The 56,953-nt window shown below is 62.7% G+C and carries 47 protein-coding genes, 4 tRNA genes and 1 pseudogene (1 of these 52 cut by a window edge); 32 read left to right on the top strand and 20 right to left on the bottom strand.

The features are described 5' to 3' along the window. Positions 1 to 126: 126 nt before the first annotated feature. From ACLCGK_RS25005 to ACLCGK_RS25025, 5 genes are all read left to right on the top strand, one after another. Positions 127 to 202 (top strand) — tRNA-Val (locus ACLCGK_RS25005). A gap of 66 nt (positions 203 to 268) precedes the next feature. Next, a tRNA-Asp gene (locus ACLCGK_RS25010) sits at positions 269 to 345 on the top strand. Positions 346 to 444: 99 nt separating this feature from the next. Continuing rightward, positions 445 to 521: transfer RNA gene (locus ACLCGK_RS25015), tRNA-Asp, on the top strand. 141 nt (positions 522 to 662) lie between these two features. Beyond that, positions 663 to 739: transfer RNA gene (locus ACLCGK_RS25020), tRNA-Asp, on the top strand. Between the two features lie 200 nt (positions 740 to 939). Continuing rightward, positions 940 to 1,779 (top strand): DUF2242 domain-containing protein, encoded by an 840-nt coding sequence (locus ACLCGK_RS25025; protein ID WP_410953180.1) that lies wholly within the window; start codon positions 940 to 942, stop codon positions 1,777 to 1,779. A gap of 207 nt (positions 1,780 to 1,986) precedes the next feature. Here the strand turns inward: ACLCGK_RS25025 and ACLCGK_RS25030 are convergent, their stop codons facing one another. Beyond that, a complete protein-coding gene (locus ACLCGK_RS25030) occupies positions 1,987 to 2,856 on the bottom strand; it encodes a DMT family transporter (RefSeq protein WP_410953181.1) in 870 nt (289 codons plus the stop codon). Between the two features lie 121 nt (positions 2,857 to 2,977). On the opposite strand from ACLCGK_RS25030, the gene ACLCGK_RS25035 reads away from it, so the two are divergent. Further along, entirely contained in the window at positions 2,978 to 4,387 is a 1,410-nt protein-coding gene (locus ACLCGK_RS25035) for a PLP-dependent aminotransferase family protein (RefSeq protein ID WP_410953182.1), read from the top strand. 347 nt (positions 4,388 to 4,734) lie between these two features. On the opposite strand, the gene ACLCGK_RS25040 is transcribed toward ACLCGK_RS25035, so the two are convergent. The 3 genes from ACLCGK_RS25040 to ACLCGK_RS25050 all read right to left on the bottom strand — a co-directional run bounded on the left by ACLCGK_RS25040 (position 4,735) and on the right by ACLCGK_RS25050 (position 8,032). After that, the gene (locus ACLCGK_RS25040) at positions 4,735 to 5,775 is read right to left on the bottom strand and encodes an AraC family transcriptional regulator (protein WP_410953183.1); all 1,041 of its coding nucleotides are present in this window, start codon (positions 5,773 to 5,775) and stop codon (positions 4,735 to 4,737) included. 4 nt (positions 5,776 to 5,779) lie between these two features. Further along, positions 5,780 to 6,898, bottom strand: coding sequence for a nitrilase-related carbon-nitrogen hydrolase (locus ACLCGK_RS25045; RefSeq protein WP_410953184.1), 1,119 nt, complete (start codon positions 6,896 to 6,898; stop codon positions 5,780 to 5,782). A gap of 168 nt (positions 6,899 to 7,066) precedes the next feature. Beyond that, a complete protein-coding gene (locus ACLCGK_RS25050) occupies positions 7,067 to 8,032 on the bottom strand; it encodes a GlxA family transcriptional regulator (RefSeq protein WP_410953185.1) in 966 nt (321 codons plus the stop codon). Between the two features lie 96 nt (positions 8,033 to 8,128). On the opposite strand from ACLCGK_RS25050, the gene ACLCGK_RS25055 reads away from it, so the two are divergent. The 3 genes from ACLCGK_RS25055 to ACLCGK_RS25065 all read left to right on the top strand — a co-directional run bounded on the left by ACLCGK_RS25055 (position 8,129) and on the right by ACLCGK_RS25065 (position 11,845). Next, positions 8,129 to 8,578: a tautomerase family protein gene (locus tag ACLCGK_RS25055; RefSeq protein ID WP_410953186.1), complete on the top strand. Its 450-nt coding sequence runs from the start codon at positions 8,129 to 8,131 to the stop codon at positions 8,576 to 8,578. A gap of 204 nt (positions 8,579 to 8,782) precedes the next feature. Then, positions 8,783 to 10,819, top strand: a complete 2,037-nt coding sequence (locus tag ACLCGK_RS25060; RefSeq protein ID WP_410953187.1) for an FAD-dependent oxidoreductase — start codon at positions 8,783 to 8,785, stop codon at positions 10,817 to 10,819. A 135-nt stretch (positions 10,820 to 10,954) separates the two neighbouring features. Then, entirely contained in the window at positions 10,955 to 11,845 is an 891-nt protein-coding gene (locus ACLCGK_RS25065) for a 1-aminocyclopropane-1-carboxylate deaminase/D-cysteine desulfhydrase (RefSeq protein ID WP_410953188.1), read from the top strand. Here the strand turns inward: ACLCGK_RS25065 and ACLCGK_RS25070 are convergent. After that, the gene (locus ACLCGK_RS25070) at positions 11,836 to 12,381 is read right to left on the bottom strand and encodes a cytochrome b (RefSeq protein ID WP_003260150.1); all 546 of its coding nucleotides are present in this window, start codon (positions 12,379 to 12,381) and stop codon (positions 11,836 to 11,838) included. The genes ACLCGK_RS25065 and ACLCGK_RS25070 overlap by 10 nt on opposite strands. 224 nt (positions 12,382 to 12,605) lie before the next feature. Then, positions 12,606 to 13,538 (bottom strand): DUF1853 family protein, encoded by a 933-nt coding sequence (locus ACLCGK_RS25075; RefSeq protein WP_410953189.1) that lies wholly within the window; start codon positions 13,536 to 13,538, stop codon positions 12,606 to 12,608. A gap of 88 nt (positions 13,539 to 13,626) precedes the next feature. Here ACLCGK_RS25075 and ACLCGK_RS25080 point away from each other — a divergent pair, with 88 nt between their 5' ends. The 11 genes from ACLCGK_RS25080 to ACLCGK_RS25130 all read left to right on the top strand — a co-directional run bounded on the left by ACLCGK_RS25080 (position 13,627) and on the right by ACLCGK_RS25130 (position 25,697). After that, complete coding sequence (locus ACLCGK_RS25080) at positions 13,627 to 14,517, top strand: NAD(+) kinase (protein WP_013971624.1); 891 nt, start codon at positions 13,627 to 13,629, stop codon at positions 14,515 to 14,517. Beyond that, entirely contained in the window at positions 14,517 to 15,488 is a 972-nt protein-coding gene (locus ACLCGK_RS25085) for a metallophosphoesterase (RefSeq protein WP_013971625.1), read from the top strand. Before ACLCGK_RS25080 ends, ACLCGK_RS25085 begins: the two co-directional genes overlap by 1 nt. Next, positions 15,485 to 16,363: a rhomboid family intramembrane serine protease gene (locus ACLCGK_RS25090; protein WP_410953190.1), complete on the top strand. Its 879-nt coding sequence runs from the start codon at positions 15,485 to 15,487 to the stop codon at positions 16,361 to 16,363. Before ACLCGK_RS25085 ends, ACLCGK_RS25090 begins: the two co-directional genes overlap by 4 nt. Positions 16,364 to 16,376: 13 nt before the next feature. Then, on the top strand, positions 16,377 to 16,637 hold the full coding sequence (locus tag ACLCGK_RS25095) for a YeaC family protein (RefSeq protein ID WP_003260154.1): 261 nt from the start codon (positions 16,377 to 16,379) through the stop codon (positions 16,635 to 16,637). Further along, positions 16,634 to 17,464, top strand: coding sequence for a DUF2797 domain-containing protein (locus ACLCGK_RS25100; RefSeq protein WP_075044170.1), 831 nt, complete (start codon positions 16,634 to 16,636; stop codon positions 17,462 to 17,464). The genes ACLCGK_RS25095 and ACLCGK_RS25100 overlap by 4 nt, the downstream gene beginning before the upstream one ends. 13 nt (positions 17,465 to 17,477) lie before the next feature. Beyond that, the gene (gene pepN, locus ACLCGK_RS25105) at positions 17,478 to 20,135 is read left to right on the top strand and encodes an aminopeptidase N (RefSeq protein ID WP_410953191.1); all 2,658 of its coding nucleotides are present in this window, start codon (positions 17,478 to 17,480) and stop codon (positions 20,133 to 20,135) included. A gap of 294 nt (positions 20,136 to 20,429) precedes the next feature. Continuing rightward, entirely contained in the window at positions 20,430 to 21,449 is a 1,020-nt protein-coding gene (locus ACLCGK_RS25110) for a WD40/YVTN/BNR-like repeat-containing protein (RefSeq protein WP_410953192.1), read from the top strand. Between the two features lie 20 nt (positions 21,450 to 21,469). Next, positions 21,470 to 23,845: an efflux RND transporter permease subunit gene (locus tag ACLCGK_RS25115; RefSeq protein ID WP_024086538.1), complete on the top strand. Its 2,376-nt coding sequence runs from the start codon at positions 21,470 to 21,472 to the stop codon at positions 23,843 to 23,845. Positions 23,846 to 24,008: 163 nt separating this feature from the next. After that, positions 24,009 to 24,299, top strand: coding sequence for a DUF5629 family protein (locus ACLCGK_RS25120; protein ID WP_013971631.1), 291 nt, complete (start codon positions 24,009 to 24,011; stop codon positions 24,297 to 24,299). Then, positions 24,265 to 25,395 carry a lactonase family protein gene (locus ACLCGK_RS25125; RefSeq protein ID WP_410953193.1) on the top strand — a complete coding sequence of 377 codons (1,131 nt, stop codon included), beginning with the start codon at positions 24,265 to 24,267 and terminating at the stop codon, positions 25,393 to 25,395. Before ACLCGK_RS25120 ends, ACLCGK_RS25125 begins: the two co-directional genes overlap by 35 nt. Positions 25,396 to 25,517: 122 nt before the next feature. Beyond that, the gene (locus ACLCGK_RS25130) at positions 25,518 to 25,697 is read left to right on the top strand and encodes a hypothetical protein (RefSeq protein ID WP_012271225.1); all 180 of its coding nucleotides are present in this window, start codon (positions 25,518 to 25,520) and stop codon (positions 25,695 to 25,697) included. Positions 25,698 to 25,802: 105 nt separating this feature from the next. Here ACLCGK_RS25130 and ACLCGK_RS25135 read toward each other — a convergent pair whose 3' ends face one another. From ACLCGK_RS25135 to ACLCGK_RS25145, 3 genes are read right to left on the bottom strand one after another with little or no spacing between them, the layout of a single operon-like run. Next, a complete protein-coding gene (locus ACLCGK_RS25135; protein ID WP_047595235.1) occupies positions 25,803 to 26,396 on the bottom strand; it encodes a glutathione S-transferase in 594 nt (197 codons plus the stop codon). Then, on the bottom strand, positions 26,393 to 30,037 hold the full coding sequence (locus ACLCGK_RS25140) for an AAA family ATPase (RefSeq protein WP_410953194.1): 3,645 nt from the start codon (positions 30,035 to 30,037) through the stop codon (positions 26,393 to 26,395). Before ACLCGK_RS25140 ends, ACLCGK_RS25135 begins: the two co-directional genes overlap by 4 nt. Beyond that, the gene (locus ACLCGK_RS25145) at positions 30,034 to 31,272 is read right to left on the bottom strand and encodes an exonuclease SbcCD subunit D C-terminal domain-containing protein (protein ID WP_013971635.1); all 1,239 of its coding nucleotides are present in this window, start codon (positions 31,270 to 31,272) and stop codon (positions 30,034 to 30,036) included. Before ACLCGK_RS25145 ends, ACLCGK_RS25140 begins: the two co-directional genes overlap by 4 nt. Positions 31,273 to 31,579: 307 nt before the next feature. On the opposite strand from ACLCGK_RS25145, the gene ACLCGK_RS25150 reads away from it, so the two are divergent. The 9 genes and pseudogenes from ACLCGK_RS25150 (at position 31,580) to ACLCGK_RS25190 (ending at position 41,410) form a co-directional block, all read left to right on the top strand. Next, positions 31,580 to 35,836 carry an RHS repeat-associated core domain-containing protein gene (locus ACLCGK_RS25150; protein WP_410953195.1) on the top strand — a complete coding sequence of 1,419 codons (4,257 nt, stop codon included), beginning with the start codon at positions 31,580 to 31,582 and terminating at the stop codon, positions 35,834 to 35,836. Between the two features lie 8 nt (positions 35,837 to 35,844). Beyond that, complete coding sequence (locus ACLCGK_RS25155) at positions 35,845 to 36,429, top strand: imm11 family protein (protein ID WP_410953196.1); 585 nt, start codon at positions 35,845 to 35,847, stop codon at positions 36,427 to 36,429. A 68-nt stretch (positions 36,430 to 36,497) separates the two neighbouring features. Further along, a pseudogene (locus ACLCGK_RS25160) lies at positions 36,498 to 37,778 on the top strand (RHS repeat-associated core domain-containing protein); the annotation flags it as partial. Between the two features lie 90 nt (positions 37,779 to 37,868). Further along, positions 37,869 to 38,186, top strand: coding sequence for an HNH endonuclease (locus ACLCGK_RS25165; RefSeq protein ID WP_410953197.1), 318 nt, complete (start codon positions 37,869 to 37,871; stop codon positions 38,184 to 38,186). A gap of 10 nt (positions 38,187 to 38,196) precedes the next feature. Continuing rightward, the gene (locus ACLCGK_RS25170; protein ID WP_410953198.1) at positions 38,197 to 38,688 is read left to right on the top strand and encodes an SMI1/KNR4 family protein; all 492 of its coding nucleotides are present in this window, start codon (positions 38,197 to 38,199) and stop codon (positions 38,686 to 38,688) included. Between the two features lie 42 nt (positions 38,689 to 38,730). Then, the gene (locus ACLCGK_RS25175; RefSeq protein ID WP_410953199.1) at positions 38,731 to 39,168 is read left to right on the top strand and encodes a YrhA family protein; all 438 of its coding nucleotides are present in this window, start codon (positions 38,731 to 38,733) and stop codon (positions 39,166 to 39,168) included. 433 nt (positions 39,169 to 39,601) lie between these two features. Continuing rightward, positions 39,602 to 40,276: an SMI1/KNR4 family protein gene (locus ACLCGK_RS25180; protein ID WP_410953200.1), complete on the top strand. Its 675-nt coding sequence runs from the start codon at positions 39,602 to 39,604 to the stop codon at positions 40,274 to 40,276. A gap of 82 nt (positions 40,277 to 40,358) precedes the next feature. Beyond that, positions 40,359 to 40,712 carry a hypothetical protein gene (locus tag ACLCGK_RS25185; protein WP_023662512.1) on the top strand — a complete coding sequence of 118 codons (354 nt, stop codon included), beginning with the start codon at positions 40,359 to 40,361 and terminating at the stop codon, positions 40,710 to 40,712. Positions 40,713 to 40,978: 266 nt separating this feature from the next. Beyond that, complete coding sequence (locus ACLCGK_RS25190; RefSeq protein ID WP_015269456.1) at positions 40,979 to 41,410, top strand: DUF2628 domain-containing protein; 432 nt, start codon at positions 40,979 to 40,981, stop codon at positions 41,408 to 41,410. 201 nt (positions 41,411 to 41,611) lie between these two features. On the opposite strand, the gene ACLCGK_RS25195 is transcribed toward ACLCGK_RS25190, so the two are convergent. The 7 genes from ACLCGK_RS25195 to ACLCGK_RS25225 all read right to left on the bottom strand — a co-directional run bounded on the left by ACLCGK_RS25195 (position 41,612) and on the right by ACLCGK_RS25225 (position 49,158). Beyond that, positions 41,612 to 41,878 (bottom strand): hypothetical protein, encoded by a 267-nt coding sequence (locus ACLCGK_RS25195; protein WP_253152652.1) that lies wholly within the window; start codon positions 41,876 to 41,878, stop codon positions 41,612 to 41,614. 442 nt (positions 41,879 to 42,320) lie between these two features. Then, complete coding sequence (locus ACLCGK_RS25200) at positions 42,321 to 43,955, bottom strand: BatD family protein (RefSeq protein WP_054573349.1); 1,635 nt, start codon at positions 43,953 to 43,955, stop codon at positions 42,321 to 42,323. Further along, positions 43,952 to 45,676, bottom strand: a complete 1,725-nt coding sequence (locus tag ACLCGK_RS25205; protein WP_410953201.1) for a tetratricopeptide repeat protein — start codon at positions 45,674 to 45,676, stop codon at positions 43,952 to 43,954. Before ACLCGK_RS25205 ends, ACLCGK_RS25200 begins: the two co-directional genes overlap by 4 nt. Continuing rightward, positions 45,673 to 46,749, bottom strand: a complete 1,077-nt coding sequence (locus ACLCGK_RS25210; RefSeq protein WP_015269460.1) for a vWA domain-containing protein — start codon at positions 46,747 to 46,749, stop codon at positions 45,673 to 45,675. Before ACLCGK_RS25210 ends, ACLCGK_RS25205 begins: the two co-directional genes overlap by 4 nt. Beyond that, the gene (locus ACLCGK_RS25215; RefSeq protein ID WP_015269461.1) at positions 46,742 to 47,236 is read right to left on the bottom strand and encodes a DUF4381 domain-containing protein; all 495 of its coding nucleotides are present in this window, start codon (positions 47,234 to 47,236) and stop codon (positions 46,742 to 46,744) included. The genes ACLCGK_RS25210 and ACLCGK_RS25215 overlap by 8 nt, the downstream gene beginning before the upstream one ends. A gap of 13 nt (positions 47,237 to 47,249) precedes the next feature. Then, entirely contained in the window at positions 47,250 to 48,194 is a 945-nt protein-coding gene (locus ACLCGK_RS25220) for a DUF58 domain-containing protein (protein WP_013971643.1), read from the bottom strand. A 4-nt stretch (positions 48,195 to 48,198) separates the two neighbouring features. Then, on the bottom strand, positions 48,199 to 49,158 hold the full coding sequence (locus ACLCGK_RS25225; protein ID WP_013971644.1) for an AAA family ATPase: 960 nt from the start codon (positions 49,156 to 49,158) through the stop codon (positions 48,199 to 48,201). A 231-nt stretch (positions 49,159 to 49,389) separates the two neighbouring features. Here ACLCGK_RS25225 and ACLCGK_RS25230 point away from each other — a divergent pair, with 231 nt between their 5' ends. Continuing rightward, entirely contained in the window at positions 49,390 to 50,697 is a 1,308-nt protein-coding gene (locus ACLCGK_RS25230; RefSeq protein ID WP_023663272.1) for a T6SS phospholipase effector Tle1-like catalytic domain-containing protein, read from the top strand. 88 nt (positions 50,698 to 50,785) lie between these two features. Here the strand turns inward: ACLCGK_RS25230 and ACLCGK_RS25235 are convergent, their stop codons facing one another. Together ACLCGK_RS25235 and ACLCGK_RS25240 are read right to left on the bottom strand one after the other, a co-directional pair. Continuing rightward, positions 50,786 to 51,982, bottom strand: coding sequence for an MFS transporter (locus tag ACLCGK_RS25235; protein ID WP_023663271.1), 1,197 nt, complete (start codon positions 51,980 to 51,982; stop codon positions 50,786 to 50,788). A 59-nt stretch (positions 51,983 to 52,041) separates the two neighbouring features. After that, entirely contained in the window at positions 52,042 to 53,256 is a 1,215-nt protein-coding gene (locus ACLCGK_RS25240; RefSeq protein ID WP_410953202.1) for a benzoate/H(+) symporter BenE family transporter, read from the bottom strand. A gap of 102 nt (positions 53,257 to 53,358) precedes the next feature. Here ACLCGK_RS25240 and ACLCGK_RS25245 point away from each other — a divergent pair, with 102 nt between their 5' ends. After that, entirely contained in the window at positions 53,359 to 54,870 is a 1,512-nt protein-coding gene (locus tag ACLCGK_RS25245; protein ID WP_410953203.1) for a PLP-dependent aminotransferase family protein, read from the top strand. Positions 54,871 to 54,907: 37 nt separating this feature from the next. Here ACLCGK_RS25245 and ACLCGK_RS25250 read toward each other — a convergent pair whose 3' ends face one another. Then, complete coding sequence (locus ACLCGK_RS25250) at positions 54,908 to 55,795, bottom strand: dihydrodipicolinate synthase family protein (protein ID WP_047932983.1); 888 nt, start codon at positions 55,793 to 55,795, stop codon at positions 54,908 to 54,910. Between the two features lie 44 nt (positions 55,796 to 55,839). After that, positions 55,840 to 56,622 (bottom strand): aldolase, encoded by a 783-nt coding sequence (locus ACLCGK_RS25255; protein ID WP_085721096.1) that lies wholly within the window; start codon positions 56,620 to 56,622, stop codon positions 55,840 to 55,842. 236 nt (positions 56,623 to 56,858) lie between these two features. Here ACLCGK_RS25255 and ACLCGK_RS25260 point away from each other — a divergent pair, with 236 nt between their 5' ends. Continuing rightward, positions 56,859 to 56,953: the beginning of an AMP-binding protein gene (locus ACLCGK_RS25260; protein WP_031325722.1), read on the top strand. Its footprint extends 1,453 nt past the window's final position; the window shows 95 of its 1,548 coding nt (coding positions 1–95); the start codon lies at positions 56,859 to 56,861; its stop codon lies beyond the right edge, outside the window.

Consider the following 56,953-nt stretch of genomic DNA (forward strand, 5'->3'; position numbering starts at 1 on the left):
GCCGCAGACAGGTAAACCGCTTTTTGCTCCTTTCTGAAAAAAATTCAATGGGGCTATTGACTTAGCTTCGCCACCTGCGTAAATTTCGCGGCCTCAGCGAAGCAAACGCAACAAGCAACATCGCGAGGGTGATTAGCTCAGCCGGGAGAGCATCTGCCTTACAAGCAGAGGGTCGGCGGTTCGATCCCGTCATCACCCACCACTTCCTGAGATGTTCCTGGTGCTTCAGGTTTCGCAAGAAACCGATAGCCAGAGAGGAACGCACTGCGCAGCGGTAGTTCAGTCGGTTAGAATACCGGCCTGTCACGCCGGGGGTCGCGGGTTCGAGTCCCGTCCGCTGCGCCATTTTTCAGTATCAGATGGGTGCCTGGCACCGGTCTGAAGCCACAAGGTAAACGCCTTGGGCTGATCCCAGTTTCAATCGGGCGAAAGCCTGAACGATACGCAGCGGTAGTTCAGTCGGTTAGAATACCGGCCTGTCACGCCGGGGGTCGCGGGTTCGAGTCCCGTCCGCTGCGCCATCTTCGTTTCAAGGTCCCTTGAACACCTTGAAGAAAACACAAAAGAAGCGATCACGTTATCGCTTTTTTTGTGCCTGTCCTGAGGCCATCGCGCCGGAAGGGTAGACCCAGGTTTCAATCGGGCGCAAGCCTGAATGATACGCAGCGGTAGTTCAGTCGGTTAGAATACCGGCCTGTCACGCCGGGGGTCGCGGGTTCGAGTCCCGTCCGCTGCGCCATCTTCGCTTCGAGGCCCCTTGAACGTCTCGAAGCAACGAGAAAGCGACCTTAGGGTCGCTTTTTTCGTTTCTGCGTCTGGCAATTGCCGGCCTTGACCCAGATTTACACGAACCTGACAGACTCTTCACCGATCAGCGGTTCCTGTGCCTGCCTGCTGTGTTGCACAATAGGCACCTTCTTGACTTACCCGGAATTCGCAATGACCAGATCTTCCGTCTTTGGTGCGCTCGGGCTGGCCCTGGTGCTGGCGGGCGTGACCGGTTGTTCCTCGAAAAAAGCCGCCGTCTACGAGCACGAGAACTTCGATGACTCGGGCACCTTCTCGCGCAGCTTCCCGGTGAGCGATGCCGGCTCCTGCGAGGCCGCCCGACGCGCCTTGCTCAGCCAGGGTTACATCATCACCAGCAGCGGCGCCAACCAGGTGGTGGGCAACAAGAGCTTCCAGCAGAACAGCGAGAACCACCTGCAGATCAGTTTCAACGTCACCTGTGCGCCGGATGTGAGCGACGAGCAGCGTTCGACCATGTTCGCCAACGCCCTGCAGGACCGCTACGCCCTGAAAAAGTCCAACACCTCCGCCAGCCTGGGGGTTGGTGTACTGGGGTCGGTATCGATGCCGATCGGCTCCAGCGACGACTCGATGGTCAAGGTGGCCAGCGAGACTGTGACAGCGGCTCAGTTCTATGACCGCTATTTCGCCTTGGTTGAGAGCTACTTGCCAAAGCCCAAGGCTAGGCAGGAGAGCAAGGCCAAGGTCGAGGAGCCCGCACCGAAGGTCGACGCGCCAGCGGCTGCCTTGGGGTTGCCGGAGCCGGCCGCCGCAGCGCCGGTGGCACCGGCCCCGGTTGCTGAGCCTTTGGTTGATGCGGCGCCAGCCCCGGCCCCTGTAGCCCCGGCCAGCGAGGCGGTAGCAGCGCCGGTGCTGGATGACAGCCAGGGCTCGCAGCCAGTGGCACCGCCGGCTGAGGCTGCGCCTATTGAAGTACAACAGCAAGCACAGCCTGCCGAGGCCGCTGAGCCCGCGTCCCCCGCCCTCTGATGGCTTGCCTGTAGGGGTAAACCCGCTCCCACAGGTACTGCGCAGTTCTCAACATCTGCGCGGTACCGCCATGGGGCAAAATCCTCCGTGCCCATGAACTTGGCCCTGTGCTGTGCAACTGCCCCGGTCCGAACAGCTTACGGAGGTCCCCAAGGCGCGCTGCGGCTTGGCGAAGCCTTCCCAATTCGCTTTTTTCTGGATCGACATCTACAAGGCGTACTTCTTGGCCCCGGCAACACAGATGACAGCCCCCAGCGTCACCACAAGCATCATCCAGCTGACCTGTTCGTGCAGCAGCAACGCTGCCAGCCCAAGCCCCATGAACGGCTGAAAGAGTTGCAACTGGCCCACTGCTGCAATGCCACCCTGGACCAGCCCTCGGTACCAGAACACAAAACCGATCAGCATGCTGAACAGTGAAACGTAGCCGAGGCTGAACCACGCAGGGGCGCTTACTTTGGCGAAGGCATCTGGTGTCGGAAGATTAGTGATTGTCAGTAGTAGCATCAGCGGCAACGCCACCAGCAACGCCCAACTGATCACCTGCCAACCCCCCAACGTCCGCGACAGCCGCGCCCCTTCGGCATAACCCAACCCACAGACGATGACCGCCCCCATCATCAGCAAATCGCCCAGCGCCGATGCCTCCCCACCATTCATAAGCGCATAACCAACGACGATTCCGGCACCCGTCAACGAGAACAACCAGAACAGTGGCCGAGGTCGCTCACCGCCCCGCAGCACGGCAAACCCTGCGGTACACAGCGGCAGCAGCCCGACAAAGACAATGGAATGCGCAGAGGTTACATGCTGCAGGGCCAGTGCCGTCAGCAGCGGGAAACCGATTACCACGCCCAACGCTGTTACCGCCAATGACCACAGGTCACCGCGTTCAGGGCGAGGCTGGCGCAGCACAAGCAAGAAAAGCGCCCCCAACAGAGCGGCAATCGTTGCCCTGGCACAGGTCAGGAACGTCGGTTCGAAGGCCGTCACTGCCACACGGGTGGCCGGCAGCGAGCCGGCGAAGATGGCGACGCCTATGAAGCCGTTGATCCATCCGCTTGTTGATTTTTCCATCGCCCAGTCCTCGATAAGTCTGGGTTCAGTACATCACTGACGCGTTCACCAAGGCCATGTACAATCCAATACAGTTTGACCGAACTGTTATGCACATTAATCCAGCACAGTTGAGGGTGCGATGAAACGCAGTGGAACGCTGATTCGGACCGTCATGGGTGAGGTGCAGGCGAGGATAGCCTCCCGGACCTACACACCCGGTACGCGGATCCCTTCGGTCCGGGCAATGGCGCAGGCCATGCAGGTATCGGTTTCTACCGTACTTGAGGCCTATGAACGGTTGATGGCAGAGGGGGTGCTCAGCGCCCGCCCTGGCTCTGGCTACTACGTGGCAGGGCCCGTGGCGCCCTTGGCACTGACCGAACTCGGCCCCAGGCTCGATCGTGAGGTCGACCCGCTGTGGATCTCGCGCCAGTCTCTTGAAACCTCCAGCGATGCGCTGAAACCAGGGTGCGGGTGGCTGCCTGCCTCCTGGATGTACGAAGCCGGCATGCGTAAAGCGCTGCGAGTCGCTGCCCGTTCCGACACGGTAAAACTGGCCGAGTACGCGTCGCCGCTCGGGCATCCGCCGCTCAGGCAGTTCCTGTCGCGACGGCTGGCTGGCATCGGCATCGAAGCCCCGCTGGAACAGATCATGCTCACCGAATCGGGCACCCACGCCATCGACCTGATTTGCCGTTTTCTGCTGGAACCGGGGGACACGGTCCTGGTCGACGACCCCTGCTATTTCAATTTTCACGCACTGCTCAAAGCCCACAGGGTGAACATTGTCGGGGTACCCTACACGCAGACAGGCCCGGACATCGAGGCGTTCGGCGCAGCCCTGCTCAGGCACGCACCCAGGTTGTACATCACCAATTCCGGCATCCACAACCCAACCGGGGCCAGCCTGTCCCCGGTCACCGCGCACAGGCTGCTGAAGCTGGCCGACACCTCTAGCCTGGTGATCGTGGAGGACGACATCTTCGCTGATTTCGAGAATACGCCCGCGCCACGGCTGTCTGCCTTCGACGGCCTCTCGCGTGTGATTCAGATAGGCAGCTTTTCCAAGACCATCTCTGCTTCAATCCGATGCGGCTACATCGCCGCCCGTGGTGAATGGATCGAGAGCCTGGTCGACCTGAAGATCGCGACCACCTTCGGCGGCGGACGCTTGGCCGCGGACATCATCTATCAAGCGATTACGGATAGCGGGTACCGAAAACACATGGAAGGTGTCCGCCACCGGTTAGGCGAGGCAATGGACAGAACGGTGCCGAGGCTTCAGGCCATTGGTATCAAGCCGTGGATAATTCCCCAGGCAGGCATGTACCTCTGGTGCCAGCTCCCTCAAGGCAAGGATGCAGCAACGCTGGCCAGGACCTGCCTGAATGAAGGTGTAGTGTTGGCGCCCGGTAATGCGTTCAGCCAATCCATGACGGCGGGGGATTTCCTGCGCTTCAACGTTGCTCAATCGGGTGACGGCAAACTCTACGAAGTGTTGAAAAGGGCGCTGAGTGCGCAGTCGCCAGAGCACTTAGTGCCAAGCTGAGCTTGTCATGGGGCACACCTGCGACAGAAATGGCTACGGCATGCTCGCGCACCGCACGGGGGAGCGCAGCCAGCACTGTGCACGCGTAGTTCGGCTTGGGCCTGCCGTCTAAAGCCTGCATGACCTACAAACGGCTAATATCAAGTAGCACGGGGCTAACGATTGCTGGGCACCGGATCATAAGCTTGTCATCAATCCTTCATCCTTCCTGCCTAGGGTGAGGCGACAGTTACCAGGAAAAATGAGTGAAGAGGGCTTAGGGCTATGGACGAATACCAAGAAGAACTTCTCGAATTCCAGGCTTATGAACTGGACACCCCGGAACCGGCTGACGACGCCACCGAGCTCTAGCCCACCCGCCGCTGGCTGCGGCGAAACTCCCCCGGCGTAAGGCCCGTCCAGCGCTTGAAAGCGCGCTGGAAGGCCTCGGCCGATGCAAACCCCAACAGATAGGCGATCTCGCCAAAGGCCAACTCCGTATCGCGGATATAGGTCTCGGCCAGGTCGCGCCGTGTTTCACTGAGCAGGTCGCGAAAGCGCGTGCCTTCCTCGGCCAGTTTGCGGCGCAAGGTCCAGGTCGGCAGTTGCAGGTGCAGCGCCACTTCTTCCAGGTCCGGTTCACGGCCACCATTTAGCAACGGGCCCAGCAGGTGGGTAATGCGCTCACCCAGGCTGCGCACCCGCGTACGCTGCAGCATTTCCGCCTCGCACAGCTGCAGCAGGTGCTGCCAGGTGCTCGGGCAATGCCTGGGGTTGACCAGCTGCAGCGTGGCCCGGCTCAGGCGCAGCTGGTTACCAGCGGCCGCGAACTGCACGGGTGTGCTGCACAGCGGCTGGTAGCGCGCGGCATAAGCGGGTGCGGCGAACTCGATGTCCATATGTTCGGCCTGCACCGCCGTACCGGCCAGGTCGGCAAGCTGGGCGAGCCAGCCGGCAAGTAGCGAATCGACCACGAAACGGTTGTAGGCGTTGTAGGGGCTGATGGAGTAGAAGCGCAGCCAGGCGCCCTCGGCATCTTCCTGAAAACTGGAGTGGCCGCGGTAGTTGGCGGCGTACAGCGGCTCGAAGCGCAACAGGGTACGTGCCGCCTCGCCCAGGTTCGGTGCCTGGGCAGCGGTGACCCCGGCCAGGCCGGCATGCGCCAGGCGGCTCAGGCGCCCCATGTGCAGGCCCAGTGCGGCCTCGCCGCACAGCTCGATGGCAGCGTGCCCAAGGTGCATGTAGCGCGGGATCGACAAGCGCGCGCCGGCTTCGCCCAGGCGCGCCGCATCCAGGCCATAGCGGCGCAGCAGCGGCTCGGGGTCATGGCCCAGTTCGCGCAGGGCCTCGGTCAGCGGCTGGACAAAACCAACCGACAGGTCACCCAGGCGCACGCGGGGGCGGGCCATGGGCTTACAACCACAGGTTCAACAGGCGGGCTCCAGGGCTGGGGGTGCCTGCCAGCAATTCACCCGCCTGGCGGGCAAAGCCCTGGCCGTCGCTGCCCTGTTCCCAGAACTGCCCACGCATGAACACGCTCATGCTGCTGACGCTGGTTCCGGCCGATTGGGTCAGTCGCTGCCATGCAGCCTGTTCGCTGACTTCGCCGCGCCGCAAGGGCAGCCCGGCGCTGGCATCCTGATGGCGATTGCCGCGCCAGGGCGCTTGCCAGCTGCCCTTGCCGCTGAGGAACACCGGGTTGGCGATCAGTTGTACTGCCTGTTGGGCCAGTTGTTGGTGGTTTTCCGGGTACCAGCTGTCGCTGCCCACCAGCACGCCCAGGCGCCCGGCAGGGGTTTGCAATACCTGCAGCGGGTGCTGGCGGCCATCATGTACATAGCGGCGCATTTCGCTGTCGGGGAACTGCTGGCGTTGCGGTTGGCCCAGCAGCGAGCCGTCGCCGGCGAACACCACGCTGCTGTTGAACAGCGGGCCGCTGCCGGCATGCAGCACGCCCTGTTTCACGTAGGGGGCGGGCAGTACGATAGAGCCGGCCACCAGGGTGACATTGAATTCCTTGGCCAGGCCACCGAACAGTTGCTGGTAGTCCGCAGCCATCTGCTCGGCTTTCATGCGCAGGTGCGCGTCGGCGCGCCAGTCGTCCCCGTCGGCACGGAGCATGGCCAGGCCATAGCGCAGCGGGTTGCTCAGTTCCAGCCATTGCAGGGCTTCGCGGCTTTGCGTGACTTGATAAAGCTCGTTCTTTTCGCCGCGCGCCCACAGCCAGGTACCAATGTGCTCGGGCAGCACCACCACCGTGCGCGGGCCCACCAGACCCTGGGTACGGGCCTGTTCCAGGTAGGCTGCGAGCTTGCGGTGCAGGCGTTGAAGGTTCTGGTAATCGCCTGGGTAGAGCAGCGGTTCGACGCCGAGCAGGTTGCCGTGCTCGCCCGGCACGCCATGGTTCAGCGCCAGTTCGATGCGCAGGTCGGACAGGTAGTGGCCTTCCGGGCGCTGCTGGGTCCAGAAACCGTAGCCGCAGAGGGCGGCGATCATCACCAGCGCCAGGGCGCTTGCCAGGATTTTTCGCATGAAGCCTTCAGCTTTCGAAGAAAAATGAAGTTGCCATGAAGACAATCAGGGGCATAGTGCGGCCGTATTCATCAGCTTGGGAATCCTTGTTGCACTGTTTTTGCAAAATCGCGTTTTGGATCATACCAAAGCACTATCCGGGTCTGCAGCGTCCGCTGCGGTTCCCGGTCAGCTCTGGCGCAACTGTCGCGGGGTTGCGTTCAGCAGGCGGCGCATCAAGCGCCGGAGAGCCGTCGGGTCCTGGTAGCCGACCCGCGCCGAGACCGCTTCGACCGAATATTCGCCAGACTCGAGCAGCGCCCTGGCCTTGTGCAACTGCACCCGCTGAATGAGTTGACGGGTCGAGTGCCCCGTTGCCTTGTGAACATGACGCGACAGGGTCCGCTCAGACATGCCGATGCTTGCGGCCAGTGTCTTGACGCTCGTAAGTTCAGGCAGCGACTTCTCGATATCTGCGATCAGGCGAGAGATCAGTGCATTGCCTTGCACCAGTACGGCAGGGATGACGAAAGGCGACTGCAGTTGCCTGCGGTCGAGCAGCAGTGCCTTGCCCACCGCGTCGGCGATTGCAGGTGACAGGCGCCGACGAAGCAGGTGCAGCATGAGGTCGGTTTGAGCGAAGGCAGCTCCTGCCGTGGTCAGTGGATGATCGGCCAGCACCATGAAGTCAGGGTCGACACGGCAGCCTGGTGCGAGCTTCTGCAGGTGCGGTGCCAGCCACCAGGAGGTTGTCACCTTCCTGCCGTCCAGCAGCCCGGCTGCATGCAGCAGAAAGACGGCCGAGCATGACGCGGCAATTTCCTTGCCGTTGGCGATGTGATCGCTCAGTGCACAGAGAAAGGGAGCTGTCCATGGTTCCGCGAGGCGGCTCTCGAGCAGGTCGATGTCACTGACGCCGATTCCCGGTATGACCCAGCAAGACTGGTCATCGGTGCTTTGCTCGATCGGTTGCACATGCAGCTGCAGGCCATGGCCCAGCGCTACCGGTCCCGGCTGGGGGCCGCAAACCCGCCAGCGTGGTGCGGCCAGGCCGAGTCGCTCGCTAACGGTTGTTGCGGTGGCGAGGATGTCCAGGGTGGAGGCTACGCTTGCGGCGAATGCCCCAGGTACGACCAGGATGGTGAAATCGTGCATTGTCGGATTATGCTCGAAAGAGGACGGATCCGACACTTTTGCATGAGAGGAGCGCCAGGCCTAATGGCGCTTCAACTCATCACAAAGGTATCAGCAATGCCCAATATCCTGATCAAGGTACCGACCGGGGCTTTCAACGAGCCGCAACGCGAGCATCTGTTGAAGCGCGTCAGCGAGGCCGCAATCGCGCATGAGCACATAGGTGACGCTCTGCCGCAGCGCAGCCTGTGCTGGGTGCTCATCGAGGAGGTGCGGGGCAGTGATTGGCTATGTGGCGGGGTGAACATGCACGCCCACGCCATCCCCTGCATCGTCATGGTAAAGGTGCCTGCCGGCGTCCTCGATGAACAGATGCGCAAGGACTACGTACTGGGCCTGCACCAGGCCATCGAACAATGCGTCGGGAAGGATGACGGGAGGATGCTGATGACTTCGATACAGCTGGTCGACATCGCCGATGGCACTTGGGGTGCGAACGGGAGTCTCTGGCATCTTGCCGATTTCACTGGTGCTGCCGGTTACCGGCATCTTCTCGCTCGCACTTAGGCGAACATGCCCAGCTGGAACCTGCGGGGCCAAGGATTCGTGAGTCCTCGGGTGGTGTCGCTGTACGCCAGGATCAATAACTTGTCAGTTTCGATCATTGAGCCCGTTCAAACGTCTGTTTAATGTCGCAGGCAGACAAACGACGGGGTCCGCCAGCCGGTGAGGCACCCGCATTCCGTGAATACGCCACCTGGGGACCTTTCCATGGCCGCCGACCGCTACCCGCACCTGCTCGCACCGCTGGACCTGGGCTTCACCACCTTGCGCAACCGCACCCTGATGGGCTCGATGCACACCGGCCTCGAAGAGCGCCCGGGCGGCTTCGAGCGCATGGCGGTGTACTTTGCCGAGCGCGCCCGCGGTGGCGTCGGCCTGATGGTCACCGGCGGCATCGCGCCCAACGATGAGGGTGGGGTGTATTCCGGGGCGGCCAAGCTCAGCACCGAGGAAGAAGCCGACAAGCACCGCATCGTCACCGAGGCGGTACACGCTGCCGGCGGCAAGATTTGCCTGCAGATCCTGCATGCCGGGCGCTACGCCTACAGCCCGCGCCAGGTGGCGCCCAGCGCGATCCAGGCGCCAATCAACCCGTTCAAGCCCAAGGAACTGGACGAGGCGGGTATCGAGAAGCAGATCGCCGACTTCGTCAATTGCGCGGTGCTGGCCCAGCGCGCCGGTTACGACGGCGTCGAGATCATGGGTTCGGAAGGCTACTTCATCAACCAGTTCCTCGCCGCCCACACCAACCACCGCACCGACCGCTGGGGTGGCAGTTATGAAAACCGCATGCGCCTGGCGGTGGAGATCGTCAGCCGGGTGCGCGGCGCGGTCGGGCCGAACTTCATCATCATCTTCCGCCTGTCGATGCTCGATCTCATCGAGGGCGGCAGCACCTGGGATGAAATCGAGCTGCTGGCCAAGGCCATCGAGAAGGCCGGCGCGACCTTGATCAATACCGGCATCGGCTGGCACGAAGCGCGTGTACCGACCATTGCCACCAAGGTGCCGCGCGCGGCGTTCAGCAAGGTCACCGCCAAGTTGCGCGGCGTGGTGAACATTCCGCTGATCACCACCAACCGCATCAATACTCCGGAGGTGGCCGAGGCGGTGCTGGCCGAAGGCGATGCCGACATGGTCTCGATGGCACGTCCGTTCCTGGCCGACCCGGACTTCGTCAACAAGGCCGCTGCTGGTCGCGGCGACGAGATCAACACCTGCATCGGCTGCAACCAGGCCTGCCTGGACCATACTTTCGGCGGCAAGCTGACCAGTTGCCTGGTCAACCCGCGTGCCTGCCACGAGACCGAGCTCAACTACCTGCCCGTGCGCACCGTGAAGCGCATTGCCGTGGTCGGCGCAGGCCCGGCCGGCCTGGCGGCAGCCACGGTGGCGGCCGAGCGCGGCCACGCGGTGACCCTGTTCGATGCCGCCAGCGAGATCGGCGGGCAGTTCAATGTGGCCAAGCGGGTACCGGGAAAGGAAGAGTTCCATGAAACCCTGCGTTACTTCCGCAACAAGGTCAAAAGCACGGGCGTGGACTTGCGCCTGAACACCCGGGTCAATGTGCAGGCCCTGGTGGACGGTGGCTACGACGAGATCATCCTGGCCACCGGCATCGCCCCGCGCACACCGGCCATCCCCGGTGTCGAGCATGCCAAGGTGCTCAGCTACCTCGACGTGCTGCTCGAGCGCAAGCCGGTGGGCAAGGCTGTCGCGGTGATTGGCGCGGGTGGCATCGGTTTCGACGTTTCCGAGTACCTGGTGCATCAGGGCGTTGCCACCAGCCAGGACCGAGAGGCGTTCTGGAAGGAGTGGGGTATCGACACCCATCTGCAGGCGCGTGGTGGCGTGGCCGGGATCAAGGCCGAGCCGCATGCCCCGGCGCGGCAGGTGTACCTGTTGCAGCGCAAGAAATCCAAGGTGGGTGACGGCCTGGGCAAGACCACTGGCTGGATTCACCGCACCGGGTTGAAGAACAAGCGGGTGCAGATGCTCAACAGCGTCGAGTACCTGGGCATCGACGATGCCGGCCTGCACATTCGCGTGGCCGATGGCGAGCCGCAGGTGCTGGCGGTGGACAACGTGGTGATCTGTGCAGGGCAGGAGCCGTTGCGCGAGCTGCAGGACGGGCTGGTGGCAGCGGGGCAGTCGGTGCACCTGATTGGTGGGGCCGATGTGGCGGCCGAACTGGATGCCAAGCGGGCGATCAACCAAGGTTCGAGATTGGCGGCTGAGCTCTGAGATCGCCGGGGCCGCTTTGCGGCCCTTCGCGGGCTTGCCCGCTCCCACAGGGATAGCGCACTCCTGACTGTGGGAGCGGGCAAGCCCGCGAAGGGCTGCAAGGCAGCCCCGGGATATCACTGGTAAACTCGCACGATGCACTTTGACCTGCCCCAAGCCCCCCTGCAGCCCCTGATCCTGCCCTGGCTCCAACAAGCCCAGGTAGAAGCCGCCATCCTGCGCCTGGACCTGATCGATCCGCTGATCAGCGGCAACAAATGGTTCAAGCTACGCCATCACCTGCAACAGGCCAGCGCCAGCAACGCCCCGGGCCTGATCAGCCTCGGCGGCAACCATTCCAACCACCTGCACGCCCTGGCCGCTGCTGGCAAGCGCTTCGGCTTCGCCACCGCCGGCCTGCTGCGTGGTCACGCCCAGGACACGCCAACCGTGCGTGACCTGCAGACGCTGGGCATGGAACTGCACTGGCTGGGTTATGGCGGCTACCGCGCACGAAACCAAGCGGGTTTCTGGGACCCTTGGCAGGCACGCTACCCGGGTTGGCACTGCATCCCCGAAGGGGGAGGCGGGCTTGCCGGTGCACAGGGCTGCGCGCTGATCATGCAGCAGGCACGGGCGCAGATCGCGGCACTGGGCTGGTCGGGCTACGACGCCTGGTGGCTGGCTGCTGGAACGGGGACTACCCTGGCCGGTCTGGTAATGGCCGAGGCGGGCGCACATGTGGTGCATGGTGCATTGGCGGTACCCAGGGACCATGGTGTGCCGGAGGCGGTAGCGACACTGGCCGGCGCGCATGGCTACCAACTGCACGACGCCTGCCGTGGCGGTTTCGGCAAATTCGACGCTGATCTGTTGGCGTTCATCGCTGATTGCGAGCGGCACACAGGCGTGCCGCTCGAAGCCCTCTACACTGGCAAGGCCCTGCTAGCCCTGCGTGAGCAGGTCGAGGCCGGGCTGTTCGCGCCCGGCACCCGCCTGATCGTGGTGCACACCGGCGGCCTGCAGGGCCGGCGCGGTTACTTGTAGGGCAGCATGCGCAGCAGCGTGTTGTCGCGCTGCACATAGTGGTGATACAGCCCGGCCAGAGCGTGCAGGCCGATCAGCCAGTAGCCCCAGCTGCCGATGCGTTCATGCCAGCCTTTGATGAACTTGGCCTGATCCGGGTTCGGGCCGATCAGGTGCGGCAGCTCCAGGCCGAAGAACGGCACTGGTTTGTCGGCGGCGCTGAGGATCAGCCAGCCGGCCAGCGGCAGGATGATCATCAGCAGGTACAACGCCAGGTGCATCAGGTGCGCTAGGCCGGTCTGCCAGGCCGCAGGCTTGGGCACGATGGGTGGAGTCGGGCGGCTCAGGCGGATGGCCAGGCGCAACCAGACCAGCACGAACACGCTGAGCCCGAGCATGAAGTGCAGGTCCTTCATCAGGTTGCGTTCGACGCTGTCCTTGGGGAACAGGCCACGCAGTTCGATTAGGGCGTAGACAGCGGCCAGCAGCACCAGCATCAGCCAGTGCAGGGCGATGGACAGGCGCGCGTAATGGGTCGCGGGGGTGGATGAAACCATGATCGGTCCTCGTCATCAGGTCGGGATAGCGCTCTTGCCGGCGCTCAGGAAGTACTGTAGTGGCTACGGGGTAACAAATCTTTGCGCCAGGTCTGTGAAAATTGTGTTGTCTGCACCGGCCCTTTCGCGGGTGAGCCCGCTCCCACAGGCACAGCGCTGAGCCAGAGACCTGTGCAGTACCTGTGGGAGCGGGCAAGCCCGCGAAGAGGCCGGAACAGCCTGCATCATGCCTTGGATGTAAATGGCCAACTGTCAGCCACCAGAAACACCCGCTCGGCCTCCTGCCACGCCCCGTCAGCCTCTTGCTCCAACCTCACCAGCAACTGCGCCGGAGCCTGCCGCTCCAGCACATGCAGCCACGCCGCAAACTGCTCCACCGCCCAGCACTCATGCGCCTCGACCCGCGCCGGCGCCAGCCAGGCATGCCGTTGCAGCGGCTGCCATTGCTCACCTTCGCCCATGACCCAGTCCCGCCGCCGCAGCCAGCGCCCGCGCAAGTGCTGCGGGTTGGCGCCCTGTGGTGGCTGCGCATACCCAGGCCGCGGGTAGAACAGGTAGCCACCCAGCCACACATGCGCCTGCACCTGCTCCACCCCCAGCCGGGCCAGCACCTCGCGGCTGTGCGCCCCCGCCGACATGGGCAACTGGTGCCGTGCCAGGTGCGCCAGTTTGCTTCCCAGTCGGTCATGGCAGCCCGGCCCCAGCCAGGCGTCGGGGTCGTGCCCGGAATGCTCCGGGCCCAGGTACAGCTTGATGGCCAGTTCCAGGTGGTGCACACCGTCGCGGTCGCGCAGCACCACATCCAGCTCGCCCAGGGTGCGCCCGCCGTCGCGAATCGCCAGGTTGGCCGCCAGCAGTTCGATGCCCGGGGCCTGGCCCAGGGCGAATTGCCACAGCCGTTCGTAGTAGTGCCCCAGGCGCCGGCTACCCAGCTGCGCCAGCCAGTCGCGCAATGGGCGGTCATCGTCATCCAGCGCCCGCAGCCAGTCTGCCAGGCGCTGTGGCTGGTCCGCCCACAGGCTGCCCGCCAGCGGGTGGCGCTGGGGGCAGGGCGGGGCGCTGAGCAACGGAGGCGACAGCAGGGCCCAGGCCAGGTCGCGCACGTTGGGGCGGCGTAGCTGCCGGGGCAGGTCGTGGAGCAGGGCGAATGGCATCATCCTGCGAGCATAGCCGGTTTGCCGCTACCCGGTGGTTTCGCCCATAATCGCGGCATAGTCACCCGCCGCAGAGCCTCGCAGGAGCCCCATGGAGCAATTTCGCAATATCGGTATCATTGGCCGCCTTGGCAGCTCCCAGGTGCTCGACACCATTCGCCGACTGAAAAAATTTCTTATCGAGCGCCACCTGCACGTGATCCTCGAGGACACCATCGCCGAAGTGTTGCCTGGCCATGGCCTGCAAACCTCCACCCGCAAGCTGCTGGGCGAGGTCTGTGACCTGGTCATCGTGGTCGGCGGCGACGGCAGCCTGCTGGGCGCCGCCCGCGCCCTGGCCCGGCACAACATTCCGGTGCTGGGCATCAACCGTGGCAACCTGGGCTTCCTCACCGACATCCGCCCCGACGAGCTGGAAGAGAAGGTCGCCGAAGTGCTCGACGGCCACTACCTGGTGGAAAACCGCTTCCTGCTGCAGGCCGAGGTACGCCGCCACAACGAAGCCATCGGCCAGGGTGATGCGCTGAACGATGTGGTGCTGCACCCGGGCAAGTCCACGCGCATGATCGAGTTCGAGATCTACATCGATGGCCAGTTCGTCTGCAGTCAGAAGGCCGACGGCCTGATCGTCGCCACCCCCACCGGCTCCACCGCCTACGCGCTGTCGGCCGGCGGCCCGATCATGCACCCCAAGCTCGACGCCATCGTCATCGTGCCGATGTACCCGCACACCCTGTCGGGCCGGCCGATCGTGGTCGACGGCAACAGCGAGCTGAAGATCGTGGTGTCCAAGGACCTGCAGATCTACCCGCAGGTATCCTGTGACGGCCAGAACCACTTCACCTGCGCCCCCGGCGACACCATCACGGTGAGCAAGAAACCGCAGAAGCTGCGCCTGATCCACCCGCTGGATCACAATTACTACGAGGTCTGCCGCACCAAGCTCGGCTGGGGCAGCCGCCTGGGAAGCAGGGACGACTGATGCTCGATCCGGCGCGAAGTTTCGACATCATCGGTGACGTGCACGGTTGTGCGCTGACCCTTGAACGCCTGCTCGACGCCCTCGGTTACAAGCGTGTGGCCGGCGTGTGGCGCCACCCGCGGCGCCAGGCGCTGTTCCTTGGCGACATCGTCGACCGCGGGCCACGCATCCGCGAGGCGTTGCACATCGTCCACGACATGGTCGAGGCCGGCCAGGCGTTCTGCATCATGGGCAACCATGAGTACAACGCCCTGGGCTGGGTCACCCCGGCACTGCCTGGCAGCGGCAAGGCCTTCGTGCGCGAGCATACGCCGCGCCACGCCCGGTTGATCGACGAAACCCTGACTCAGTTTGCCCACCACCCCGCTGACTGGCACGACTTCGTCAACTGGTTCTACGAATTGCCGCTGTTCGTCGACGCCGGGCGCTTCCGCCTGGTGCATGCCTGCTGGGACCCGCGGCTGATCGAGCCGCTGCGCCAGCAGTACCCCGACGGGCGCATCGACGAACACTTCATCCAGGCCTCGGCGGTGAACGGCAGCTTTGCCGCCACCGTGTGCAACCGCCTGCTGCGCGGTACCGACATGCGCCTGCCGGACGGCCTGACCCTCACCGGTGGCGACGGCCTGACCCGTGCCTTCTTCCGTACCAAGTTCTGGGAAGAAGACCCGCAAACCTACGGCGACATCGTGTTCCAGCCAGACGCCCTGCCCGCGGAAGTGGCCAGCACCCCGCTCAGTCACAGCCAGAAGAACGCCTTGCTGCGCTATGCCGAAGACGAGCCCATGCTGTTCGTCGGCCATTACTGGCGCAGCGGCCGCCCGGCGCCGATCCGCGCCAACCTGGCCTGCCTGGACTACAGCGCCGTGCTCTATGGCAAGCTGGCCGCCTACCGGCTGGATGATGAAACCCGCATCGACCCGCACAAGTTCGTCTGGGTCGACGTCGACCGCCCACAGGCCAACCAATGAACATTATCGAAGTGATGCGCCTGCCGCTGTCGGTCGACCTCAGCGGCTTCGTTCACCTGCTGCAGCGCCTGCAGGTGCCGCACCGGGTCAGCGAGGAGGGCGATGCCCAGGTGCTGTGGGCCCCCGACACCCTGGCAGCGGACGTCCGCGAACTCTACCAGCGCTACCCCGACGGCAACGCCGACCTGCCGGCCACCACCGATCCTGTGGGAGCGGGCGAGCCCGCGAAAGGGCCCTCCCTGGCGGAACAGGCCCGCGCCTGCAAGATCACCACCCTGACCCTGCTGCTATGCTTCATCGTCGCCGGCCTCACCGGCCTTGGCGACAATTTCACCACCATCAGCTGGTTCACCTTCCTCGATTTCCGCGTCCAGGGCGACTACCTGTACTTCAACCCGCTGGCGCAAAGCCTGGACCAAGGCCAGTGGTGGCGCCTGGTATCGCCCATGCTGCTGCATTTCGGCGTGCTGCACCTGGCCATGAACAGCCTGTGGTACTGGGAGCTGGGCAAACGCATCGAACTGCGCCAGGGCCCGTTGGCGCTGCTGGGCCTGACCCTGCTGTTCAGCCTGGTGTCCAACCTGGCCCAGCATTACAGCAGCGGGCCGAGCCTGTTCGGCGGCCTGTCCGGCGTGCTGTACGGCCTGCTCGGGCACATCTGGCTGTACCAGTGGCTGGCACCCGACCGTTACTTCAACCTGCCCAAGGGCGTGCTGGTGATGATGCTGATCTGGCTGGTGGTGTGCCTGAGCGGCGTGATCGACACCCTGGGCCTTGGCCAGATCGCCAACGCCGCCCACGTCGGCGGGCTGCTCATCGGATGCCTGACCGGGCTCTTGGGTGGGGCGCTTGCCCGGCGTAAACTGTCGGCTTGAATCAGGAGACACTATGTCCACTTTCGCGCAAATGATCGAAAACATCACCCCGGAAATCTACGAGAGCCTGAAACTGGCCGTGGAAATCGGCAAATGGTCGGATGGCCGCAAGCTCACTGCCGAGCAGAAAGAGCTGTCGCTGCAGGCGGTAATCGCCTGGGAGATGAAAAACCTGCCCGAAGACCAGCGTACCGGCTACATGGGCCCGCAGGAATGCGCCTCGAAGTCCGCGCCGATCGCCAACATTCTGTTCAAGTCGGACTCGGTACATTGATCGAACTCGCTCGTGGCTCGTTGAGCAAGATGGCGGTAAGCCTGCAGGCGCCAGTGGTGCAGTACAGCTTTCGCCTTGATGACACGCAGGTGCCGGTCAACCCGCTGATCGGCCAGCGCCTGCGCCTTGAGTACCTTGGCGCCATTCACTGCAGCCATTGTGGCAAGCGCACCAAGACCAGCTTCAGCCAGGGTTACTGCTACCCGTGCATGACCAAACTGGCCCAGTGCGACGTGTGCATCATGGCCCCGGAAAAGTGCCATTACGACGCTGGCACCTGCCGCGAACCGTCGTGGGGCGAACAGTTCTGCATGACCGACCATGTGGTCTACCTGGCCAACTCGTCGGGGATCAAGGTCGGTATCACCCGCGCCACCCAGCTGCCCACCCGCTGGCTCGACCAGGGTGCCAGCCAGGCCCTGCCGATCGTGCGCGTGGCCACCCGCCAGCAGTCCGGCCTGGTCGAAGACTTGCTGCGCAGCCAGGTGCCGGACCGCACCAACTGGCGCGCCCTGCTCAAGGGCGATGCCGAGGAGCTCGACCTGGTGGCCATTCGTGAACAGGTCTTCGACGCCTGTGCCGATGGCCTGCGCGAGCTGCAGGGGCGCTTCGGCCTGCAGGCGATCCAGCCGCTGGCCGACGCCGAAGTGGTGCAGATGAAGTACCCGGTCGAGGCCTACCCATCGAAGATCGTCAGTTTCAACCTCGACAAGGACCCGGTAGTGGAAGGCACGCTGCTGGGCATCAAGGGCCAGTACCTGATCTTCGACACCGGTGTGATCAATATTCGCAAGTACACGGCCTACCAGTTGGCCGTGCTCCAGTAAAAAGGACCTGCACATGCGTACCGAACAACCGCAAGTGATCTACCTCGAGGATTACCAGGCGCCCGAGTACCTGATCGACGAGACGCACCTGACCTTCGAGCTGTTCGAGGACCACACTCTGGTTCACGCGCAACTGGTCATGCGCCGCAACCCGGCACGCGGTGCCGGCCTGCCGCCACTGGTACTCGATGGCCAGCAGCTGGAGCTGCTGCGCGCCTCGCTGGATGACCAGGAACTCCAGCCGGGCGACTACCAGCTCGACGCCGACAGCCTGACCGTGCAGCCCAAGGCCGAGCGCTTCACCCTCGACACCAGCGTGAAGATCCACCCCGAAAGCAACACCGCACTGGAAGGCCTGTACAAGTCGGGCAAGATGTTCTGCACCCAGTGCGAGGCCGAAGGCTTCCGCAAGATCACCTACTACCTCGACCGCCCGGACGTGATGAGCACCTTCACCACGACGGTGATCGCCGAGCAGCATCGCTACCCGGTATTGCTGTCGAACGGCAACCCGATCGGCAGCGGGCCGGCAGACGATGGTCGCCACTGGGCGACCTGGGAAGACCCGTTCATGAAGCCGGCCTACCTGTTCGCCCTGGTGGCCGGTGACCTGTGGTGCGTCGAGGACAGCTTCACCCGCCAGTCCGGCCGTGACGTGACCCTGCGCATCTACGTCGAGCCCGAGAACATCGACAAGTGCGACCACGCCATGGTCAGCCTGAAGAAGTCAATGCGCTGGGACGAAGAAGTCTATGGCCGCGAGTACGACCTGGACATCTTCATGATCGTCGCGGTCAACGACTTCAACATGGGCGCCATGGAAAACAAGGGCCTGAACATCTTCAACTCCAGCTGTGTGCTGGCCCGTGCCGAAACCGCCACCGATGCCGCACACCAGCGCGTCGAAGGCGTGGTTGCCCACGAGTATTTCCACAACTGGTCGGGCAACCGCGTCACCTGCCGTGACTGGTTCCAGCTGTCGCTGAAGGAAGGCTTCACGGTGTTCCGAGATGCCGAGTTCAGCGCCGACATGAACTCGCGCACGGTCAAGCGCATCGAAGACGTGGCCTACCTGCGTACTCACCAGTTCGCCGAAGACGCTGGCCCCATGGCCCACCCGGTGCGCCCGGACAGCTTCATCGAGATCTCCAACTTCTACACCCTGACCGTGTACGAGAAGGGCGCCGAAGTGGTGCGCATGGTTCGTACCCTGCTGGGCGCCGACGGCTTCCGCAATGGCAGCGACCTGTACTTCGAACGCCACGATGGCCAGGCGGTGACCACCGACGATTTCATCAAGGCCATGGAAGACGCCAACGGCGTCGACTTCACCCAGTTCAAGCGCTGGTACAACCAGGCCGGCACCCCGCGCCTGGAAGTCAGCGAGGCTTATGACGCGGCCGCGCAAACCTACAGCCTGACCTTCCGCCAAAGCTGCCCGCAGACCCCGGACAAGGCCGAAAAACTGCCGTTCGTGATCCCGGTGGAGCTTGGCCTGCTGGATGCCGCAGGCAACGACCTGCCGCTGCAACTGGCCGGCGAAGCGACGGCGCAGGGCACCAGCCGCGTGCTGTCGGTGACCGAGGCCGAGCAGACCTTCACCTTCCAGGGCATCCAGGCCAAGCCGCTGCCTTCGCTGCTGCGTGGCTTCAGTGCACCGGTCAAGCTCAGCTTCCCCTACGACCGCGACCAGCTGATGTTCCTGATGCAGCACGACAGCGACGGCTTCAACCGCTGGGAGGCGGGGCAGCAGTTGTCGGTGCAGGTGCTGCAGGAGCTGATCGGCCAGCATCAGCGCGGCGAAGCACTCAAGCTCGACCAGCGCCTGATCAGCGCCCTGGGCACCGTGCTCGGCAACGAGTCGCTGGACCCGGCCATGGTTGCCGAAATGCTCTCGCTGCCGGGTGAGGCCTACCTCACCGAAATCAGCCAGGTGGCCGACGTGGACGCCATCCACGCCGCCCGCGAGTTCGCCCGCCAGCAGATCGCCGAGCAACTGTTCGACGCCCTGTGGTCGCGTTACCAGGCCAACCGCGACGTGTCGCGCAACACCGCCTACGTGGCCTCGGCCGAGCATTTCGCTCGCCGCAGCCTGCAGAACATCGCGCTGTCGTACCTGATGCAGAGCGGCAAGCCGCAGGTGCTGCAGGCGACTTTGGAGCAGTTCGAGCACTGTGACAACATGACCGAGCGCCTTACCGCCCTGGCCGTGCTGGTCAACTCGCCGTTCGAGGCCGAGCGGGCCAAGGCCTTGGAGGCGTTTGCCGAGCACTTCAAGGACAACCCGCTGGTCATGGACCAGTGGTTCAGCGTGCAGGCGGCCAGTACGCTGCCGGGCGGGCTGGCGCGGGTCAAGGCGCTGATGCAGCACCCGGCGTTCACCCTGAAGAACCCGAACAAGGTACGTGCGTTGATCGGCGCCTTTGCCGGGCAGAACCTGGTCAACTTCCATGCGGCGGATGGCTCCGGCTACCGCTTCCTGGCGGACCTGGTGATCGAGCTGAATGCGCTGAACCCGCAGATCGCTTCGCGGCAACTGGCACCACTGACCCGCTGGCGCAAGTATGACTCTGCGCGTCAGGCCCTGATGAAGGGCGAGCTGGAGCGGATTCTGGCTTCTGGTGAGCTGTCCAGTGATGTGTATGAAGTGGTGAGCAAGAGCCTGGCTTGAGCCTGGAAGAGCTTGGGGCTGCTGTGCAGCCCTTCGCGGGCACGCCCGCTCCCACAGGGATATCACTGCTTTCAAGGCCTGTGATACCCCTGTGGGAGCGGGCGTGCCCGCGAAGGGCCGCACAGCGGCCCCGGCTTTTTACAGCCGACAACAAAACATAACACCCCGCCCGTTGTGTTCCCGCAAATATCCCCGCTACGATCCCCTCAAGCTATTGCAAGCCTCTAGATCAGGCTTTTCGCAGTACCTGCAGTGCATTGACCCACCAGACAAGAACACAACAGGGGGACAGTCATGAGGGAACAGAACAGGCGCTTTGCCTGGCCATTGGCAGCCAGCGCGGTACTGGCGCTGGGGCTCGGCGTGTGGGCTAACAGCGTGCAAGCCGCTGCCGCCGACGAATATTCCACCGAATCGGCCAAGGCCAGCCAAAGCCTGCTGATCGACGCCACCCATGCCGGTAAGCGCCTGGTGGTAGTGGGCGATCGCGGTCATATCCTGTTCTCCGACGATCAGGGCAGAACCTGGACCCAGGCGCGGGTGCCCACCCGACAACTGCTGACCGCGGTGTTCTTCCTTGACGACAAGCGCGGCTGGGCCGTCGGCCACGATGCGCTGGTGCTCGCCAGCAGCGATGGTGGTGCCACCTGGAGCAAGCAGTTCGAAGACCTGCCCCGCGAAGCCCCCTTGCTCGATGTCGCCTTCCTCGACGCCCGGCACGGCTTTGCCGTAGGTGCCTACGGCGCCTTGCTGGAAACCACCGACGGCGGCCAGCACTGGCAGGACGTGGCCGAGCGCCTGGACAACCCCGACCAGCTGCACCTGAACGGTATCGCCCAGGTGCGTGACGCGGGCCTGTTCATTGTCGGCGAGCAGGGCGGCATGTTCCGCTCGGCCGACAACGGCCAGACCTGGGCCAAGGTTCAAGGCCCCTATGAGGGCTCGCTGTTCGGCGTGATAGGCACTGCACAGCCGCGCACATTGCTGGCCTACGGCCTGCGCGGCAACCTGTTCCGCTCCACCGATTTCGGTGACAGCTGGCAACCGATCGAGCTCAAGGCCGCACGTGGCACCCTCGAATTCGGCCTGGCAGGCGCTACGCTTGTCGAGGACGGTAGCCTGGTGCTGGTCGGCAATGGCGGCAGCGTGCTGCGCAGTACCGATGACGGCCAGACCTTCAGTGTCTACAACCGCGCCGACCGCATTGCCCTGGCCGGCGTCAGCGGCCTGGCCGATGGCGGCCTGCTGCTGGTAGGGCAGGGTGGCGTGCACCTGGCTGATCCGCAGGGTGCTGACCAGGAGGTGCGTCCATGACCAGCAGGGAGAGCATCACCATGCACCCGCATCACCAGGACAAGGCCACGTTGCTCGAACGCCTGATCTTCAACAATCGCCCCGTGGTCATCGCCCTGTGCGTGCTGGTCAGCATCTTCCTGTTCTGGCAGGCCACGCAGATACGCCCGTCCACCAGCTTCGAGAAGATGATCCCGCTGCAGCACCCGTTCATCGAGCAGATGATGGAGCACCGCAACGACCTGGCCAACCTCGGCAACACCGTGCGCATTTCGGTGGAAGCTGTGAATGGCGACATCTTCGACAAGGACTACATGGAGACCCTGCGGCAGATCCATGACGAGGTGTTCTACATCCCTGGCGTCGACCGTGCCGGGTTGAAGTCGCTGTGGAGCCCCAGCGTGCGCTGGAGCGAGGTCACCGAGGAAGGCTTCTCGGGTGGCGAGGTGATTCCCAACACCTACAACGGCTCGCAGGACAGCCTCGACACCTTGCGCGACAACGTGCTCAAGTCGGGCCAGGTGGGGCGACTGGTGGGCAACAACTTCAAGTCCAGCATCGTCGATGTGCCACTGCTGGAGAGCTACCCCGACCCGCAGGACCCGGGCAAGCAGGTGAAGCTGGACTACCAGCAGTTCTCGCACCAGCTTGAAGAAAAGATCCGTGACAAGTTCCAGGCGCAGAACCCCAACGTGAAGGTGCACATCGTCGGCTTCGCCAAGAAGGTCGGCGACCTGATCGACGGCCTGGTGATGGTGGCGATGTTCTTCGGCGTCGCCCTGGCCATCACCTGGGTGCTGCTGTACTGGTTCACCTGGTGCATCCGCAGCACCATCGCCGTGCTCATCACCACCCTGGTGGCAGTGGTCTGGCAGCTGGGCCTGATGCATGCGGTGGGCTTTGGCCTGGACCCGTACTCGATGCTGGTGCCGTTCCTGATCTTCGCCATCGGCATTTCCCACGGGGTGCAGAAGATCAACGGTATCGCCCTGCAGTCGAGTGATGCCGACAACGCCCTGACCGCTGCCCGGCGCACCTTCCGCCAGCTGTTCCTGCCGGGGATGATCGCCATTCTCGCCGACGCCGTGGGCTTCATCACCTTGCTGATCATCGACATCGGCGTGATTCGTGAGCTGGCCATCGGTGCTTCCATCGGTGTGGCGGTGATCGTGTTCACCAACCTCATCCTGCTGCCGGTAGCCATCTCCTACGTCGGCATCAGCAAGAAGGCCGTCGAGCGCAGCAAGCAGGACGCCACCCGCGAGCACCCGTTCTGGCGCCTGTTGTCGAACTTCGCCAGTGCCAAGGTGGCGCCTGTATCGGTGGCCCTGGCGCTGGTCGCCTTCGCCGGTGGCCTGTGGTACAGCCAGAACCTGAAGATCGGCGACCTCGACCAGGGCGCGCCGGAACTGCGCCCCGATTCGCGCTACAACCAGGACAACAACTTCATCATCAGTAACTACTCGACCAGTTCCGACGTGCTGGTGATCATGGTCAAGACCCCGCCGGAAAGCTGCTCGATCCACTCGACCATGGCGCCGATCGACGAGCTGATGTGGACCATGCAGAACACCCCGGGCGTGCAGTCGGCAATTTCCCTCGTGACCGTGTCCAAGCAGGTGATCAAGGGCATGAACGAGGGCAGCCTGAAATGGGAAACCCTGTCGCGCAACCCGGACATCCTCAACAACTCCATCGCCCGCGCCGATGGCCTGTACAACGGCGACTGCTCGCTGGCACCGGTGCTGGTGTTCCTCAACGACCACAAGGCCGAAACCCTGGAGCGGGTCACTGCCGTGGCCAAGGCGTTTGCCGACAGCCACAACAAGGAAGGCCTGCAGTTCCTGCTGGCGGCGGGCAATGCCGGAATCGAGGCGGCGACCAACGAGGTGATCAAGTCGGCCGAGCTGACCATCCTGATCCTGGTGTACATCTGCGTGGCGGTGATGTGCCTGATTACCTTCCGCTCGTTCGCCGCCACCCTGTGTATCGTCCTGCCGCTGGTGCTGACCTCGGTGCTGGGCAACGCGCTGATGGCCTACATGGGCATCGGGGTCAAGGTGGCGACCTTGCCGGTGGTGGCGCTGGGTGTGGGCATTGGCGTGGACTATGGCATCTACATCTACAGCCGGCTGGAAAGCTTCCTGCGCGCCGGGTTGCCGTTGCAGGAGGCTTATTACGAGACCCTGCGCTCGACTGGCAAGGCGGTGCTGTTCACCGGGTTGTGCCTGGCCATCGGCGTGTGCACCTGGATCTTCTCGGCGATCAAGTTCCAGGCGGACATGGGGTTGATGCTGACTTTCATGTTGTTGTGGAACATGTTCGGGGCGCTGTGGTTGTTGCCGGCGTTGGCGCGGTTCCTGATCAAGCCGGAGAAGATGGTGGGCAAGGAGGGCGGGTCGATTTTTGCCCATTGAATTGCAGGGGGCCGCTTTGCGGCCCATCGCCGGCAAGCCAGCTCCCACAGGTACAGCGCAAGCCTCCAGATTTGTGCGATCCCTGTGGGAGCTGGCTTGCCGGCGATGGGCTGCAAAGCAGCCCCAGGGCTATAATGCCAACTCATTTCAGATTGGTACCCCCATGTCCCCCCTCGCCACCGCCCTGCAGTCCTGCGACATGCTCCTGATCGACGGCCTGCACGCCTTCGACTTCACCTCCGATGAATCCGGCCTCACCATCGAATGCATGGACGGCCGCCAGCTCCGCCGCTGGACCTTCACCCCCGAGCAGATCACAGCTGCCATCGCCGTGGGTGACGAGTGGCAACTCGACGATGCCGACGGCGCGCATCGGCTAGTCTGTATGAGTGCCTTTCGCGCCCCGGATGATGACGAAGATGAATCGGATCTGGACGAGCCTGCTGACCGCTAGCCTGATGAGCCTGACCATCCATGCCCACGCCGCCACCTTGCTGGTGGGCAGTTACACCGATGGCGCCAGCGAGGGCATCTACCGCTACGGGTTCGACGAAAAGACCGGTCATATCGACCCGTCGCCGCAGCAGGTGGTGGAGAGTGTCAGCCCTTCATGGCTGGTGCTGTCGGCCGATCAACGCCAACTCTTTGCGGTCAACGAAACGCCGAAGGGCGGGGTCAGCAGTTTCGCCGTCAGTGCAAAAGGCGAGATCAAGCTACTCAACCAGGTGCCCAGCCAAGGTGACGAGCCTACCCACGCCAGCCTCAGCCAGGACCAGCGTTATCTGTTCGTGGCCAACTACGCGGTCAAGCCCGATCCCGGCGGCAGCCTGGTGGTAGTCCCGGTGGCCAGGGACGGCAAGCTCAAGCCGGTGGTGCAACAGGCCCGGCACAAGGCGAGCGGGGTCAACCCCGAGCGCCAGGCTGGCGCCCATGTGCATTCACTGGTGCTGTCACCGGACGGCCGCCACCTGTATGCCAGCGACCTGGGGGCCGACAAGGTGTTCATCTACCGCTACGACGGTGCCAGCGCAGACCACCCGTTGACGCCAGCGATCCCCGCGTCGGTGGACCTGCCGCGGGGCAGCGGGCCGCGCCACCTGTTGTTCGACGCCAAGGGTCGGCACGCCTACCTGACCCTGGAAATGAGTGCCGAAGTGGTGATGTTCGACGTGCAGGAGGGCAACCTGGTCGAACGCCAGCGCCTGCCCCTGACCGAGAGCAAGGAAGCTGCGGCGAAAGCGGCAGGTGGCTTGCACCTGTCGGCAGACGGGCGCTTTCTGTATGTGAGCAACCGCGGCACGGCCAACGAGATCGTGGCGTTCAGCGTGGGCAAGCAGGATGGCCAGCTGACGTTCCTGCAGCGCCGTTCGGTGGAGGGGGATCATCCCCGCGAGTTCGCCCTCGACCCGAGCGACAACTTCCTGCTGGTGGCCAACCAGAAGAGCAACCAGATCGTGGTGATACGCCGCGATCCCCGCAGCGGCAAGTTGTTGGAGACGGTGCAGAAGCTGAAGCAGGAGGCACCGTCGGATCTGAAGTTCATCGAGTGATATCGATCGGCGTGATAATCGATACTGCCGCAATGAATTTTTGCCTGCGGCTTCGGCGGCGTAAGTTTGACCCAAGGCCCAAACGGGCCAACGTCAAACCACCGCCGTCGAGGTCAGCCCAGATGAACTTCAATCTCTTCCCGGTCATTGCCGCATCCGCCATTTCCGCTTCGGTCGTATTGCCAGCGCATGCCCATGCCGACAGCAGCGGCAAAGCGTCCGCTACCCATAGCTACACCGAACAGTACCTGCGCCAGAGTGCCAATTTCCATGCGGCATTGAGTGGCAAGCACAACCACTGAATCCTGTACTGGAGCTCTCTGACGAAAAACACACCCCCCCCAAGGGGACACACGCTACCCATCCCCCCCCCCCCCCCTCTCCCCCCCCAGTACAGGAAACAGGGTTCATTTGGCCATTACGGCCTTGAACAGCTCCGAAGCCAGCCACCCCTCCAGCCAGCTCCGCACCCGCGGATAAGCCGCCTCGGCGAACCACTGCGGTTCGACCCCGGCAAACTGGCGCATCAGGGGCAGCAACGCGGCATCGGCAATGCTCGGGTGCGTGGCCAGCAAGTAGGGCCTGCCTGCCAGCAGGCCCTCGAGCTCCGCCAGCCAGGCCTCGGCCTGCTGGCGGTAATGCTCGCGGGTATGCTCGGGGTAGCGCTCGGCATACTTGTACAGGTTCACCTGCGCCTTGAACGTGCTGTCGTTGCGCGCAATCAGTGTTTCAGCCTGCTGCGCCGCCGCAGGGTCGGCCTGCAGCCGCCAGTCCTGCGGGTCGTTTTGCGCCAGCGCCCAGCGCATGATGTCCAGGCTTTCTTCGAGCACCCCGGCACCGGTATCCAGTACCGGCACCGTGCCCTTGGGTGACAAGGCCAGCAGTTCTGCCGGCTTGTTCTTCATCGCTACCTCGCGAATCTCCACCTCGCACCCCGCATAGCGCAGGGCCAGGCGCGCGCGCATGGCCCAGGGGCAGCGGCGGAACGAGTAGAGGATCACCCGCACACCTCCACGTCACTCAGGCCATTGCCTTGGCGGCGCACCTGGATCTGCACCGGGATGCGTTCGTGCATTTCCTGCACGTGGGAAATCACTGCCACCTTGCGGCCCTGGGCCTGCAAGCCGTCGAGGGCGTCCATGGCCAGTTGCAGCGACTCGGGGTCGAGGCTGCCGAAGCCTTCGTCGATGAACAGCGATTCGATGCGCAGCGTGCTGGAGGCCATCGAGGCCAGGCCCAGGGCCAGGGCCAGCGACACCAGGAAGGTTTCCCCGCCAGACAGCGAGTGCACCGAACGCAGTTCGTCACCCATCTCGGTGTCCAGCACCAGCAGGCCGAGGGCGCTGCCGCCGCGCTTGAGGCGGTAACGGCGGGCCAGCTGGCGCAGCTGGGCGTTGGCGTGGTGCAGCAGCAGGTCGAGGTTGTAGCCCTGGGCGATCTTGCGGAACACATCGCCCGAGGCCGAGCCGATCAGGGCGTTCAGGCGAGCCCAGCGTTGCCACTGCTGGTGGGCCTGTTCGATTTCCGCCGCCAGCGCCTGGTGCGCCTGTTGGCGACGCTGGTCATCGGCCTGCTGTGCACGCAGTTCGGCGCATTGCTGCTCATGGCCGGCCAGGCGTTCGCGCAGTTCGGTCAGGGCCTGTTCCAGGGCGTCGGCCGAGGTGTCCACAGTCATTTGCGCGGCATGTTGCTGCAGGCGTTGTTCACGTTCCTGCAGCAGCACGCGGCCCTGTTCGATGGCCTTTTCGGCGCCTTGCAGGCGCTGGCGCAGCTCATTTACCTGCGCGTCCTCCATGCCCAGCAGGCGATCCAGGCCGGCGTCGTCCAGTTCCGGGTGTTCTGCGCGCCACTGGGCGATCTGGCCCTGCAACTGCTGGCACTCGGCGTCCAGCGCCTGCTGCTGCTGGGTGTTGGCCTTGAGTTCGCTGGCCAGTTGCACGCCTTGGGTACGCAGCTCCTGCAGGCGCTGGGCAGTGTCGGCATCGAGGGCGCGGGCCTGCTCCAGCGCGGCGTCCATATGCAGTTGCCAGGCTTCGGCGCTTGCATGCCCGCCAAGCAGTTCGCCGAGCGAAGCCTGAGCCTGCTGGCGCTGCTCGTCGAGGGCGGCAAGTTTCTGCTGCAGCTGCTGCTGGGTCTGCACGCGTGCCTGCTGCTGGTCGCGCAGCTTGTCCAGCTGGGCCTGGCGGGCTTGCTGTTCTTCCTGTTCGTCCTTGCGCTGCTCCAGTTGCTGCAGGCGTTGGGCGATCTGCTGGTCCAGGGCGAGGAAGGCATTGGCCGGGTCGTCGTTCAAGGCCTTGAGGGCCTCTTCGGGCAATACGCCGGCAAGGTCCGCGAGGCCTTGCTGCAACTGCTGCTCGTCGCTGGACAGGGCCTGGTGCTGTTGCTCCAGGTGGCGCTGGGCCTGCTGTTGCGCCTGCTGGGCGGCCTGCAATTGCTGGTTGAGACGGGCTGCATCTTTTTGCAGGGCGAGCAGGGCGCTCTGGCGTTTCTCGTCCTGGCCGATTTCTTCGTCCAGGCGCCGCAGCTGGCTGTCGAGCCAGGCACTGCGGGCATTGTCGTCCTGCGGGGCCAGGGCGGGCCACAGGCTGTGCGCCTGCACCTGGGCCACCAGCGGTTGTAGCTGCTCGCCCAGTTGCTGCTGTTGCTGCTGGTAATCCTTGAGCTGGGCGTTGACCACGCCCAGCTGGGTGCGCAGCTCCACCAGCTTGCTGTTGAGGGTTTCGACCTGCTTCTGCGCGGCGTCTTCCTCGGCCTGGTCATGGCGACCCAGGCTTTGCAGCAGCGCTTCAGGCTGGTGGAACGGGTGCTCGGCGCTGCCGCACACCGGGCAGGGTTCGCCGTCGCGCAACTGGCCGCGCAACTCTTCGACGCTGGTGTTGCGTGCCAGGCGCTGGCGTTCCAGCAACTGGCGGGTGAGGTTGAGCGCTTGCTCGGCGGACTCCAGCTCGGCCTTGGCGGCGGTGCCTTCGGTAATCAGCTGCTGGCGCTGCTGCATGGCCTGCTGCTGACGCACGCGCACGGCCTCCAGTTGCTGGCGCAGTTCCAGTTCACGGCCATGCAGGCGTGACAGTTCTTCCACGGCGCGCTGCTGCTTGCGGTTGTCCTGCAGCATGCCACCCAGCAGGTCGATCTGTTCTGCCAGGGCCTGGGGTTCGGCCTTGGCTTCGCGGAACAGCAGCTCGAAGGCATCGCGCTCGGCCTGCAAGTGCGCATTGGCCTGGCTGGCCTGGGCCTGTAGGCCGGGCAGCTCTTCACGGCCCTTGGCCAGGCGGCCACCGATCAGCATCACTTGCTTCAGTTGCGGCAGGTAGGCGTGCCAGGCGTTGGCCAGGCCCGCCAGGTGCTGGCTGTCGGCGAGCGCGGTGTCGATCTGCGCCAGTTGCTGCAGGCTGCGCTGCTGGTTGTCTTCCAGCTGCTGCAGGTGCTGCTGGCCTTCGGCGACCTGCTGCTCGGCCTGCTGGCTGGCACTGCGCTGTGCTGCCAGCTCCTGGTCCAGGCGGGCCAGGTTGTCCTGGGCGGCAAAGGCCTGGCGCAGGCGAGGGGCGTTCTCGCTGTGTTGGGCCTGGCTGACGGCGAGCGCCTGGCGCGCGGCGTCCAGCGCCTGCTCGAGCTCGCTGGTGCGCACTTGCAGCTCGGCTTGCTGCTGCTGTTGTTCGGCGATCTTCGCTGCCAGCGGTGCCAGTTGCGCGGTCAATGTCTGCTGGCGGTGGAACTGGTGACGCTGCGGGGCCAGGCGCTCCAGGCGCACCAGGTCCAGACGCTGGTCAGCCAGTTGTTGCCAGTCCTGTTCGGCGGCCTGCAGCGCGGTGCCGGCTTCGGCGTGCTGGGCCTGCAGCTGGCGCTGCTCGTTCAGCCAGTTGCGTTGCTGTTCCAGCTGGCGCTCGCCGGCCTGGTCGGCCTTGAATTGCTGCTGCGCCTGTTCCAGGCGCTGGTCGAGCTCGGCGCGTGCTTCGGCGGCCATCGGCAGCAGATGGCTGGCACGGTCCTTCAGGGCATTGTGGGCCTCACCGGCTTCGCGTGCCTTGCTGAAGGCCCGCTGGCCCAGGCGGGTGTAGATGGCGGTGTTGGTGAGCTTTTCCAGCAGCTCGCTGCGTTCTTTGTCGTCGGCCTTGAGGAAGGCGCCGAATTCGCTCTGGGCCAGCATCACCGCGCGGGTGAACTGTTCGAAGTTCAGGCCCAGGCGGGCTTCGACCAGTTGTTTGTATTCGTTCTTGCCGCTGCCCAGCACCTGCTCGCTGTCCAGGTCGTAGAAGCTCTGGCGGCTGTGCTGCAGCTTGCCGTTGGCCTTGTCGCGGGCGCGGTTGGCTTCCCAGCGGGCGCGGTAGCGGCGGCCATCGATGCCGACGAAATCGACTTCGGCAAAGCCGCTGCCGGTGCCGCGGCGCAGCAGGTTGCGCGGGTCGGAGGTAGGGATCTCGCCGTCTGCATCCGGCACCTTGGCCTCGCGGCCAATGTCGTTCAGCCGTGGCACGGTGCCGAACAACGCCAGGCACAGGGCGTCGAGCAGAGTACTTTTGCCCGCCCCGGTAGGCCCGGTGATGGCGAACAGGCCTGCGCTGGCCAGCGGTTCGGCGGTGAAATCGATATCGACCGGGCCGGCCAGGGATGCCAGGTTCTTCAGGCGGATGGCAAGAATCTTCATGGCTGTTCCTCTTCCTGCTGCACGTCCTGCAACAGCAGGGCGAAGTCGGCCAGCGCCTGTTCGTCGGCGGGGTTGCCATAGGCCTGCTCCCAGGCGCGGCTGAACAGGTCCTGCGGGGTCATCTGGGCCAGTTCGACAAAGGCCAGGTCATCGTCTTCGGCATTGTTGCGGCCGGCGTATTCGGCGCTGATGCGGATCAGGCGCACGGCCTTGCCTTGCAGTGCGGTTTCGATCTGCTGGCGCAGGTCGGGTTGCGGCTCATCCAGTATCACCCGCACCTCCAGCCAGGGCTGGCGGTTGGGGTCTTCGAGCAGGTCGATCACTGGCAGCTCGGCCAACTGCTCCAGCAGTTCGCCCAGTGGTGCCGGGCCGACCCGTTGCAGGGCCACGGCGCGCGGTACCGGGCGCGGTTCGACGCTGACCAGGCCAGTGCCGTCCAGCTCCACTTCCAGCACTTGGTGCGGGTAGTTGATTTCGGCGAACGACAGCGGGATCGGCGAGCCGCTGTAGCGGATGCGTTCTTCGCGGTTGACCTTCTGCGGCTTGTGCAGGTGGCCCAGGGCGACGTAGCTGATGGCCTTGTCGAACAGCTTGGCCGGCAGCGCCTCGGCGTTGCCAATGATCAGGCTGCGCTCGGAGTCCTCCGACACCGCGCCACCGGCCATGTGCGCGTGGCTGATGGCGATCAGCGCCTGGTCCTTCTTGCGCTTCTTTTGCGCGGCGGCGATCAACTGCTGGTGCACCTGGGTGATGCCTTGCAGGTAGTCGTCGCCCAATTGCGGGCCGGTCACCTCGGCCGGGCGCAGGAAGGGCAGGGCCAGGCACCAGGCGGCGACCTTGCCACGGCCGTTGGTCAGCGGAATCAGCAGGCGCTCGGCGTCCAGCTGGCCCTCGTCCAGCCAGTGCACACGGCCCAGGGCATGGGTGCGCAGGCGGCGCATCAGCGCCGCGGGCAGCTCGATGCGCGAGCCGGAGTCGTGGTTGCCGGCGATCATCACGATGTCCAGCTTCGGCTGTTGTTCGTGGGCCTGGACGATGAAGTCGTAGAGACGTTCCTGGGCTTTGACCGGTGGGTTGACCGTGTCAAAGATATCGCCAGCGATCAGCAGCGCATCCGGCTGGCGCAGGCGCAGCTGGCCGAGCAGCCAGTCGAGGAAGCAGGCGTGTTCGAAGTCGCGTTCCTGGCCGTGCAGGCTTTGGCCCAGGTGCCAGTCGGAGGTATGAAACAGACGCATGGATGACCTGTTGGTGTCGAGTCGAGCAAGCGGGGGCTTGGCTTGGGTGATGGGTGTTGCGCAAGGGCGGTATGGTAACCCAAGCCAATGCGGCAAGGCAGTCGCTCCGGGCGGGTAAGTGCTTTCCTACAAGCAGGTCCGCGCACTGAACGCCTTGTTCATTGACGGCCTAACGGCATTTTCCTAGCGTCCTTGGGTTTCAAACCTCAAGGACGCAACAATGATCAAGGATCTGACCGAGCGGTCGCTGCTTCAGTCTCGTCGTTCATTCATGTTCCACAACTTGGCCGAACAGGAGTAACCCCTCATGTTCGAAGCGGCCAGGTTTGGCGACGAGATATCGCACACCAGCGCGCTGGGGGGCTTCCTGATCGGGGCAGCCCTGGGCATCGCGCTGGTGGCCACGGTGGCCATCGCCACCTTCACCTGTGGGTTCGGCGTGGCCTTGCTGGCCGGCCTCGCAGCCGGCATCGGAGGCAGCTTGCTGACCGCCGCCGGAGAGGCGATAGGCAGTATGTTCTCGTCCCCCTCAGGGACGATAACCACTGCCTCACCCAACGTTTTCATCAACAGCCGCAAGGCCGCCCGCGTCGAAAAAAGCATCGGCGCCTGCGACAACCATCCTGGCCCGGTGCAGATCGCCGAAGGCTCGACCAATGTCTTCATCAATGGCGTCGCGGCGGCGCGCAAGGGCGACAAGCTGACCTGCGGCGCGACCATTTCCGGGGGGGCGAACAACGTCTTCATCGGCGGTGGCACTTACCGCTACCTGCCCGTGGATGACGAAGTCCCGGAGTGGCTGCGCACCACTGTGGATGTGCTGATGGCGATTGCTGGCGCAGCCAGTGGCCTCGCGAATGTGCTCAAGATGGGTACCCAGGCCGGTATGAAGGCCGCCCTACCTTGTGCCCTGAAATTCACGGCCGGCTTCATTGCTGGCGAAGTGGCCGCCCGCTACGTGGTCGAACCCGTGGCACGCAGGGTGTTGGGTGGACTGGTTGGCAACCCGGTCGACCTCACCACCGGTCGCAAACTGATCCCCGATGAAATTGACTTCAGCCTCCCGGGCTTGATGCCGATCGAGTGGTCACGTTTCTACGCCAGCGACCTTACCGTCGACAGCGTGCTCGGGCGCGGCTGGGTGCTGCCCTGGGAGCAAAGCTTGCGTCGGCGGGGCTCATTCATTTACCTCACCGACAACCAAGGCCGCAAAGTCCCGTTCGTGACCCTGCAACCGGGCGAACGGATCTACAACCCGCACGAGCAGGTGTACCTGGTGTGCACCGAGGGCGGCCACTACATCCTGCAAACCCTCGACAACCTGTTCTTCTATTTCGGCGAAGTGCCAGACACCAACAGCGAAGTGCCGCTGCAACGCATCGAAAACGCCCTCGGCCACTTCCTGCATTTCACCCGCACGCCCGATGGTACGCTGACCGACATCAGCGCCACCGGCGGTACCCGCGTGCACCTGCACTACGACAACCCGCTGGGTCGCCTGACCGACATCAAGCGCGTGGTGAACAACGAAGCGGTGGAAACGCTCACCCAGTACCGCTATGACGAACACGGCCAGCTGAGCGCGGTGATCAACCGCAACGGCGACACGGTGCGCAGCTTCAGCTACGCCGAAGGCCTGATGGTAACCCACAGCAACGCGCTGGGCCTGGGCTGCCACTACCGTTGGGAAACCCTCGGCGACAAGCCGCGCGTGGTCGAGCACTGGACCAGCGATGGCGAGCACTACCACTTCCGCTACGACCTCGACGCCCGCACCAGCTGGGCCACCGACGTGCTCGGCCGCGAGCTGGAAGTGCAGTACAACGCCGACCACCGCGTGCTCGCCAGCCGTGACTACGGTGGCGAACGCTACGCCATCGAGCTGGACGAGCAGGGCAACATGGTTGGCCTGGATTTGCCGGACGGCAACCGGCTCGCCTTCAAGTACGATGAATACGCCCGCCTGTTGGAAGAAACCGACCCGCTGGGCCGCAAGACCACCTACGAATATCACCACCTGACCACGCTGGTGACCCAGGTCAGCTATCCGGACGGCAGCACCTGGCGAGCGCGCTACGATGACAAGGGCAACCTGCTCGCCGAATTCGATGCCCTCGGCCAGATGACCGAGTACCTGAACAGCGATGACGGCCTGCCGCATACCATCATCGATGCGACTTACAAGTCCAAGTACCTGTGGTGGAACACCCTGGCCCAGGTCGAGCGTTATCAGGACTGCTCGGGCAAGAGCACCTGGTACCGCTACGACGAACGCCAGCACCTCGTCGCGGTGACCGATGCGCTGAACCAGACCACCACCCTGGAGCGCAAGCCCGACGGCGAAGTGCTGCGCATCAGTCACCCGGACGGTACCGCGGAAACCTTCACCTACAACGTCTACGGCCAGGTAATCAGCCACACCGACGGCAAGGGCCAGACCACACGCCTGATGCGTACGGCGCGTGGCCTGCCGAGCAGCCGCCAGGATGCCAAGGGCCAGCGGGTACGCTACGAGTACGACAAGGCCGTGCGCCTGATCGCGCTGGTCAATGAGAACAACGCCACGTACAGCTTTGCCTATGACGCTTCGGACCGGCTGAGCGAAGAAGTGCGGGTAGATAACCTGACCCGGCGTTTCAGCTACAACGTCGGAGGCCATCTCACGCGACTGGATGAGATTGGCTATGGCGAAAATGCCGAGCGGCCGGAGCGGCATACGCTGTTTGAGCGTGACACCATTGGCCGATTGGTCGCCAAGATCAACCGCGATGCGCGTCAAGACTATGCGTACGACGACGGCGACCGGTTGCTGAGCATCGAGCGGCAACCGACCGGGATCGGCAAGCAGCTAGGGATCAGCGAAGAAAAGCTGGAGTACACCTACGATCTGTTGGGGCGGCTGATCAAAGAAATCACCTCCGACGGCACGCTCGGCTACGAATACGACCCGCTCGGCAATCTGACTACGCTAACCCTGCCGGATGGCCGCAAGGTCAACCACCTGTACTACGGCAGTGGGTATCTGCACCAACTGAACCTGGACGGTCAGGTGATCAGCGACATGGAGCGTGATGACCTGCATCGCGAGGTTTACCGGACCCAGGGCAAGCTCACCAGTTGCTTCGGTTATGACGCCATGGGACGCAAGGCTTGGCAGTTTGCCTCGAACTTGCCGGCTGACAAGCTTTCCCAGGTGCACAACACCGGGATCAATACCTCGCTGTTGGTGGAGCATGCGTATAACCCGATTCACCGCCGTTACCAATACGACCCGGCAGGTGAACTGGTGCGTACGCTCGATAAGCTGCGTGGCGAGATCAAGTACGAGTACGAAGCCAATGGCCAGTTGCGCAGCCGCGATACCGGTTCACTGGTGGGTAGCGAAGAGTTTCGTTACGACCCCGCGGGCAACCGCCTGGATTTCAATGCCCGGCAATTTGCCAAGTCCAGGGACAACCGCATCACACACTGGAGGGACCAAGAGTACCGCTACGATCCGTGGGGCAACCTGATCGAGAAGCGCTCGGGGCACAGCAAGCTGCAGAGCTTTGCCTATGACTGCGAGAACCGGCTGGTGCGGGCTGAGACATTGGTCAATGGCAAGCTGGAGAGCACCGGGCACTACCGTTATGACAGTCTAGGGCGACGGATTGCCAAATACGCACAAGTAAATGGGCACGTTGAACAAAAGCGTTTTCATTGGCAGGCATTCAAGATGCTGGAGGAAGTAGAGCCGGGTCGTCGTGTATTATATTTATACGAGCCCGGAGGATATACTCCTTTGGCGTGTATTGATAAATTTGAGAATAGTGATCAGAAGCTCTATTACTTTCATACTAATCATATGGGGTTGCCGCTGGAGCTGTCAGATAGTAATGGCGAAATAGTCTGGAAGGTCTCATATCGGGATTGGGGATTGATTGACAAATTTATAGTTAATGATGTTGATCAGAATCTACGGTTCCAAGGTCAATATTTTGATGATGAAACAGGGTTTAATTATAATCTGTTTAGATTTTATGATCCTGAAGTGGGGCGGTTTATCACACAAGACCCGTCGGGGATTTTAGGTGGGGATAATCTATATGCATATGCTCCGAACCCTATATCTTGGGTGGACCCTGCTGGTCTTTCGCCTAGCAAGCTTCTTGCTGCAGCCATGGCTAAAGCCGGAAACACGGTCCCGCCAGGGTATGCCGCACACCATCTCATTCCCACTAACGTTGTCAATAAATCTAGTCTAATTCAAGAAGCTATGAAGCGGGGGATATATGATCCAAATGGGGCCAGTAATGGTTCGCCCTTACCTACGACTTCGGCTGAGTCATTAGCCTCAGGTAAGCCATTGCACAGTGGTGGACACTTGGGGTCATATTATGATGCTGCGCGAAATCGTTTGATGATAGCGGAGCAAAAAATTGGTATTCTAGCAGCAGCCTCTGATAAAGAGTTGCTTAGAAAAATTGGAGCTGTTGAGCGTAGTATGCGTATGAGTCTCGGGTCAGATACTATTCGTTTACAAAATACAGATCCTAGGCCAAAAGGTACCCGCTCGACATGCTAGGAGGAAAGATGAACTATTATTCAATGTGTCATGAAGTGGTGGAAGGTGGGTATACAGATGGAGATGTAGTGTTCTATCCACCTTTATCTGATTATTATCAGATAGGGATGAGTCTCTCCTTGACTGGCGTGTCGGTTTCTGTGGTTTTGGATAAAAAGGTTCGTGCCCTTAAGTCTGATTATTTCTTGACAACTTCCGGTGCTTTTTTTGTGTCCCAGGAGTTTAAGGAGGTTCTTGGGGGGTTAAATACTAACCTGCAGTTTTCCCCTGCGGATGTAAAGCACTCTAATGGAAAGCCTACGGTCAAAAAGTATTATTTTATTCACGATAATGACAGGTGCGCATGCTTTGACTACGGGCTTTCGGAGTACTCTGGTAAGTCTTTGGTTATGAGTAAGATTCAGGCCGGTGAGCTGGCTGCTGATTACAAGGTTCGAGGCGTAAAGAAGATGTGTATCGATGAGGCAAAAACTGGTTCGCTGGACCTTTTCTTTGTGGCAGGTGTGATCTGGATCGACCCTATTGTCTCAGAGGTATTGGTGCGCAAGGTTGAAAGCAATAAATTGCTGGTCAGGTTCAGTGCTATTGGGTAATTGAAAGCTGATAAGTTACTTGTGCGTGATTTTTATATGAATCGTTTATAGCTGGGTGGGATAACATACAACTCGGGGTGACTGAGTAGAAGCCGGGGTACGCCTACGATCTGCTGGGGCGGCTGACCAAAGAAATTACACCCGACGGCGCGCTCACCTATGAATACGACCCGCTCAGCAACCTGACCACGCTGACGCTGCCGGATGGTCGTAAGGTCAACCACCTGTACTACGGCAGTGGGCATCTGCACCAACTGAACCTGGACGGTCAAGTGATCAGCGACATGGAGCGTGACGACCTGCATCGCGAGGTGTATCGAACCCAGGGCAAACTCACCAGTTGCTTCGGTTATGACGCCATGGGGCGCAAGGCGTGGCAGTTTGCCTCGAACTTGCCGGCCGACAAGCTTTCCCAGGTGCACAACACCGGGATCAATACCTCGCTGTTGGTGGAGCATGCGTATAACCCGATTCACCGTCGTTACCAGTACGACCCGGCAGGTGAGCTGGTGCGTACGCTCGATAAGCTGCGTGGCGAGATCAGGTACGAATACGAAGCCAACGGCCAGTTGCGCAGCCGCGATACCGGTTCACTGGTGGGTAGCGAAGAGTTTCGTTACGACCCCGCGGGTAACCGCCTGGATTTCAATGCCCGGCAATTTGCCAAGTCCAGGGACAACCGCATCACACACTGGCGGGACCAAGAGTACCGCTACGATCCGTGGGGCAATCTGATCGAAAAATGCTCGGAATATGGCAACCGGTTGCAGCGCTTCGGTTATGACGGTGAAAACCGGCTGGTGCGGGCGGAGACTTGGGTCAATGGCAAGCTGGAGAGTACCGGGCATTATCGTTACGACAGCCTCGGGCGACGGGTTGCCAAACAGGCAGAGATCAACGGCGAGGTCGAGCAGAAGCGCTTCCTCTGGCAAGGGCTGAGGATGCTGCGCGAGGAAACGCCTGGGCAGAGCATCTTGTACCTGTATGAACCGGGTAGCTATGCGCCGTTGGCGCGGGTCGATCAGGCGGAAGGGGAGGAGCAGAAGCATTATTACTTCCATACTGACCAGATTGGTGCGCCGCTGGAGGTCACGGACAGTGACGGTAAGATCGTCTGGCAGGCGACGTATCGCTCGTGGGGTGCAATAGAGAGTCTGCCCATCAATGAGATCGAGCAGAATCAGCGTTTCCAAGGGCAATATGTTGACAGTGAAACAGGGCTGCACTACAACACCTTCAGATACTACGACCCTGAAGCCGGGCGTCTTATTACGCAAGATCCGGTAGGTTTAGGCGGCGGTATAAATCTTTATCAATACGCGCCAAATGTGACCGCATGGATTGATCCTTAGGGGCTATCGTTCAAAAGTGTCAATTTTGAAGGTCCTCCTGAACTATTTCCTGTAACAGGTGCTCAAAAAAACATTGTATCGATTCAATTGCAAGGAACTCGGGGGCGAGACTTTACCGAGACTTACAAACAGGCAGAATTGACAAAGGCTCAAATGAAATCGATGGGCAAATACACTTGGCACCATTTGGACGATTTCGATCCTGTAACGGGTAAAGGCACTATGCAGTTAGTAACACAGTCCGCTCACGAAGCTTCGTTGCCGCATACTGGTTCAGTCGCGCAATTCGAAAAACATTTTGGTTTGCCTTCTGGATCTTATGGCGCGCCTGAAGCTGTAGCTATCTCACAGGATAAGGGTTGGCTAAAAGGCCGCTCACAGAAAACAACATTCACAACTTGTTGAAGATTCTATAATGGATGACTTTGAACTGTTTGATTCTGGTGCTCCCGTCTCGATATTAGATATTGATAACCTTGAGTCTGAAATTGGCATAAAATTTCCAGCAGACTTCAGGGAGCTTTACCTGTCCTTCAATGGAGGAACTCCGAATCGGGAGTTTTGGGCGGGCGATGAAAATTATGAGCCGATTAGAATTGAAGATTTTAAAAGCATCGCCAGCGCTGAAACCGTTGACAAAGACGAGACTAAATACATAGGCGGATGCTTCAATTTGATGGTGCATAGGAACGTATTGCCAGCACATTTGGTACCTTTTGCCGTTGATGAGGCAGGTAATTTTATTTGTCTTGATAAAGAAGAAGGTAGTGTTATTTATTTTGCGGTTGATGTTTTTCAGCCGGATATTGACATGCGCATAAATAACATTAACGCTCAAAAGATGTTGTCCTCTTCGTTTCGTGTGTTTATTGACTCCTTGGTTAGTGAGGATGAGGTCGATCAGTAGATTCCTTGAGGGGCGTGCATATTAGGTCATTAGATGATTGAAATGAAAATGATGATCGACAAGTTGTCTGGTACGCCTGCACTTATTCCCGGTGCATCCGAAGAAGATCTGGAGTTATTTGTTCAGCGCTGTCAGTTGGCGTTGCTTGCTATGCCGCCCTCGGAGTATCTGGAGCTATTAGGTGTTTGTAATGGGGCTGCGGAGAATGGCGTATTTTTGTATTCAACTCACCGAATACCATTTTCGGATTGTGCTGGTGAGACCAATGATTTTATAGGGATGAATTTAAATTGGCGTGATTTGGAATGGATGAAGGATTACTTGGTTTTTGGAGAAAGTGATATGGATGTGTATGTGCTGGAAGTGCCCTCAAAGATATACCAGGTGAGGGATCGCCAGGCCTTCGATAATGTTTACTATGAGTTTTCAACATTTAATGAAATGGCAAGTCATATGTTTGGTTTGATGGCGGTCGGGTGAGTTTTGAAGGGGCAGTTTTCCAATTTCTGATAGAGTGCGATCCATGAACTCCACCTGCTACAAGATGGGGGCTCAATTTGCCGTGGCATCTCTGGCTCCATGAAAAACCCTGCGCCTCCTGGGTTTGAGGTTACGAGGCCTCTACATGCGGATCACATTGTTCCGATGAAGGAAAATACAGAAATGGAAGGTTTTTCTCGATTGGCTTCGAGGATCAAGTAAAGGTGTTAAACTATGAGTCAAACTTCCAAGGGTTGAGTGAGGTGGTAAATACCTAAAAGGGGGGAGATCATTTGGCGAGTGGGGGTTATATCAAGATGGAGATATTCCTGTTGATCCAGCGTTTCGTTCTCCATGATTGATAAGGCTGCTAAATTGGGTCGGAACTGCAGCAGGTCAATAGTTTGCCTTCGGGGTATTGAGGTGTATGAGAATGAATTGGCCTGAGTCTTTGAGGCGGCGTATTGTAACCGAGCTAAAAGGTTATGATGTATATTTTTCACCTGGCGATGTCCCTGTGGATATCGATTTTCCCAAGCAGTGGCGTGGATTTGGCTTTCTAAATAGTGGGAAAAAACATATTCCTGCGGAATGGGCTGAGTTTTCCGAACTTTTGCCTTGGGTAAGCGCGTGGCTAGAAAAATGTGTGTTAGGAACGGTTTTGGCTGTGAGTGATCGCCCATACCTCATGTATGCATATAGTGAAGGTGGTGATTTATGCTTCTATATGGGCGGGGCTCCACTAGGCGTTGAAGGGTCAGGTTTCGATGGTTATCCTAGTTTTCCTGCGAGCTTCCGGCAGTTTTATTCAAGATTGCATAATGGTTTTGGATTCTATATTGGTTGCACTATGGGGCTGTCGAGGTTGGAGGACTTTGTTGCTGTCAAGGAACTGTGCGATGAAGATTACCCAGCACTCCCTGATATGGTGGCGGTATTTTCTAGCGGCGCTGGTGATTATTTGGCTTTGGGGAATGGCTCACACAAGGGCCAGGCTTTTATCTGGTGGCATGAAAAACCAGAAAACCCGACAGAAGGAATCGAATTATGGGATGTGATGGATTCGTGGGTGTCTATTTTTTTGGAGAACTCCGACTCTAATGAATAATAGAGTGGCAAAGTGGCGGTAAAGTAATGAGGGCAGGTGGCGAGAAGGTTTATAGGGATGATCCAAGGTTAACTATAGAACAATGTCTGTCATTGCGATTGTCATGGAGGGGGCTGGGGTCTCAGCTTCAGCCCTTATGAAGCTCCATCGTGTACTTGGTGTCCCATTGTTGCAGTTGAAATCAACGATTCTGGCGCATGAGCCAGTATTAGAGTTGGAAATTTTTGACGGCGACTACCACGATCATGCAAAAATGATTCGATCAGTTTGTGCTGTGCTAACCGCGGAAAAAGTAGATGCGTCTTATTACGAAATTCCCTATGGTCAGCAATATGTAGGGAACCCCAAATTATCCATTTGGAAAATCGATTCAAGTCTGGTGGAGGGTATATTGAGTGCGGCTGATGATGAGGTGGAGCGACAGCTCAATAGTTAGTTTAATAGGGGGTATACGAAGTTCCTCAGCGGCACCCACGTTCACCTGCACTACGACAACCCGCTGGGTCGCCTGAGCGACATCAATCGTGTGGTGAACAACGAGTTTCTGATCGCGCCGATCTGGAAGCCTTGAGTGTTTCGTGACTTGGTTCTCGCTTTGCGGGAGGTATCAAGCTTGCCCTCAAAGGCATGCTGATTTAGCCTCCGAACCGGCCATGATCATGGCTATTCGACACTCACGGACGACGATCACAGGAGTCACCAATGGAAGGCATCCCACAAACCCAATCCACCCCAGATAACCTCAAGCCAAAATGGCGGGAGCGTTTCGCTTTCTTCGATCAGTACGGCGCACCCACCTCCGAGCCCTACAAAGCCGCTTTCCGCGCCTTGCCATTTGGCAAGAAGCTGCTGATCAACAACAACTTCATCGCCTTTTTCTTCGGCCCGATCTACTGGTTCGTACTGGGGCTGTGGAAGAAGAACCTGGTCATGCTGGCCATCATGATCGCCATCGGCGTTCTCCTGAGCTACTACGAGATCGCGACGGGTAGCGAAATCCCGCGCCCGGTGGATAACGGCATCAGCATGGCGTTTGCGTTTCTGTACAGCTTCCTGACCAACCGTGCCTACTACCTGAAGCAGACCAAAGGGCAGCAGAGCTGGAACCCGTTCGAGGGGCAGCGGTTCATCTGAGCCGTCAGCCAGTTCAACCGGTGCTCGCAGGTTGATGAAGCCCTGATCACGGTCTCTGTAGGAGCGGCCTCGTGTCGCGAAAGGGCCGCAAGGCGGCCCCGGCGATTTTGCGGTGATGCGCAGATCCTGGGGGCGCTTCGCACCCCTTTCGCGACACAAGGCCGCTCCTACAGGGGGCGCGCATGGCTTGGGGCTGTGTAGTCAGTGCCGGGTGATATCCCCGGTTTGCCGGTGCAACAGCAACTCGGCCAAGGCCTTGGTCATCTGTACGTGATGCACCGCGTTGACCAGCATGTTGATGCCGGGCTCGCCGGCATTGGCGCAGATGTATTCGTCCAGCGAGTCTTCGATGCCGGCCATCAGCTGGAGGGTGTGGATCAGGGCGTCAACCGAGGGTGTGTCCTGGTTGATGGTGTAGAAGGGGCGGGCCGTTAGTTTTACGGGTGGATCGGGGACGAGTTTCTTCATGGCGTATTCCTTTGAAGAAGAAGGGAACTGCCACCTGAATCTTTCTCACGGATTGAGGGTGGCAGCCGTACGCGGGGTGAGAAACCGAGGAGAAATACGCAAAGACTCGGCCAGGCCAAGGCCCGCCCACGTACGGCCACCATAGAGGTGCTGCGTAAAATCTCTGTCGGGTTCTCACACCCGGTCACCGAAGCGACCCGGAAACGTTATCCGTGAGGTGTTTCCCCGACAACAGCGATAGTTCGGCAGCGCGCGTAGGATAATTCCTAAGCGGGTTGATCTTGAAGCATTGGGGTGCAGGTTCAGAAATATCTTACGGTGGCACCGGCTGCGCCGGTGTTCGCGGGCACGCCCGCTCCCACAGGTACTGCGCAAGGTTCTCGGCGTACGCGGTCATTGTGGGAGCGGGTTTACCCGCGAAGAGGCCTGCACAGGCAGCACATCACTTGGGATAGAGCGGCGGCAGGCTGCCGTTCTCGCCGGTCGGCAGCAATACCTGCTCAGCCGGGGGAATCGTACCGATCGCCCGCCACAAATCTTCACCCTGCCAATACTGCCCGCTCTCGCTATACAGCGCCCCGTTCAACCCATCCAGTGCATCCGACAACGGCACGAACCGCGCCGCCATCTCGGCCAGGGTCTCCGGCTGCTGGCGGGCCCAGGCGTCCAGCGCCTGGCGGGTTGCCTGTGGGTCGTTGGCCTGGCACGCGCGCTTGAGATCATCCAGCAAGGTACGCGGGCTCGGCCCGGCCTGCGCGGCGCGCAGCACCGCTGGCTGCGAGCGGGCGCGCCACCACAGGGCAAAGCCCAGCACGGTGGTGAGGGCGAACACCAGGGTGGCCAGCTGCCAGGGCCACAGCAAGCTGCTGGCACTGCTGTTGTCGCCGACCGGGGTGTCGGCGCTCAGCGCCGGGTTGTCCTGCACATTCAGCGTGCGCGCCGGCAGGCTGCTGTGCTCCAGGTGGTCTTCTCGGGTATTCCACCAGGCCACTTCCAGCGCCGGCAGGGCCAGCGCGCCGCTGTGGGTCGGCACCAAGGCTTCGCGCTCTTCGCGGTTGGCAATCATCCCTCGTTCGCTGATTTCGTTGCGCAGCAATGGCTGGTCGGGGTACCGGCGCAGGCCGGTGATTTCGGTGGCTGGCAGCGGTGGCAGCTGGGTGCTGGACAAGCCTTCGGCACGCAGGGTGATGTTGCGGGTCAGCGAGTCGCCAATCTGCACCTGCTGGTTGCCAGGGTCGGGGTTCCAGTGCTCTTCAAGTGTCAGGCTGCGGGCCGGTAGCCAGGGCACGCCAGCAGGCCAGGCCGCCGGAATCGGCCGCACGGCCAGGCGCAATGGCAACGAGCTGACCTGCACCTGGTGGCCGGCCCGGGTCGTGCCGTTGGCTTGCGGGGCCTCGTCCTGGCTAGCGGCGGCGGTGGCGGTGAAAGTCAACGGTGGGATGTCGAGGGTGCCGCTTTGTTGGGCATACACGGCATAGCGGGTTTCGATCACGCCGTGGCGGACGCCGTTGATTTCCTTTTCATAGGTGCGCGATTCACCCAGCGGTTCGACCTTGGCGTTTTCCAGTTGCAGCGGGCTGAGGCTGCTGTCGTCGTACAGGGCCACTGAATGGTAGATGCGCAGGGTGAGCACGGCCTGGGCCTGGACGTAGACCTCGCTGCTGTCGAGCGTGGCTTCGATGAACACCTGTGAGGCACTGTCCTGGCGGCTGGCATCGGCCTGCAGCACTTGCAGTTCGATGGCCTGGCTGTGCGACTGGCCCAGTTGCAGTTCGGGGATGCGCAGGCTGCCGCTGCGCCGCGGCAGCAGGGTGATGATCCAGCGGGTACTGGCGCGGGTTTCGCCGTCGAGGCTGTGCAGGCTGTTCAGCTGGCGCGTGCCGCGCACTTCGAAGTCACCCTCCAGCGCGCGCAGGTCGGGCTTGCCGAACTGGGTGACGTCCTGGCTTTCCAGGGTCAGCTCCAGGCTTTCGCCGGCTTCCAGGCGGGTACGGTCGACGCTGGCGCGCAGCAACGGTTCGGCCTGGGCCAGCACGGCCCACAGCAGACAGAGGAGAAAGACGCCGAAGCGACTCATCGTGAGGTTTCCTGATGCAATTGCTGTTCATACCAGAATTTGCGCCGCAGCAGCTCCGCCGGGTTGTCGGGGATCTCCCGCAGCCATTGTTCCAGGGCCTGGCGCTGTTCGGTATCAAGGCTGGTCGATACCGGGCGCTGCGGCGGCTGGGTGACGCTGTCGTCCGCGCCCGCTTGGTTGCCGGGCGTTACCTGGCTGTTGCTGCTGCCTTCGCCGGGCTGTTCGGCGCTGGCCTGTTCGTCGTTGCCGGGCGTGCCCTGGGCCGGGCTGCTGGCCGAGCTGCTGTTGCCTTCGGTTTCGCTGCCGGGCGTGCCTTGGGTATCGCTGCTGGCCGGTTGTTCCTCGGCAGTGGCCTCTCGCTGTTGTAGCAGTTGCTGCACCAGTGCCTGGTTGTCCAGCGCCGCTTGCAGGTCGGGCTGGCGTTCCAGGGCTTGTTCGTAGGCGTCCAGCGCAGCTTCCAGCTCACCGCTGCGGGCCAGGGCGTTGCCTCGATTGTAGTGTGCGGCGGCGGTGTCGCCTTGGGAAAAGGCTTCGGCAGCGCCGGCATAGTCGCCGGCCTGGTACAGGGCCATGCCGCGCCATTGCGGGTCCTGGAACTGGCGCGCGGCGCTGGCCGGGCGGTTCTGCTCCAGCAGGCGCTGGCCTTGCTGGTCGGGACGCAGCCACAGGTCGTTGAACTCGAAGGCCTGGCTGGGCTGGGGCAGGGCCAGCAGCAGCGGCAGGCAGAACAGCCAGCCGCGTCGGCCGGCACAGGCGGCCAGCAGCAACAGCGGCAGCAGCAGCCAGTAACCCTGGTCGGCCCAGCTGTCCAATTGCAGGGTCTGGCCATCATTGCGCCCGGTGCGCGGGCTGTCGAACAGGCCCAGGCCTCGCAGGTCGAGGTCGTCGATGCGAGCATTCCGGTAGCGCCCGCCGGTGCCGTTGATGAAGCCCTTGAGGCTGGCGCTGTCCAGGCGTGGCAACAGGATGCCGCCCTGGTCGTCCTTGAGGTATTCGCCATTGGCCTGGCGCACCGGTGCGCCTTCGCGGCTGCCGATGCCCAGCATCAGCAGGCTCGGGCCCTGGCGGCCGAGGGCCTGGGCGATGCCTTCGCGCTCCGGGGCGCTGAGCGACGAGCCGATCAGCAGCAGGCGGCCCTGGCCCAGGCCGCTCTGGGCCAGCAGGGCGAGGCCTTTTTGCACGGCCAGGTCGGCGCGCTGGCCGGGCTTGGGCATGATCGATGGGTCGACCGCCTCGAGCAGGTTGCGGCTGGTGGCCAGGTCATCAGACAGCGGCACCAGGGTGTGTGCGGAGCCAGCGTAGACCACCAGCGCGGTCTGGCTGTCGCGGCGGTGCTCCAGCAGGTCGAGGATCTTGCGCCGCGCCTGCTCCAGGCGGTTGGGCGGGCTGTCCTCGGCGAGCATCTGCGGGGTCAGTTCGAGCAGGATCACCAGCGGGTCGGCCGGGCGCTGGCGGCTTTCTTCCACGCGCTGCCAACTGGGCCCGAGCAGCGCCAGGATCACCAGCACCCAGGCCAGGCCCAGCGCCACCCACGGCAGCTTGCTGGTGCTGCCGCTGCCACCGCCACCGCCGAGCAGGACGCCATGGAACGCCGGCGGCAGAATCATCTGCCAGCGCCCGGCGCGCTTGCGCCGGTGCCACAGTTTGTACAGCAGCCAGGCGAGCAGGGGCACGGCCAGCAGCCAGAGCGGGCGCAACCATTCGGGCCACAGTTCGATCATCGCCGCCTCCTCAGGCGCAGGCGCTTCAGGCGCTGGCGCCATTCCGGGTGCGGTTGCAGGAAGCGCGGCTTGCGCAGCAGGCGGTGCAGCAGGTTGTCGGGCCATTGCACGGCCAGTACCAGCAGCACGCTCAGCAGCAGGGCCAGGGCCAGGGGCCAGGCATACAGGGCCTTGGCCGTGCGCGCCTGGGTCGGCTGCTGGGCCACCGGTTCGAGCTGGTCGAGGGTGTCGCCGATGGCGTCCAGTTCGGCGCCGTCATGGGCGCGGAAGTAGGTACCGTGGGTGATGTCGGCAATTTCCTTGAGCGAGGCTTCGTCCAGGTCCAGGCTCGGGTTCAGGCCGAGCAGGCCGGGGGTGCCACTGGCTTCGGGGTTGGCGCCGATGCCGATGGTGTAGATGCGCACGCCTTCCTGGGCGGCCAGGCGGGCGGCGGTCAGCGGGTGGATCTGCCCGCCGTTGTTGGCACCGTCGGTGATCAGCACCAGCACCCGGCTTTGTGCCGGCCGTTGACGCAGGCGCTTGACCGCCAGGCCAATGGCGTCTCCGATGGCGGTGTTCTTGCCGGCGATGCCGATCTGCGCCTCGTCGAGGAAGGTGCGCACGGTGCGCCGGTCGAAAGTGAGCGGCGCCTGCAGGTAGGCCTGGCTGCCGAACAGGATCAGGCCCACGCGGTCGCCTTCGCGGTCCTGCAGAAAGTCGCCGAGCAGCGCCTTGACTAGGTCGAGGCGGCTGATCTCTTCGTTCTGCCACTGCATGTCGGGGAAGTCCATCGACCCGGACACATCCACCGCCACCAGCAGGTCGCGGCCGCTGGCAGCCACTGGCACCGGCTCGCCCAACCATTGCGGGCGGGCGGCGGCGCACAGCAGCAACAGCCAGATGACGACAAAGGGCGCCTGCTGGCGCCAGGTCGGCAGGTTGAGCCGCGCGCGGCGCCCGGCCAGGCCTTCGAGTTCGTCGAGGAAGCCCACCTTGAGCACCGGTTCGCCGCTGTCGGCGGCCGGCAGCACCAGGCGCGCCAGCCACGGCAGCGGCAACAGGGCGAAGACCCACGGCCAGGCCAGTTCAAACATGCTTGCGAATCCAGGTTTCGACGGCTTGGCTGAGCCCGGCGATGGCCTTGTCGTCGAGCTTGCACTCGGGTTTGTAGGCGCCCTCTACCAGTACCATCCAGCGGGTCAGGCCGGCGGCCGGGCAGCGGTTGTCGAGAAACGCCAGCCACTGGCGGCCGTTGAGGGTATGGCTGTTGGCACCCGGGTAGTGGCTGCGGCACAGGCGCTTGAGCAGGGCGTTGATCTGTTGCAGCCACGCCCCGGCCGGGGCGCCGTCGTAGGGGCGCGGCAGGCGGGCCAGTTCGGCCAGTGCTTCCACGCGTACCGGGTCCAAGGGTTGTTCGGCACGCACGATACGGCGTTTGCCCGGGCGCCAGTGGCGCACCCGCCATAGGCCCCAGGCCAGCAGCGGCAGCACGGCCAGCAGCAGCCACCAGCCGGGTGCCGGTGGCCAAAGGCCGATCGGCGCGGGGGCGATCAGCGGCTGCAGTTGATCAAGCGGGTTCATTGGCCGCTGCTCTTCATGACGCGCTCCGTGGCCGCTGGGCGTTCAGGTACTCGCGCAGTTGCTCGATCATGTCGCTTTGGGTGCTCAGTGGCATCAGCAGCACGCGCAGCTTTTGCGCCATCAGCTCCCAGCGCTCGATACGCGCTTCGGCCTGCTGGCGGTAGGCCTGGCGCAGGTTGGCGTCCAGGGTGTCGAGCTCCAGCTGCGCGCTGCGCTGGGCGAAGCGCAGCAGGCCGGCGGCGGGCAGGGCATGATCGAGCGGGTCGGACACCGGCATCAACAGCAGGTCGCAATGGCGCGAGAGCATGGCCAGGTGCTGCTCCACCTGGGCAGTGAGCGAGCGCTCATCGCAGATCACGATGGCCAGGCTGCCGGGGCGCAGCACTTCGCGGGCGCGGCGCAGGGCCAGGCCGAGGCTGTCGGCACCGGGCGTGGCCTCGGTGTGCAGCGCCTGGTTGACCTTGGCCAGGCGGTTGAGCAGTTGCAGCAGGCTCTGCTTGCTGCGCCGGGGCTTGATTTCGTGGTGCTCGTTGTCGCCGAACACCAACCCGCCAATGCGGTCGTTATGGCCCAGCGCGGCCCAGCCGAACAGCGCTGCAGCCTGGGCGGCCAGCACCGACTTGAACATCAGCCCCGAGCCGAAGAACAGCCGTTGGCTCTGCTCGACAAGAATGAAGATGGGCCGTTCGCGCTCTTCGTGGAACAGCTTGGTATGCGGCTCCTGGGTACGCGCGGTAACCCGCCAGTCGATGTTGCGCACATCGTCGCCAGCCTGGTAGACGCGCACCTGGTCGAAGTCCACGCCGCGCCCGCGCAGCTTGGAGTGGTGCAGGCCCACCAGCGGGCTGCGCTGGCCGGGCCGGGAAAACAGCTGGATTTCGCGCACGCGGTGGCGCATGTCGATCAGCTCGGCAAGGCCGATGCGGATGCCGGGTTCGGCCAGCGATGCAGTGGGCATGGGCTCAGGCAACGGCGACGACGTCGAGGATGCGCTGGACCACGCGGTCCTGGTCGATCCCTGCCGCCTCGGCCTCGAACGAGAGGATGATGCGGTGGCGCAGCACGTCGAACAGCACCGCCTGGATGTCTTCGGGGCTGACGAAATCGCGCCCGGCCAGCCAGGCGTGGGCGCGCGCGCAGCGGTCCAGCGAAATGGAACCACGCGGGCTGGCGCCGTAGGCGATCCAGTCGGCCAGTTCGGCATCGAACTTGGCCGGGGTGCGGGTGGCCATCACCAGTTGCACCAGGTATTCCTCCACCGCGTCGGCCATGTACAGGCCAAGGATTTCCTTGCGGGCGGCGAAGATCGCCTGCTGGCTGACCCGGCGCTCGGGCTTGGTCTCGCCGCCCAGGGCTTCACCACGGGCCTGCAACAGGATGCGCCGCTCTACCGCAGCGTCGGGGAAGCCGATTTTCACGTGCATCAGGAAGCGGTCGAGCTGGGCTTCGGGCAGCGGGTAGGTGCCTTCCTGCTCGATCGGGTTCTGTGTGGCCATGACCAGGAACAGCGGCGACAGGTCGTAGGTGCTGCGGCCCACGCTGACCTGGCGTTCGGCCATGGCCTCGAGCAGTGCGGACTGCACCTTGGCCGGGGCGCGGTTGATTTCGTCGGCCAGCACCAGGTTGTGGAAGATCGGCCCCTGCTGGAACACGAAGCTGCCGGTTTCCGGGCGGTAGATTTCGGTGCCGGTGATGTCGGCCGGGAGCAGGTCGGGGGTGAACTGGATGCGATGGAACTGCGCCTCGATGCCTTCGGCGAGCTCTTTGATGGCCTTGGTCTTGGCCAGGCCCGGCGCGCCTTCGACCAGCATGTGGCCGTCTGCCAGAAGCACGATCAATAGCCGCTCGACCAGTTTCTCCTGGCCTAGGATCTGGGAAGAAAGAAAGGTGCGCAGCGCGATCAGCGCTTCACGGTGTTCCATCGGTGACGGTTCCTGGTATGGGGCCGCAGGCGGCTGGAAGCAGCTGCCCTGGCAAGGGGTGATACTTTAATCCATCCGGGGGGGTGGCGACCAATGGCGGTAGGGAAATTTATCCTTGCCGGGGGCCATGCAGGTCCGGAAATGTCCTGTGTATCGCTGGCCATTGGCTGATGTTCCGCAGCAGCGTGCTGGCGCCTGCTTGTGCTTTTGGTACAAGCAGGAAGCACGACGATGGACCTGAACAGCTGTAGCACTGCACGCATCACGCCGGTCACCCTGCGTTTTGGCGTGTTCTTCGATGGCACCGGTAACAACCTGAGCAATGTGATGCCGGTGGATGCACCGGGGAACAAGGGGGGCAGTTATGCCAATGCCTTGAGCAATGTGGCCCTGTTGCATGCACTGTACCCGACGCAGGGGGCCAATGCTGATGAGACCATGGCGTTTCTGAAGCGCTATGTCGAGGGCGTGGGCACCCTGGCGGGGGAGGCGGATCATGCCTATGCCTCGGCCACCGGGTGTGGGCGTAGAGGAGCCGAGGCGCGTGTCACCGAGGCCTTGGCGGGGATTGCCGGGCAACTGCGGGACTGGCGCCAGGCGCACCCAAAGGCAAGGCTCGAGCGGGTCGAGTTCGACTTGTTCGGTTTCAGCCGCGGCGCTGCGGCTGTGCGTCATCTGGCCAACCTGCTGCATGATGGCGGCAGCAGCCTGTTGGCTGTGCCCTGTGGCATCGTGATCAACTTCATCGGCCTGTTCGACACGGTTGCTGCAATCATCGCGCCGCTGCAGGGCGACTTCGATCCTGCCGACGACCGCCATGGTGACTTGCGCCTGGGCCTGGGCGCGGGCATTGCCCGGCAAATGGTGCAGCTGGTGGCGGGGGACGAGCAGCGGCACAACTTCCCGCTAGTACGCAGCGGCCATGACATCGTGTTGCCAGGCGTGCACTCGAACATTGGCGGTGGTTACCCGGATACCACGCAGGAGCAGGTGCTGCTGTGCAAACCGCATTCTCAGCGGGTGCCGCTGAGAATGCGCGCCGAGCACACGCGTGTGCATGCCACAGTCAGTGCGTTGCTGGCGTCGTCGTTTGGCGAAATGGGTGCGCCCAGGCCGCGTGTGCTGGCCTGGGAGGTTCCGATTGCCGGTGGCCTGCCTAGCGAGGCGCAAAAACAGGTATATGCGGCGGTGTACCGCGAACGGGAAGTGGCGGGGCAGCTGTCGCGGGTGTACCTGAGCATCATGCGGGAGCTGGCGGTGCGCGCTGGTGTGCCGTTTGCGCAACTGGGCGGGCAGGTCGAGCACCGGCTGCCGGATGAACTGCTGGGCATCAGCCGCAAGTTGCATGCGTTTGCCCTGGGTGAATGCGAACAGCCTGGGTTGACCGAGGATGAGCAGCGATTGTTGCGAGACAGGTACGTGCATGCATCAGCGAACTGGAATGCGTTGAAGGGGTTGCACGGCAGTGTGCTGGATGTGTTGTTCGTCAATCGGCCGGGGGCAGGTGGGCGGGTGGTGCATGCCAATCCGGTCGCCTGAGTAGCCAGTGCGCAGATGAATCAATGGCCATGTGCTGTTCTGCAGGATCTGCCTTGCATTGCGAAAGGGCTGCAAAGCAGCCCTGGGGCTAGACAGGCTGTCGGTGCTTCCTGGCCAGGTAGGCCTCCTGCGCCAAGGTCAGCAGCACCGTCAGCAGCATGAACACGATCGATGCCACGAAGATGCCATGAGGCAGGCGTTGGTCGAGCATCCAGCCAAACGCCACCGGCCCGAGGGCACCGCCGATGCTGAAGCCGGTCGAGACCAGCCCGAACGCTTTGCCCTCGGCGCCGCTCGGTGCCGCCGCCTTCACCAGCATGTCCCTCGACGGGGCGATGATCCCGGTCAGCAAGCCAATGGCACCGAGAACCACCACCAACCCCCAGCCCCGAAGCAGCCCGAGGGCCACCAGCGTTGTCAACGCGGCAGCCAGGGCAAAGGCCGAGGCCGCCACCAGGCCGTGACGCCGGGTCCGGTCAGCCAAGGCCCCACCGCACAGTACACCTGCAGCACTGCTGAGCAGAAAGGCCGTGAGTGCCGTGTTGGCCCAGGCCAGGGTCAGGTCTTGGCCCTGGACCAGGGCGGCCACGGAGAACTTCTCGATGGCACTGGTGCTCAGGTTGAGCAAGATGAACAGGACCGTCAGCAGCCCGAGCATGGGCGTGAACAGTCGCGCGCGACCTGCTGCAGTGGGGCCAGAGCCGCCTTTGCCAGGCTTGGCAACGTGGTGGATTCCACTGCCTGGAACCGATATCAACAGCAAGGCGGCAACCCCCGCAGCCGCGCCCGCCATCAGGGCAGCCTGCGTGCCGAATAGTGCAGCGATGCCGAGAAATATAGCTGGCGTTACCGCCGAGCCGAGGAAGCCGGCAAAGGTATGGATCGAGAACGCCCGCCCCAGGCGGCCTTGTTCGATGCCGTTGGCCAGCAGCGCGTAGTCGGCCGGGTGGTACACGCCATTGGCCAGGCCGGCCATGGCCATCGCCACCAACAGCAGGATGTAGCTGGGGCTGACAGCAACCAGCAGGAAACTGATGCTGCCCAGCAGCAAGCCCGCCTTGAGCACCTTGCGCGCACCGTAGTGGTCGACGGCATAGCCTAGCGGTGCCTGCACCAGGGCGGAGACGACATTGAACACGGCCAGGGCTGCGCCGAGTTCGACGAACCCTACCCCCAGCAAGTCGGGGAGCACGGGTAGCAGCGCCGGGATAAGCATGATGTGCACATGGCTGACGAAGTGTACGGCAGCAATTTGGGTAAGAAGCTTGGGGCCAGCTTTGGGCATGTCGATACCTGTTGTACGGCGTGCGCACCTGGCGCACGGCAGGATGGTGGAAAGCCCGCTTACCGGGAGAAGTGGCAGAAACCGGGTAGGCGGCCGTTCAATACGGCATAGGCCAGCAAGCCAATGACCAGCCCCCAGAATGCCCCGCCAATGCCAAACAGGTTGATGTTGGCTGCCGCGGCCAGGAATGTGATCAGTGCCGCTTCGCGTGAACGGGCATCTGCCATTGCGTTGGCCAGGCTGGCGCCGATGGTGCCCAGCAGTGCAAGGCCGGCCAGCGTGGTGATGAAGGTGGCCGGCAGGGCCATGAACACACTGGCCAGGGTGACCCCGAATACCCCTACGAGGATGTAGCAGACGCCGGCAGCGATGCCCGCGACCCAGCGTTTGCCCGGGTCTTCGTGGGCTTCCTTGCCAGTGCAGATGGCGGCGGTGATGGCAGCGATGTTGAAGGCGTGCGACCCGAACGGTGCCATCAGCAACGACCCCAGGCCAGTGACTGCCACGATCGGATTGGCGCTGGTCTTGAAGCCATCGTTGCGCAGCACCAGCATGCCTGGCATGTACTGACCGGTAAGGGTGATCAGGAACAACGGCAGGGCCACGCTCAGGGCGGCGTTGAGGGAGAAGGTGGGCGCGGTGAACAACGGCGTGGCGAATTCCAGCCTGAGCGCTGTCAGGTCCACCTGACCCTGCAGTAGCAGGTAGCCCAGGCCCAGCAGCAGAATGCCTACTACGGCATAGCGGGCGGTAAAGCGTTTGAATGTTACATAGGCCGCGATCAACAGCCCGGCCAGGGCGGGGTCGACCGACAGGCCGCCGAATGCACCAATGCCGAATTGCAACAGGATACCCGCCAGCAGGCCGGCGGCAATTCCGCCCGGGATGGCCCGCACCAGGCGCTCGAAGTAACCGGTCACTCCCAGCATCACGAAGCCGGCTGCCGACAGCAGGTAGGCACCGATGGCGTCGCTGTAGGGCACGCTGGCCAGCGCTGTGACCAGGAACGCAGCGGCCGGCGTGGACCAGGCGGTGATCACCGGCTCGCGGCTGTACCAGGACAGGACCAGGCCACTGAGCCCGACGCCGATCGACACTGACCAGACCCACGAGGAGGTCAGCGCCGGGCTCAGCCCGGCCAGCTTGGCGGCCTGGAACACCAGGATGAAGGTGCCGCCATAATTGACTATTACCGAAACGATCCCCGCCACCACGGGGTGAAGGATGTCTGTCAGCCGTAGCGGGGTTGGAGCAGTGTGTGCGGGCGTGTTCATCGAGGCCTCGGTCGTTCTGGCGCATAGGGTTGGAAAGGCTGGTTTTTATAGCGCTAGAATGGCCGGTATAGCCCCACCAATTTTCCGCATATGGCCATACCAATGTTCAAGCATGCACAACTGGAGTCGGTGAAAGCCTGGATCGGCGACCCAGAGCGCGCGTCACTGCCTTTGCACGTAAGAATCCAGCGTGCGATACGCCAGCTTGTTCTCGAAGGGGCGTTGCCCGTGGGCAAGGCGTTGCCCGCCTCCCGTGCGCTGGCGGCCTCGCTGGCTGTGTCACGGGATACGGTCGAGGCTGCATATGGCCAGCTGCACGCCGAAGGCTTCATCGAGCGCCGGGTGGGCAGTGGCAGCTTCGTTTCACCCCGTGCGCAGTACCTGCCGGCCCAGCCCCGGGGTCGCAAGGTGAAAGCCCCGGACGAACCGCCGGCAATCAGCCGTCGTGGCCAGGCGCTGTGCCAGGAGGGCGGAGTGCACAATTTCTTCGTTTCTCGGCCGTTTGCGCCGGGGGTGGCGGAAACCCGCAACTTCCCGTTGCAGGCCTGGGAAAAGCTGCAACGGCAGGTGTTCAAGGAACATGGCTCCCAGGCATTGCAGCCCAGTAGCGCGCAAGGTACCGAGCCACTGCGGCGGGCTATTGCCGATTACGTCAATCTTGAACGTGGCGCACAGGCCACGGCTGACCGCGTGCTCATCCTTACCAGTTCACAGCAGGCGTTCAGCCTGTGTGCCCACGTATTGGCCGACGCGGGCGACCAAGTGGTTATCGAAGACCCGGCCTACCATGGGGTCAGGAAGGCGCTGGGTGCTGCTGGCCTGCATTGCATCGCCGTGGCCGTGGACACGGACGGCATGCAGGTCGAGCAGATAACACGGCTGGCTCCCCATGCCAGGGCTGTTTTCCTGACCCCTTCGCATCAGTTCCCTACTGGCGTGACCCTGTCCCTGGACCGGCGTCTGGCGGTGATCGAGTGGGCGCGGCAACAACGCGCCTGGATCATCGAGGACGATTACGACAGCGAGTTTCACTATGCCGGCAAACCCACCGCGTGCGTGCAAGGCCTGGATGCCCACGACCGTACGGTTTACATCGGCACGTTCACCAAGTCTCTGTTCGCCGGCTTGCGCATTGCCTACATGGTCTTGCCGCCGCAACTGGTCGAGCCGATGACCGCTGCGCGAACCTTGCAGGACGGGCATACGGCTTCGCTGGCGCAACTGACCTTGGCCAGGTTCATCGAAGGCGGGCACTTCGGCGCCCATGTGCGCTTGATGCGGGCGATCTATGCGGAGCGCCGCGATGCCCTGGCGGCATTGGTGCAGGCACAGCTGTCGGACTTTCTTGTCGCGCGTGTGCCCGCAGGCGGCATGCAGATGCCTTGTGTTTTCACCAGGCCGATGCCTGAAGAGCAGGTCGTGAAGGCGGCGCAGGCCGCTGGTATCGACCTGCTGGGGCTAAGTGGCCTTTATGCGTCGACGAAAGGGGAGGCGGGATTGCTGATGGGGTTTGCGGCGCATACCCCTGGCGAGCTGGCGATGGCCGTGGCAAAACTGGCGAAGGTGTTGCGCCAGGTCGAGTCTGGCCAAGGGCGAGCAACGTTGCCAGGATGAAGCCCGGCAGCAAGACGCCGCCGGGCAGTTGTCACGGTCAGTCGGCCAGTTCTACCAGCATGCTCTTCAGGTAGTCGCTGCCTTGCGCATCCAGCGGTTGCAGGGGCAGGCGTGGAGCGCCGACATCCTGGCCGAGCAGTTTCAAACCGGCCTTGATGGTGGTGGGCAGGCCACGGCGGGTGATGTACTCCAGCAGTTCATACTGCCGGTAGAACAACGCGCGAGCTTCGGCCAGGTTGCCTTGCTGCACCGCGTCCCACAGCGCCAGGTTCAGCGCCGGGATCAGGTTGGGCGCGGCGGTGCACCAGCCGGTGGCACCGGCCACCAGGGCTTCCAGGGTGAGCGGGTTGCAACCGTTGTAGAAGGCCACCTGGCCATCGGTGGCCTTGAACAGGCGGTGCATGCGCTGGATGTCGCCGGTGCTTTCCTTGACCATGGTCACATTAGGCACTTCGCCGAGGATGCGCAGGATCAGCTCCACCGACAGGTCGGTGCCGCTGGTGCCCGGGTTGTTGTAGAGCATGATCGGAATGTCGATGGCCGCGCCCACCGCCTTGTAGTGGGCGACCACTTCGGCTTCGGTGAGCTTCCAGTAGGAGATGGGCAGCACCATCACCGCCGTGGCGCCGCAGGCCTGTGCCAGGCGGGCGCGCTGCACGGTGCGTGCGGTGGTCAGGTCGGAGACGCTGACCACGCTGGGCACGCGGCCGGCGATGCGTGCCTGGCTGAAGCGCACCACCGTTTCCCATTCGCTGTCGGACAGGTAGGCGCCTTCGCCGGTGCTGCCCAGCGGTGCGATGGCGTGCACGCCGTCCTCTATCAGGCGGTCGATGGACAGGCCCAGGGCATCCAGATCGAGCGCGCCGTCTGCCGTGAAGGGAGTGATGGTGTAGCCGATAACGCCGCGAATTACAGGTGTAGACATAACCAGGCACCTCTGCCGTTGTTGGGGAAAGAGTACAGCTTCAGTCAGCCCAGGCAGTCGCCATGGGCACGCAAGGCACGGCGCGCGTAATAGCTGAACGCGGCACCATGACGTTTGGGGGTGGAGATCCAGTCGTGGGCTTCCTTGCCCAGGGCATCCGGGATGGGGCGAATTTCACCGGCGCCCATGGCTAGCAGCTGCATCTTGGCTGCGCGCTCGAACAGCAGGGCGAGCACGCAGGCTTCCTCGATCGAGCGGCCGGCAATCAGCAGGCCATGGTGGGAAAGCAGGATCGCGCGCTTGTCGCCGATCGCCCTGGAAATGATTTCACCTTCTTCGTTGCCCACTGGTACGCCGGGCCACTCCTTGAGGAACGCGCAGTCGTCGAACAGCGGGCACAGGTCCATGTGCGAGATCGCCAGTGGCACTTCCAGCATCGACAGGGCGGCGCTGTGCAGCGGGTGGGTGTGGATGATGCAGTTGACGTCGGGGCGTGCACGGTACAGCCAGCTGTGGAAGCGGTTGGCCGGGTTGGCCATGCCGCGGCCTTGCAGCACGGTGAGGTCTTCGTCGACCACCAGCAGGTTGGAAGCGGCGATCTCGTCGAAGCCCAGGCCGAGTTGTTGCGTGTAGTAGGTGCCAGGCTGCTCGGCGCGGGCGGTGATCTGCCCGGCCAGGCCCGAATCGTGGCCGCCGTCGAACAGGATGCGGCAGGTAAGGGCGAGTTTCTGGCGAGGAGTGTAGGTGTTGTCGGCCAGCGCCGTCAGCATCTGCTGCTGGGCGAGTTTGACGAGCTGATCCTTGGGGGTCTGCATGGTGGTCGTCATGGGCTGTACCTGCATGAAGGGCCTATAAAGGCTGATTGGCGCGAAGCGCTATCAGGACACAAAATCGATATTAATGACACAAAGTGTCATTTGCAAGCGATGTGTCATCACCACTGCCGCTCATGCGATGTGGTCCAGTGCAAACCGTTATGGCCCGCATACGTAACTGGTATTACTTGCTCCGACCGCATGCTGTTTAGCATCGACCGGGTCTTAACCGCGACGAGAACAACAACGTGAACCTCGCAACCCTAACCAGTCGAAGTGCAAGATACTGGCCTGAGCGCTTGGCGGTGATCGACCGCCACACCCGCCTCACCTTCGCGCAGCT

Source organism: Pseudomonas sp. S1(2024), assembly GCF_046557535.1.

Coding starts and splice junctions, on each gene's coding strand:
- ACLCGK_RS25095 (WP_003260154.1), top strand. CDS start 16,377: ATGTCCACTTTCGCGCAAATGATCGAAAACATCACCCCGGAAATCTAC.
- ACLCGK_RS25240 (WP_410953202.1), bottom strand. CDS start 53,256: ATGAACACGCCCGCACACACTGCTCCAACCCCGCTACGGCTGACAGAC.
- ACLCGK_RS25055 (WP_410953186.1), top strand. CDS start 8,129: ATGCCCAATATCCTGATCAAGGTACCGACCGGGGCTTTCAACGAGCCG.
- ACLCGK_RS25170 (WP_410953198.1), top strand. CDS start 38,197: ATGGATGACTTTGAACTGTTTGATTCTGGTGCTCCCGTCTCGATATTA.
- ACLCGK_RS25140 (WP_410953194.1), bottom strand. CDS start 30,037: ATGAAGATTCTTGCCATCCGCCTGAAGAACCTGGCATCCCTGGCCGGC.
- ACLCGK_RS25175 (WP_410953199.1), top strand. CDS start 38,731: ATGAAAATGATGATCGACAAGTTGTCTGGTACGCCTGCACTTATTCCC.
- ACLCGK_RS25195 (WP_253152652.1), bottom strand. CDS start 41,878: ATGAAGAAACTCGTCCCCGATCCACCCGTAAAACTAACGGCCCGCCCC.
- ACLCGK_RS25040 (WP_410953183.1), bottom strand. CDS start 5,775: ATGGCCCGCCCCCGCGTGCGCCTGGGTGACCTGTCGGTTGGTTTTGTC.
- ACLCGK_RS25235 (WP_023663271.1), bottom strand. CDS start 51,982: ATGCCCAAAGCTGGCCCCAAGCTTCTTACCCAAATTGCTGCCGTACAC.
- ACLCGK_RS25050 (WP_410953185.1), bottom strand. CDS start 8,032: ATGCACGATTTCACCATCCTGGTCGTACCTGGGGCATTCGCCGCAAGC.
- ACLCGK_RS25025 (WP_410953180.1), top strand. CDS start 940: ATGACCAGATCTTCCGTCTTTGGTGCGCTCGGGCTGGCCCTGGTGCTG.
- ACLCGK_RS25080 (WP_013971624.1), top strand. CDS start 13,627: ATGGAGCAATTTCGCAATATCGGTATCATTGGCCGCCTTGGCAGCTCC.
- ACLCGK_RS25250 (WP_047932983.1), bottom strand. CDS start 55,795: ATGTCTACACCTGTAATTCGCGGCGTTATCGGCTACACCATCACTCCC.
- ACLCGK_RS25180 (WP_410953200.1), top strand. CDS start 39,602: ATGAATTGGCCTGAGTCTTTGAGGCGGCGTATTGTAACCGAGCTAAAA.
- ACLCGK_RS25110 (WP_410953192.1), top strand. CDS start 20,430: ATGAGGGAACAGAACAGGCGCTTTGCCTGGCCATTGGCAGCCAGCGCG.
- ACLCGK_RS25210 (WP_015269460.1), bottom strand. CDS start 46,749: ATGTTTGAACTGGCCTGGCCGTGGGTCTTCGCCCTGTTGCCGCTGCCG.
- ACLCGK_RS25155 (WP_410953196.1), top strand. CDS start 35,845: ATGAACTATTATTCAATGTGTCATGAAGTGGTGGAAGGTGGGTATACA.
- ACLCGK_RS25035 (WP_410953182.1), top strand. CDS start 2,978: ATGAAACGCAGTGGAACGCTGATTCGGACCGTCATGGGTGAGGTGCAG.
- ACLCGK_RS25230 (WP_023663272.1), top strand. CDS start 49,390: ATGGACCTGAACAGCTGTAGCACTGCACGCATCACGCCGGTCACCCTG.
- ACLCGK_RS25255 (WP_085721096.1), bottom strand. CDS start 56,622: ATGACGACCACCATGCAGACCCCCAAGGATCAGCTCGTCAAACTCGCC.
- ACLCGK_RS25065 (WP_410953188.1), top strand. CDS start 10,955: ATGCACTTTGACCTGCCCCAAGCCCCCCTGCAGCCCCTGATCCTGCCC.
- ACLCGK_RS25225 (WP_013971644.1), bottom strand. CDS start 49,158: ATGGAACACCGTGAAGCGCTGATCGCGCTGCGCACCTTTCTTTCTTCC.
- ACLCGK_RS25030 (WP_410953181.1), bottom strand. CDS start 2,856: ATGGAAAAATCAACAAGCGGATGGATCAACGGCTTCATAGGCGTCGCC.
- ACLCGK_RS25245 (WP_410953203.1), top strand. CDS start 53,359: ATGTTCAAGCATGCACAACTGGAGTCGGTGAAAGCCTGGATCGGCGAC.
- pepN (WP_410953191.1), top strand. CDS start 17,478: ATGCGTACCGAACAACCGCAAGTGATCTACCTCGAGGATTACCAGGCG.
- ACLCGK_RS25045 (WP_410953184.1), bottom strand. CDS start 6,898: ATGCGAAAAATCCTGGCAAGCGCCCTGGCGCTGGTGATGATCGCCGCC.
- ACLCGK_RS25190 (WP_015269456.1), top strand. CDS start 40,979: ATGGAAGGCATCCCACAAACCCAATCCACCCCAGATAACCTCAAGCCA.
- ACLCGK_RS25145 (WP_013971635.1), bottom strand. CDS start 31,272: ATGCGTCTGTTTCATACCTCCGACTGGCACCTGGGCCAAAGCCTGCAC.
- ACLCGK_RS25200 (WP_054573349.1), bottom strand. CDS start 43,955: ATGAGTCGCTTCGGCGTCTTTCTCCTCTGTCTGCTGTGGGCCGTGCTG.
- ACLCGK_RS25075 (WP_410953189.1), bottom strand. CDS start 13,538: ATGATGCCATTCGCCCTGCTCCACGACCTGCCCCGGCAGCTACGCCGC.
- ACLCGK_RS25215 (WP_015269461.1), bottom strand. CDS start 47,236: ATGAACCCGCTTGATCAACTGCAGCCGCTGATCGCCCCCGCGCCGATC.
- ACLCGK_RS25090 (WP_410953190.1), top strand. CDS start 15,485: ATGAACATTATCGAAGTGATGCGCCTGCCGCTGTCGGTCGACCTCAGC.
- ACLCGK_RS25150 (WP_410953195.1), top strand. CDS start 31,580: ATGTTCGAAGCGGCCAGGTTTGGCGACGAGATATCGCACACCAGCGCG.
- ACLCGK_RS25130 (WP_012271225.1), top strand. CDS start 25,518: ATGAACTTCAATCTCTTCCCGGTCATTGCCGCATCCGCCATTTCCGCT.
- ACLCGK_RS25085 (WP_013971625.1), top strand. CDS start 14,517: ATGCTCGATCCGGCGCGAAGTTTCGACATCATCGGTGACGTGCACGGT.
- ACLCGK_RS25220 (WP_013971643.1), bottom strand. CDS start 48,194: ATGCCCACTGCATCGCTGGCCGAACCCGGCATCCGCATCGGCCTTGCC.
- ACLCGK_RS25205 (WP_410953201.1), bottom strand. CDS start 45,676: ATGATCGAACTGTGGCCCGAATGGTTGCGCCCGCTCTGGCTGCTGGCC.
- ACLCGK_RS25125 (WP_410953193.1), top strand. CDS start 24,265: ATGAATCGGATCTGGACGAGCCTGCTGACCGCTAGCCTGATGAGCCTG.
- ACLCGK_RS25070 (WP_003260150.1), bottom strand. CDS start 12,381: ATGGTTTCATCCACCCCCGCGACCCATTACGCGCGCCTGTCCATCGCC.
- ACLCGK_RS25115 (WP_024086538.1), top strand. CDS start 21,470: ATGCACCCGCATCACCAGGACAAGGCCACGTTGCTCGAACGCCTGATC.
- ACLCGK_RS25120 (WP_013971631.1), top strand. CDS start 24,009: ATGTCCCCCCTCGCCACCGCCCTGCAGTCCTGCGACATGCTCCTGATC.
- ACLCGK_RS25185 (WP_023662512.1), top strand. CDS start 40,359: ATGTCTGTCATTGCGATTGTCATGGAGGGGGCTGGGGTCTCAGCTTCA.
- ACLCGK_RS25060 (WP_410953187.1), top strand. CDS start 8,783: ATGGCCGCCGACCGCTACCCGCACCTGCTCGCACCGCTGGACCTGGGC.